Source organism: Rhodoplanes elegans (assembly GCF_016653355.1).
GTDB classification, from domain to species: Bacteria; Pseudomonadota; Alphaproteobacteria; order Rhizobiales; family Xanthobacteraceae; genus Rhodoplanes; species Rhodoplanes elegans.
This window is the reverse complement of sequence record NZ_NHSK01000121.1, coordinates 1-45,898: the sequence shown is the minus strand read 5'-3', so window position 1 is coordinate 45,898 and position 45,898 is coordinate 1. Positions and strand designations below refer to the sequence as shown.

41 protein-coding genes, 1 tRNA gene and 1 pseudogene are annotated in these 45,898 nt (G+C 69.7%); 14 read left to right on the top strand and 29 right to left on the bottom strand.

Annotated features, from left to right (window positions below; all coding sequences use genetic code 11):
• A pseudogene (locus CCR97_RS16130) lies at positions 1-104 on the top strand (IS110 family transposase); the annotation flags it as partial.
• 170 nt (positions 105-274) lie between these two features.
• Here the strand turns inward: CCR97_RS16130 and CCR97_RS16125 are convergent.
• Positions 275-673, bottom strand: coding sequence for a rhodanese-like domain-containing protein (locus tag CCR97_RS16125; protein ID WP_111360780.1), 399 nt, complete (start codon positions 671-673; stop codon positions 275-277).
• A gap of 107 nt (positions 674-780) precedes the next feature.
• Here CCR97_RS16125 and CCR97_RS16120 point away from each other — a divergent pair, with 107 nt between their 5' ends.
• On the top strand, positions 781-1,485 hold the full coding sequence (locus CCR97_RS16120; protein ID WP_420826079.1) for a DUF599 domain-containing protein: 705 nt from the start codon (positions 781-783) through the stop codon (positions 1,483-1,485).
• Between the two features lie 7 nt (positions 1,486-1,492).
• Here CCR97_RS16120 and CCR97_RS16115 read toward each other — a convergent pair whose 3' ends face one another.
• The 10 genes from CCR97_RS16115 to mgtE form a co-directional block, all read right to left on the bottom strand.
• On the bottom strand, positions 1,493-2,329 hold the full coding sequence (locus CCR97_RS16115) for a YdcF family protein (protein ID WP_111360292.1): 837 nt from the start codon (positions 2,327-2,329) through the stop codon (positions 1,493-1,495).
• Positions 2,330-2,384: 55 nt separating this feature from the next.
• Positions 2,385-2,792 (bottom strand): hypothetical protein, encoded by a 408-nt coding sequence (locus CCR97_RS16110; protein ID WP_111360294.1) that lies wholly within the window; start codon positions 2,790-2,792, stop codon positions 2,385-2,387.
• The gene (locus tag CCR97_RS16105; RefSeq protein WP_201159642.1) at positions 2,789-3,841 is read right to left on the bottom strand and encodes a hypothetical protein; all 1,053 of its coding nucleotides are present in this window, start codon (positions 3,839-3,841) and stop codon (positions 2,789-2,791) included. Before CCR97_RS16105 ends, CCR97_RS16110 begins: the two co-directional genes overlap by 4 nt.
• Positions 3,842-3,975: 134 nt before the next feature.
• Positions 3,976-4,677 (bottom strand): ribonuclease activity regulator RraA, encoded by a 702-nt coding sequence (locus tag CCR97_RS16100; protein WP_111355812.1) that lies wholly within the window; start codon positions 4,675-4,677, stop codon positions 3,976-3,978.
• Positions 4,678-4,876: 199 nt separating this feature from the next.
• A complete protein-coding gene (locus CCR97_RS16095; RefSeq protein WP_338049090.1) occupies positions 4,877-5,311 on the bottom strand; it encodes a VUT family protein in 435 nt (144 codons plus the stop codon).
• A gap of 125 nt (positions 5,312-5,436) precedes the next feature.
• Positions 5,437-6,150 (bottom strand): 7-cyano-7-deazaguanine synthase QueC, encoded by a 714-nt coding sequence (queC, locus tag CCR97_RS16090; protein ID WP_111355810.1) that lies wholly within the window; start codon positions 6,148-6,150, stop codon positions 5,437-5,439.
• A gap of 319 nt (positions 6,151-6,469) precedes the next feature.
• The gene (locus CCR97_RS16085; RefSeq protein WP_111355809.1) at positions 6,470-7,288 is read right to left on the bottom strand and encodes an aldo/keto reductase; all 819 of its coding nucleotides are present in this window, start codon (positions 7,286-7,288) and stop codon (positions 6,470-6,472) included.
• Between the two features lie 73 nt (positions 7,289-7,361).
• A complete protein-coding gene (locus CCR97_RS16080; protein ID WP_111355808.1) occupies positions 7,362-8,183 on the bottom strand; it encodes an aldo/keto reductase in 822 nt (273 codons plus the stop codon).
• 157 nt (positions 8,184-8,340) lie between these two features.
• Positions 8,341-10,518, bottom strand: a complete 2,178-nt coding sequence (locus CCR97_RS31740; RefSeq protein ID WP_170145706.1) for a putative bifunctional diguanylate cyclase/phosphodiesterase — start codon at positions 10,516-10,518, stop codon at positions 8,341-8,343.
• Between the two features lie 226 nt (positions 10,519-10,744).
• Complete coding sequence (gene mgtE, locus CCR97_RS16070; RefSeq protein WP_111355806.1) at positions 10,745-12,151, bottom strand: magnesium transporter; 1,407 nt, start codon at positions 12,149-12,151, stop codon at positions 10,745-10,747.
• 194 nt (positions 12,152-12,345) lie between these two features.
• On the opposite strand from mgtE, the gene CCR97_RS16065 reads away from it, so the two are divergent.
• The 4 genes from CCR97_RS16065 (at position 12,346) to CCR97_RS16050 (ending at position 16,222) form a co-directional block, all read left to right on the top strand.
• Positions 12,346-13,185 (top strand): polysaccharide deacetylase family protein, encoded by an 840-nt coding sequence (locus CCR97_RS16065; RefSeq protein WP_111355805.1) that lies wholly within the window; start codon positions 12,346-12,348, stop codon positions 13,183-13,185.
• A 159-nt stretch (positions 13,186-13,344) separates the two neighbouring features.
• A complete protein-coding gene (locus tag CCR97_RS16060; RefSeq protein WP_420826078.1) occupies positions 13,345-14,775 on the top strand; it encodes a polysaccharide deacetylase family protein in 1,431 nt (476 codons plus the stop codon).
• A gap of 439 nt (positions 14,776-15,214) precedes the next feature.
• Positions 15,215-15,910 carry a hypothetical protein gene (locus tag CCR97_RS16055; RefSeq protein WP_111355803.1) on the top strand — a complete coding sequence of 232 codons (696 nt, stop codon included), beginning with the start codon at positions 15,215-15,217 and terminating at the stop codon, positions 15,908-15,910.
• A gap of 227 nt (positions 15,911-16,137) precedes the next feature.
• Positions 16,138-16,222: transfer RNA gene (locus CCR97_RS16050), tRNA-Leu, on the top strand.
• Positions 16,223-16,590: 368 nt separating this feature from the next.
• Here the strand turns inward: CCR97_RS16050 and CCR97_RS16045 are convergent.
• From CCR97_RS16045 to CCR97_RS16010, 8 genes are all read right to left on the bottom strand, one after another.
• Positions 16,591-16,833 carry a FliM/FliN family flagellar motor switch protein gene (locus CCR97_RS16045; RefSeq protein ID WP_111355802.1) on the bottom strand — a complete coding sequence of 81 codons (243 nt, stop codon included), beginning with the start codon at positions 16,831-16,833 and terminating at the stop codon, positions 16,591-16,593.
• A gap of 152 nt (positions 16,834-16,985) precedes the next feature.
• Positions 16,986-18,305 carry a hypothetical protein gene (locus CCR97_RS16040; protein ID WP_111355801.1) on the bottom strand — a complete coding sequence of 440 codons (1,320 nt, stop codon included), beginning with the start codon at positions 18,303-18,305 and terminating at the stop codon, positions 16,986-16,988.
• A gap of 28 nt (positions 18,306-18,333) precedes the next feature.
• Positions 18,334-19,737: an MFS transporter gene (locus CCR97_RS16035; protein WP_111355800.1), complete on the bottom strand. Its 1,404-nt coding sequence runs from the start codon at positions 19,735-19,737 to the stop codon at positions 18,334-18,336.
• A 173-nt stretch (positions 19,738-19,910) separates the two neighbouring features.
• The gene (locus tag CCR97_RS16030; RefSeq protein WP_244670480.1) at positions 19,911-20,975 is read right to left on the bottom strand and encodes an NAD-dependent epimerase/dehydratase family protein; all 1,065 of its coding nucleotides are present in this window, start codon (positions 20,973-20,975) and stop codon (positions 19,911-19,913) included.
• A gap of 23 nt (positions 20,976-20,998) precedes the next feature.
• The gene (locus CCR97_RS16025) at positions 20,999-22,096 is read right to left on the bottom strand and encodes a dihydrodipicolinate synthase family protein (protein ID WP_111355799.1); all 1,098 of its coding nucleotides are present in this window, start codon (positions 22,094-22,096) and stop codon (positions 20,999-21,001) included.
• Between the two features lie 10 nt (positions 22,097-22,106).
• Positions 22,107-23,702 (bottom strand): malonate decarboxylase subunit alpha, encoded by a 1,596-nt coding sequence (locus tag CCR97_RS16020; RefSeq protein ID WP_111355798.1) that lies wholly within the window; start codon positions 23,700-23,702, stop codon positions 22,107-22,109.
• Positions 23,699-24,442 (bottom strand): enoyl-CoA hydratase/isomerase family protein, encoded by a 744-nt coding sequence (locus CCR97_RS16015; RefSeq protein ID WP_111355797.1) that lies wholly within the window; start codon positions 24,440-24,442, stop codon positions 23,699-23,701. Before CCR97_RS16015 ends, CCR97_RS16020 begins: the two co-directional genes overlap by 4 nt.
• A complete protein-coding gene (locus CCR97_RS16010) occupies positions 24,439-25,794 on the bottom strand; it encodes an FAD-dependent oxidoreductase (protein WP_245428734.1) in 1,356 nt (451 codons plus the stop codon). Before CCR97_RS16010 ends, CCR97_RS16015 begins: the two co-directional genes overlap by 4 nt.
• Before the next feature lie 111 nt (positions 25,795-25,905).
• On the opposite strand from CCR97_RS16010, the gene CCR97_RS16005 reads away from it, so the two are divergent.
• Both CCR97_RS16005 and CCR97_RS16000 read left to right on the top strand, forming a co-directional pair.
• Complete coding sequence (locus tag CCR97_RS16005) at positions 25,906-26,565, top strand: GntR family transcriptional regulator (protein ID WP_111355795.1); 660 nt, start codon at positions 25,906-25,908, stop codon at positions 26,563-26,565.
• A gap of 200 nt (positions 26,566-26,765) precedes the next feature.
• Positions 26,766-26,936 (top strand): hypothetical protein, encoded by a 171-nt coding sequence (locus tag CCR97_RS16000; protein ID WP_170145705.1) that lies wholly within the window; start codon positions 26,766-26,768, stop codon positions 26,934-26,936.
• A 24-nt stretch (positions 26,937-26,960) separates the two neighbouring features.
• On the opposite strand, the gene CCR97_RS15995 is transcribed toward CCR97_RS16000, so the two are convergent.
• The 7 genes from CCR97_RS15995 to CCR97_RS15965 form a co-directional block, all read right to left on the bottom strand.
• The gene (locus tag CCR97_RS15995) at positions 26,961-28,340 is read right to left on the bottom strand and encodes a malonyl-CoA decarboxylase (protein ID WP_111355794.1); all 1,380 of its coding nucleotides are present in this window, start codon (positions 28,338-28,340) and stop codon (positions 26,961-26,963) included.
• Complete coding sequence (locus CCR97_RS15990) at positions 28,337-29,272, bottom strand: polysaccharide deacetylase family protein (protein WP_111355793.1); 936 nt, start codon at positions 29,270-29,272, stop codon at positions 28,337-28,339. The genes CCR97_RS15995 and CCR97_RS15990 overlap by 4 nt, the downstream gene beginning before the upstream one ends.
• 49 nt (positions 29,273-29,321) lie before the next feature.
• Positions 29,322-30,602 (bottom strand): LeuA family protein, encoded by a 1,281-nt coding sequence (locus CCR97_RS15985; protein WP_201159640.1) that lies wholly within the window; start codon positions 30,600-30,602, stop codon positions 29,322-29,324.
• A 230-nt stretch (positions 30,603-30,832) separates the two neighbouring features.
• Entirely contained in the window at positions 30,833-32,170 is a 1,338-nt protein-coding gene (locus CCR97_RS15980) for an MFS transporter (RefSeq protein WP_111356942.1), read from the bottom strand.
• An 81-nt stretch (positions 32,171-32,251) separates the two neighbouring features.
• A complete protein-coding gene (locus tag CCR97_RS15975) occupies positions 32,252-34,474 on the bottom strand; it encodes a xanthine dehydrogenase family protein molybdopterin-binding subunit (RefSeq protein ID WP_111356941.1) in 2,223 nt (740 codons plus the stop codon).
• Between the two features lie 5 nt (positions 34,475-34,479).
• The gene (locus CCR97_RS15970; protein ID WP_111356940.1) at positions 34,480-34,995 is read right to left on the bottom strand and encodes a (2Fe-2S)-binding protein; all 516 of its coding nucleotides are present in this window, start codon (positions 34,993-34,995) and stop codon (positions 34,480-34,482) included.
• The gene (locus CCR97_RS15965) at positions 34,992-35,861 is read right to left on the bottom strand and encodes an FAD binding domain-containing protein (RefSeq protein ID WP_170145799.1); all 870 of its coding nucleotides are present in this window, start codon (positions 35,859-35,861) and stop codon (positions 34,992-34,994) included. The genes CCR97_RS15970 and CCR97_RS15965 overlap by 4 nt, the downstream gene beginning before the upstream one ends.
• Positions 35,862-36,320: 459 nt before the next feature.
• Here CCR97_RS15965 and CCR97_RS15960 point away from each other — a divergent pair, with 459 nt between their 5' ends.
• The gene (locus CCR97_RS15960) at positions 36,321-37,070 is read left to right on the top strand and encodes a GntR family transcriptional regulator (RefSeq protein ID WP_170145798.1); all 750 of its coding nucleotides are present in this window, start codon (positions 36,321-36,323) and stop codon (positions 37,068-37,070) included.
• Between the two features lie 190 nt (positions 37,071-37,260).
• Positions 37,261-38,040, top strand: coding sequence for an IclR family transcriptional regulator (locus CCR97_RS15955; protein WP_111356937.1), 780 nt, complete (start codon positions 37,261-37,263; stop codon positions 38,038-38,040).
• Between the two features lie 104 nt (positions 38,041-38,144).
• Here the strand turns inward: CCR97_RS15955 and CCR97_RS15950 are convergent, their stop codons facing one another.
• The 3 genes from CCR97_RS15950 to CCR97_RS15940 all read right to left on the bottom strand — a co-directional run bounded on the left by CCR97_RS15950 (position 38,145) and on the right by CCR97_RS15940 (position 41,842).
• A complete protein-coding gene (locus CCR97_RS15950; protein ID WP_111356936.1) occupies positions 38,145-39,398 on the bottom strand; it encodes an MFS transporter in 1,254 nt (417 codons plus the stop codon).
• A 224-nt stretch (positions 39,399-39,622) separates the two neighbouring features.
• Positions 39,623-40,861, bottom strand: coding sequence for an MFS transporter (locus tag CCR97_RS15945; protein ID WP_111356935.1), 1,239 nt, complete (start codon positions 40,859-40,861; stop codon positions 39,623-39,625).
• Between the two features lie 27 nt (positions 40,862-40,888).
• Complete coding sequence (locus CCR97_RS15940) at positions 40,889-41,842, bottom strand: amidohydrolase family protein (RefSeq protein ID WP_111356934.1); 954 nt, start codon at positions 41,840-41,842, stop codon at positions 40,889-40,891.
• Positions 41,843-42,643: 801 nt separating this feature from the next.
• Between CCR97_RS15940 and CCR97_RS15935 the strand changes: the two genes are divergently transcribed.
• The 4 genes from CCR97_RS15935 to CCR97_RS15920 all read left to right on the top strand — a co-directional run bounded on the left by CCR97_RS15935 (position 42,644) and on the right by CCR97_RS15920 (position 45,833).
• A complete protein-coding gene (locus tag CCR97_RS15935) occupies positions 42,644-43,483 on the top strand; it encodes a cyclase family protein (protein WP_111356933.1) in 840 nt (279 codons plus the stop codon).
• Entirely contained in the window at positions 43,483-43,824 is a 342-nt protein-coding gene (locus CCR97_RS15930) for a cupin domain-containing protein (RefSeq protein WP_111356932.1), read from the top strand. Before CCR97_RS15935 ends, CCR97_RS15930 begins: the two co-directional genes overlap by 1 nt.
• Before the next feature lie 272 nt (positions 43,825-44,096).
• Complete coding sequence (locus CCR97_RS15925) at positions 44,097-44,900, top strand: SDR family NAD(P)-dependent oxidoreductase (RefSeq protein ID WP_111356943.1); 804 nt, start codon at positions 44,097-44,099, stop codon at positions 44,898-44,900.
• A gap of 3 nt (positions 44,901-44,903) precedes the next feature.
• Positions 44,904-45,833, top strand: a complete 930-nt coding sequence (locus CCR97_RS15920) for a 3-hydroxyacyl-CoA dehydrogenase family protein (protein ID WP_111356931.1) — start codon at positions 44,904-44,906, stop codon at positions 45,831-45,833.
• The last annotated feature ends 65 nt before the right edge of the window (positions 45,834-45,898 follow it).

Genomic DNA, 45,898 nt, shown 5'->3' with positions numbered 1-45,898 from the left:
GTGCCGGCAAGCCGAAGATGGTCGCCTTGATCGCCGTCGCTCGGAAGCTACTGACAATCCTCAACGCCATGCTCAGGGACAATCGACCATGGCAAAACGCTTGACAGCCAAGACAGTCGCTCACCCCATCCCTCTCCCCGCTGGGGAGAGGGAGCCACGCCCTGTCCGACGCATCGTCGGGGGCTCCTCGGCACCACATCGACGGGGCCGCCCCCTTCGCGGTGAAACCTGCGCCCAAGCCGGACCGCGAAGGGAAAGGGTAAAAGCAGCCCGCCTACACCTTGATCTCGATCGGGCCGCCGGCCTTCTTCCAGGCGCCGAAGCCGCCGCCGACATGGGCGACCGGGGCGAGGCCCATGCGCTTCGCCGTCAAGGTGGAGAGCGCCGAGCGGGCGCCGGCCGCGCAGAAGAACACGAACTTCTTGTCCTGGGCGAAGACCGGCTTGTGGTAGGGGCTCGCCGGGTCGATCCAGAACTCCAGCATGCCGCGCGGGCAATGGAACGCGCCGGGCACCCGTCCCTCGCGATCGAGCTCGCGGATGTCGCGCAGGTCGACGAAGACCACGGCGGAGTCGCCGTGCAGGGCGATCGCCTGGTCGACGCCGAGGGTCTCGATCTCGCGCTCCGCCTCGGCTACCAGATCGGCGACGTGCTTCGTGATGGTCTGCGTCATGTCATTCTCCTGGGCGTCGGCGCCCGAGCGGCGCCGACGAAGCGGGACGTCGGGGGCGAAGCGGGCGGGCATTGTGGCGACCGCGGGCGGATTGGCAATCGGGGGGAATGGCGATGCTCGGATGGTTCGACCCGCTCGATCTCGTGGCGATCTCGGTGTTCGTCCTCGCCTGGACGAGCTACGCCGTCACGATGGAGTGGACGCGGCTCGGCCGCGGCGCCCTCAACGCGCGGATGGACGAGGAGCGCGCCGTGTGGATGCGCCGCATGCTTCGGCGCGAATCACGCATCGTCGACACCCAGATCATGGCGGCTCTGCAGAACGGCGCCGCCTTCTTCGCCTCGACCTCGCTGCTCGCGATCGGCGGTGCCCTGACCGTGGTGCGCTCGACCGACCAAGTGGCGTCGATCCTCTCCACCCTGCCCGTCTCGATGCCGAGCGCGCGCGAGTTGTGGGAGGTGAAATCGGTCGGCCTCACCGTGATCTTCGTCTACACGTTCTACAAGTTCGCGTGGTCGTACCGGCTGTTCAACTATGTCGCGATCATGCTCGGGGCGACGCCCCCGGCGTCCGAGCAGGGCAGCGAGGAGGCCGAGCGCCACGTCCGCCGCACCACGCGGCTGTTCCGCTCCGCCGCCATGCACTTCAACCGCGGCCAGCGGGCCCTGTTCTTCGCGCTCGCCTATCTGGGCTGGTTCATCGGCCCGTGGGTGCTGATCGCCTCGACCGCGGCGGTCGTCTTCGTCGTCTGGCACCGCCAGTTCGCCTCGGATTCGCTGCGCGCGCTGCGCGACGACGATCCGCCGACCTGACGCCCGATCACGGCCGGCAGTTGTCCGCCCGGCCGAGGTCACAGCCCGGCCGCGGCCCCGGGAACAGGTCCGACGACCTGCCCGTGAGCCAGTAGACGACAAGGCCGACCCATTCGCGCATCGCCGTGTCGGTGCGGCGCAGGCCGTCGCCGAGCGTCGCGAAGGGCCGCAGGGCGTCCGACGGTCCCACCGTGCGCCAGTCGACCGGGTACGGCTCGACCGCGAAGCCGGCCTGCCGGAACACGCCGATCGAACGCGGCATGTGATAGGCCGAGGTGACGAGCAGCCAGCGCTCGCCCGGCTTCGGCTGCGCGATCGCCTTGGTGAACGCGGCGTTCTCGACCGTGTTGCGCGACCGGTCCTCGGGCACGAGCCGCTCGGCCGGCAGGCCGAGGTCGCGCAGCAGGCGCAGCGCCGAGTCCGATTCGTTGCCGCCGCCGAACACGAAGCTCGCGTCGCCGCCCGAATGGATCACCCGCGCCTCCGGGTGGCGGAGCGCCAGCGCGGCCGCGGCCGTCATCCGCTCGGCCGCCTCGTTGAGTACGACCTCGTCGCGCGCCGCCGCCACATCAGGCGTGGTCGCCCCACCCAGGATCACGATGCCGGCGATCGGCCGGCCGTCGTCGCGGAACGGCGCAAACCGCGCCTCCAGCGGCACCAACAGGGCGTTGCCGAGCGGCGACCAGCCGAACACGGCGAGCAGGACGAGGCTCGCCACCACGAGACCGCGCCCGAGCCGCGCCCATCGCGTCGCCATCAGGACGAGGCCGACGAGGCCCAGCACCATGACGGCGTTGGACGGCAGCGCGAAGAAGCCGAGCAGCTTGGAGACCGGAAAGAACATGCCCCCGGTGAAGCGTTCCCCGGCGCCCACGTCAAGCCGCCAGCGAGTCGCGCCGTCAGCGCTTCGCCTCGATGAAGAACTTGCCGAGCCAGCCGACGACGACGCCCTGGATCAGTCCGAGGAACAGGCCTGAGCCTTGCAGGACGTCCTCGAGCGAGCCACGCGCCTGAGCGCCGAGGACCAGATAGAGGACCAGCAGGTAGAAGGCGGATAGGACGAGCGCTCCCCAGACCACGACAGTGGATGCCCGCTTCTCGGCGTCCTCCGGATGGTCGGTCACGGTCCAGGCGCCGCCGATCAGGGTCATGCCCGGAAACACGTACTGGGCGACCCAGGTCCAGGCCGCCTGCGCCTCGCTGCCGTAGAACCCGTTGAGCTGGCGCAGGATCAGGATCAGCAGCAGCGGCATTATGGCGACGCCCCAAAGCGCCGTGAGCGCGATCTTGGCGGTACGCACCGTCATGGCAGCGATTTCAGGCTTGCGCCGATGCTGTCGAGATGATCGTCGAGCGTCCACCGGCTCGGCCGCAGATGCTCCGACTTCTCGCCTGTTCGTTCGAACTCGTAGACCAGCACCAGGAGCGAGTGATCCGGCGTCACCGGGAGCGCGCGGATCGCCGGGTCCAGGACGTCGGCCCCGCGTTGCGCCCAATCGATCGCCAGTCGGTACGCCTCGTCGTCGTCGGCGGGCGCCGTCTCGACCCCCTTGTTGGTCAGCACGAACACGAAGACGCGAAAATAGCCGGGGTTGCGGACCAGCCTGACGGCATCCAGAAGCAACTCGAGACCAAAACTCGCGACGATCGGACGGCTCGGAATCTGCCAGCGGTCGGGTTCCGGCAGCGGGCGTCCGGTGTCCGCCTCGAGTTGCTCGAGCCGCGTGACCAAGGCGAAGCCGCCCGGAGCCGTGTAGAAGTTGATCTTGTCGTAGCCGGCCGCCGCCGTGATCAGCCGCACCCGGTCGGCGACCTCGCCGACCCGCCGGGCCCGCGGCCTGCCGGCGTCCACGTCGGGCGAGAAGGCGCGGCTCGTCGACGCGGTCGGTGGCGGCCACGGGAACAGCGGCTTGTTCACCCCGGTGGCGGGCGGCGCGGCGCGCGGCTCGGTATCGACGCGCGGCGGCTCCGGCCGCGGCCGCTGGGCCGTGACCGAGGGCGGCGCCGGTCGCTGGCGATAGTGGTAGTGGTGACGGCCCTGGGCGGCCGCGGCGCGCTGCTGCGCCAGTGTCGCGAGGCGAGTTCGGCAGTCCGGTTCGAGGCGGCTGAAGCGCAGAAGCCGGCCCCGAAGGCTGCCATCGAGCCCCGCCATCAACTCCTCGCGGCGCTTCCAAGCAGCCCAGGCCGCGTCGTCGAGCCGTTGGGCGCCGGTCCGGCACACCTCGGCCAGGGTCGCTTCGAGGGACCGCAGTTCGGCGAAGACCGCGGGAGCGGCGCCGCCTCTGGCCTCCTGGGCCGCCACCGGGCCGCCCGACCAGACCAGCAGGGCGAGCACGACCTGAAAGAGTACCCGCACAGGCGCCTCCCTCGGCCACAGCCCAGGGAGAAGCCTAGGTCAGGACACCCCCGCCCGCAACTTTCGCGTGCCGCCGTGAGATGCGAAACGCGAAATGTTGATCGCGCGTGATGAGCGATGACGACGACGCGCCGTCAGCTCCGGCTCTGCCGCCAGGCGGCGTAGCGGGCCTTGGCCTCGTCGTTCGGGGGGTAGAGGCCGGGGAGCGGGACGCCGCGCTCGACCTCGGTGAACACCCACGACTCGTAGAGCTCGTGCTCGGCGCCCTCGTGGGCGACGTACTCGACCAGATCCTTCGGAATCACCACGGCACCGTCGTCGTCGGCGACGATCACGTCGTCCGGGAAGATCGCGACGCCGCCGCAGCCGATCGGCTCCTGCCAGTTGACGAAGGTCAGCCCGTTGACCGAGGCCGGCGCGGCGACGCCGGCGCACCACACCGGCAGGCCGCTCGCCAGCACGCCGGTGCGGTCGCGCATCACCCCGTCGGTGACCAGCGCGGTGACGTTCCGCTTCTTCATCCGGGCGCACAGGATGTCGCCGAAGATGCCGGCCGAGGTGATGCCCATGGCGTCGGCGACGACGATGCAGTTCTCCGGCATCGCCTCGATGGCGCCGCGGGTGGAGATCGGCTTCGACCAGCTCTCCGGGGTCGCCAGATCCTCGCGGGCCGGCACGAAGCGCAGCGTGAAGGCGGGGCCGACGAGGCGCTCGCCGGCCGACACCAGCGGCTTCGGCCCGGCCATCCAGCAGCGCCTGATGCCCTTCTTCAAGAGCATGGTGGTGACGGTGGCGGTCGTCACCTTCTTCAGGATGTCGTAGAGCGCCGCGGACATTGGGTTTCCACCTTTTTTTGGGGGTCGTTCTGGGGCGCCGCACAGATCCCGGGTAAACCCGGGATCGGCACATTGGAGTGCCGAAATCGGCTAGGCCGATTTCGATGCGGCGAACCCGGAATCCAGACACGAACACCGAGCCCGCCGCTGGATTCCGGGTTCGCGCCTCCGGCGCGCCCCGGAATGCCGGCCGAGAGACTCAGGCCGCCACCAGGCCGAGGCGCTCGTCGCGCCGGCGCAGCCACAGCATGAACGGGATCGACAGCAGCACCATCCAGGCCTTGCCGACCACCTGGCCGGCCAGGAAGTCGAGCGACCCGAAGGCGAGCCACAGGAAGAGGAGCGAGTCGACCACGAGACCGACCAGGCCGGAGGCGAGCACGGCCGTCACCATGCGGCGGCGCGCCAGCGGCGTGTAGACGGCAAGATCCGCCATCTCGGAGACCAGGAAGGCGGCCGCCGAGGCGATCACCAGGGCGGGCGGCGCCAGGAAGGCGGACAGGAGCGCCCCGACCAGCACGGCGGCGGCCGCGACCAGCACGCCGAGCCGGCGCTGGACGAGGTCGCGCAGCACCAGGGCGACACCCACCATCAGCACGCCGGAGGGTGCCGAAAGGCCCGGCAGCACCGGCACCAAGCACGGACCGCGTGGCACGCAGGTCGTGCCCGCATGCTGGATCAGCCAGTTGGCGGCCGGAATTGTGAGGGCGAAAAGGACAAGAAAAACGAGCCCTTCCGAGCGACGGCGAAGATCGGGGGTTAACATTGGCGAGCGGACATCCATTGCGAGAAGCCCTCGGCCCGCAGCCGGCAGGCCGGGCACGTGCCACAGCCATAGCCCCAGCGGTGGCGGACCGAGCGGTCGCCCACATAGCAGGTGTGGGTCTCTTCGAGAAGCAGGTCGACGAACGGCGCTCCGCCGAGTTCCTCGGCGAGCGCGAAGGTCTGCGCCTTGTCGATCCACATCAGCGGCGTGTGGACGACGAAGCGGCGCTGCATGCCGAGATTGAGGGCGAGCTGCATCGCCTTGACGGTGTCGTCGCGGCAGTCCGGATAACCCGAATAGTCGGTCTCGCACATGCCGGCGACGAGGTGTCGGGCGCCGCGCCGGTAAGCCAGCGCCCCCGCGAAGGTGAGGAAGACGAGGTTGCGGCCGGGCACGAAGGTGGTCGGTAGCCCGTCCTCGGCGACCTCGATCGCCACGTCGCGGGTGAGCGCCGTCTCGGACACGGCGCCGAGCGCGTCAAGCGGGATCAGGTGGTCGGAGCCGAGCCGCGCGCCCCAGCCGGGGTCGAGGGCGCCCATCTGCATGCGGATGCGCGGCCGCACCTGCAGCTCCACGGCATGACGCTGGCCGTAGGCAAAGCCGACCGTCTCGACCCGCGAAAAGCGCGACAGCGCCCAGGCGAGGCAGACGGTCGAATCCTGGCCGCCGGAAAACAGCACCAGGGCGGTTTCGTCCTGCAGGCTCATCGAAGCGCCACCGTCATCGCAACGTCTGCATGATCGACGCCAGTTGGACGCCGACCTCCTTCCGTCGTCCCGGGGCGGCCCACAGGGCCGAGCACCCATACGCCCCGCCTGTCGTGAGCCACCGGCACAGGGGCTATGGATTCCGGGCTCGCGAACCTGCGGTTCGCGCCCCGGAATGACGGTTCATGAACCGAGCCGCTGCCAGCGACGTGACACCTGCGCAAATCGACCCGGCCGGCCGGCTTGTCAACCGGCGCCGTGCGCAGGCCCAAGTCCCGGTGAACGTGACACCCGTCGAGCGCGACGGCGGCCGCCCACCTCAGTCCCACTTCGGGGCGCCGCTCCAGTTGACGATGCGGCCGTTCGGGCGGGCGAGGCCGCGGATCGCGGCCATCTCGTCGTCGCGCAGCACGAAGTCGAAGACGGCGAGGTTCTCGGTGAGCAGATCGAGCCGCGCGGCGCGCGGGATCGGGATGCCGCCCGCCTGCATGATGTAGCGCAGGCTCACCTGGGCCGGGCTCTTGCCGTGCGCCGCCGCGATCTCGCGCATCACCTGCTCGGAGAACACGGCGCCGCGCGCCATCGGGCTGAACGCCGTGACGGCCATGCCGTGGCGCCGGCAGGCCTCCACCACCTTGCTCTGGTCGAGATGCGGATGCCACTCGATCTGGTTGACGGCGAGCGGCTCGCTCGCGTGCTTCACGGCCTCGTCGAGCAGCGCGACCGGAAAGTTCGACACGCCGATGTTCCGCGCAAAGCCGACCTGCTTCATCTTGCACAGCGCCCCCATCGTCTCCGACAGCGGGATGCGCGGGTTCGGCCAGTGGATCAGTAGGAGGTCGACCTCGGAGAGCCGCAGCCGGGCGAGGCTCGCCTTGGTGGCGCGCTCGAGCTCGCGCGGCGCCAGGTGATCGGGCCAGATCTTGGTCGTGACGAACACCTCGGCGCGCTTGAGGCCGGAGCCGCGGATGCCCTCCCCGACCTCGCGCTCGTTGTCGTACACTTCGGCCGTGTCGATCAGCTTGTAGCCGGACCGCAAAGCCTGCTCGACCGTCCGGGCGCAGACCCGGCCCTTGAGCTCCCAGGTGCCGAGCCCGATCGCCGGGATGGTGGCGCCGTTGGCAGTGACGTACTCCATTCCGTCCTCTCCGGCGCCCCGTCCGCAGGGCGCCCCTGCAGAGATTATAACGATGAGCGGTTAACGGATCGGATCACGTGTCCCAGCGCGGCGCGTGCGGCGGGCTGACCAGTCGCCCGTTCGGCTTCCGCAGAGCGGCGATGTCGGCCATGTCCTGCGCCGAGAGATCGAAATCGAAGACTGCGAGGTTCTCGGCGAGGCGGTCGCGATTGGCGGTGCGCGGGATGGCGACGAGCCCCTGCTGGACCAGCCAGCGCAGCGCCACCTGGGAGGCGCTCTTGCCGTGGGCGGCGCCGATGCGCTGCAGCACCGGGTCGGACGGCACGCCGCCGCGCGCCAGCGGGCAATAGGCCGTCACCGACAGGCCGTGCGTGCGGCAGGTCTCGATCAGCCGGCGCTGGTCGATATAAGGATGCACCTCGACCTGGTTGGTCACCAGCGGCACGGTGGCGAGCCGCACAGCCTCCTCCACCATGCCGACCGTGAAGTTGGCGACCCCGACGTGGCGGGCGCGCTTGTCGGCCGCGACCTTGCAGAGCGCGCCGATCATGTCGGCCATCGGCACGGCGGCGTTCGGCCAGTGGATCAGCAGGAGATCGACGAAGGCGAAATCGAGCTTCTTCAGGCTCTCGTCGAACGATCGCTCGAAGTCCCCCGGCGCCAAGTTGGCGTGCCACACCTTGGTGGTGAGAAAGACCTCTTCCCGCGCGAGGCCGGAGGCCTTCAGCCCCTGCCCCACCTCGGCCTCGTTGCCGTACATCTGAGCGGTGTCGAGATGCCGGTATCCGAGCCGGAGGGCGGCGCCGACGATCTCGACGCAGGTCTCCCCCTTCAGGGTCATGGTCCCGAGCCCGATCGCCGGGATCCGGGCCCCGTTCGCCTCCACGGTCTGCATGCGTCGCTCCCCATGATGATCCGCCCGCGATCATTGTCGAGCGTCCGCACAGGCGTGCGGGTCGCGGGCATCGGCCGACACGTCGGCCGGCACAGGAGCGTGTCCGGATCGGCGCCGCGACGCAAGCGCCCCTCGCGAAGGGCAGACCGGCTCCCGGTCAGGGATCGACGCCGTTGACGAGATCGTCGCCGTCGCCGAGGGCAGTGCCGGGCAGGACGAGACCGCGGCCCATCATCTCGCGGAAGGCGGCGGCCGGCATCGGGCGGGCGAACAGATAGCCCTGCATCTCGTCGCAGCCGGCGAGCCGCAGCAGGAGGCGCTGCTCCTCGGTCTCGACGCCCTCGGCCAGGACGGAGAGCCCGAGCGCGCGGCCGAGCGCGACGATCGCCTGGAGGATCACGCCACCGTTGGCGGAGCGGCCGAGCGGCGCGACGAACTCCTTGTCGATCTTGAGCTTGTCGATCGGCAGCCGGCGCAGATAGCTGAGGCTGGAATAGCCGGAGCCGAAGTCGTCGAGGGCGATCTTGACGCCGAGCGCCCGCAGCTCCTTGAGACGCTGCTTGGCGTCCTCCGGGTTGTCGATGAGGACGCCCTCGGTGATCTCCAGCACGACGCGCGACGGATCGATGCCGGGATCGGCGAGCGCGCTCGCCACGGTCCGCACCAGGCCGCGGTCGCGCACCTGGATCGGCGACAGGTTGATGGCGATGAACAGCTCCGGCCAGTCGCGCGCATCCGCGAGCGCGCGGCGCAGCACGAACTCGCCGAGCTCGATCATCAGGCCGGCCTGCTCGGCGACCGGCACGAAGACGCCGGGCGGGATGTTGCCGCGCACCACGTGCTTCCAGCGCACCAGGGCTTCGGCGCCGACCATGCGCAGCCCGTCGCCGGCGACGATCGGCTGATAGGCGACGGTCAGGCCGTCCTCGGCCAACGCGAGCCGCAGCTCCTGCTCGATGAAGCGGCGCTCGTTGATCTCGTCCTCGAGCCCGTGGTGGAACGCCAGGATGCGGCCGCGGCCGGCCTTCTTGGCGGCCCGGGCGGCGAGGTCGGCGCGACGGATCAGCTCGTGGGCGCTCTCGCCGTCGCGCGGCGCGAGCGCGAGCCCGACGCTCGCGGTGACGTTGATGGTCTGGTCGCGGATGTGGAACGGCGCGGCGAGGCGGCGTGCGCAGGCGTTCGCCGCGTCGATCGCCACGGCGCCGTTGCGGACCGCCATGACCACGGCGAACTCGTCGCCGTCGATGCGGCCGATCTCGGCCGCCTCGGGCAGCGCGGCGCGCAGCCGCTCGGACGCCTCGGCGATCAGGCGGTCGCCGATGTCGTGCCCCAGGACCTCGTTGATCTCCTTGAACGAGTCGAGATCGAGGCAGACGAAGGCGACGCTCTCTTCGGCGCCCCGGTTCTTCAAGGCGCTGCCGAGCGCGGCGATGATCTTGCGCCGGTTCGGCATGCCGGTGAGCGGGTCCTCCTGGGCGATGCGGCGCAGCTCGACCTCGATCTGCTCCAGCCCGCCCGCGGCGCGCCGGATCTGGACGAGCGACAGGCCGGCGAAGCCGAGAAACGCCACCCCGCCGACCACCGGCAACAGCCAGAGCCAGGCGGGATTTCCGGCGTCGTCCGGCATCTCCCAACCGAACCAGCCGACGATGCGGCCGCGCGAATCGGTCTGCGAATGAAGCGGTCCGGAGGCCTGGCCCGGGTCGGTGTCGAAGCGCAGCCCGCGCACGCCCGCCGTCGCCCCCATGGCGTCGACGACCGGCTCGTCGATCGGCGCGGCGAGCACGAGGGTCAGCTCGGCGGCGCCCGGCGACCCGGCGCCGACCGGCGCCACGGCGGCCACGGGGACCACGACCGGCTCCTGCTCGATCAGCAGGACCTCGGTCTGCACCGGCATGGCGCGGTCGATCAGCGCCGCGTCCGAGCGCAGGCCGTCGCGCGACGACCCGCCGGCCGGCTGAAACGTCGCGATGTACGAGACGACGGCCGGGGGCACCACCCGCACATCCGCCGGATGCGCCGCCGCCAGCGAGCCGTCGCGACGGACCAGATAGGCCCAGCGGTGACGGAGCTGCGGCAGGCCGCCTGGCGCGAGGTGCTGCTCGATGTCGACCGGGATGACGTCGGCCGCGCCGGTGGCGGAGATCGCCCGGGCGCGCTGCAGGGCGTTGTCGCCGAACACGCTGCGGAACTCGCCGAATGTCCGGGAGACGCTCGCCCGCGCCCGCTCGAGCGCGGCGGAATCGTCCGGGCGCACGACGAGGTAGAGAACGGCAGCGACCGAGACGAGACCGCAGGCGAGCGCCGCGGCAAGTGCCAGAAGGGAACCCGACACCGGGCGCGCGGCTCCGGCCCAGGCACGCGGGGCCGACGCACGCGGAACATCGCCCGCTTGCTGGTCCGACCCCTTAGTTCTGCCTTCGCCGCTGCTGTCAGCGGGACCCATGAAGCCACCTTCGGCGGACTTTTCGTCCCGGTCGTAGCAGAATGGGAGTTAATACTTGGTGCGCAAAGGTCGAAAACCGGCTTCTCACGGAACTTTTCGATTGGCCTTTCGACATTCACTTCAAGCCGAACCACAGGCTCGCGATACCCAGGAACGAGAAGAAGCCGACGACATCGGTGATCGTCGTGACGAACACGCCGGAGGACACGGCCGGATCGAGCCGGAACCGCTCGATCACCAGCGGAACCAGTATACCCCCGAGCGCGGCCGCGACCAGATTGCAGATCATCGCGAGCCCGATCACGACCCCGAGATCGACGGTCCTGAACCAAGCCGCCGCGGCGACGCCGGTGATCACCGCGAAGGCGAGGCCGTTGACGACGCCGACCAGCACCTCGCGCAGCACGATGCGGGCCGCGTTGCCGTCGTGCAGCTCGCGCGTGGCGAGCGCCCGCACGGCGATCGTCATGGTCTGGGTCGCGGCATTGCCACCCTGGCTGGCGACGATCGGGGCGAGCACGGCGAGCGCCACCATCTTCTCCAGCTCGCCCTCGAACAGGCCGAGCACCGAGGAGGCGAGGAACGCGGTCGCGAGATTGACCAGCAGCCAGTTGAAGCGGCCGCGCGCGATCGTCCACACCGAATCGGACAGCTCCTCGTCGCCGGTGACGCCGCCGAGCGCCTTGATGTCCTTCTCGGCCTCCTCCTCGATCACGTCGACGACGTCGTCGACCGTGACGACGCCGACCAGCCGGTCGCCGTCGTCGACGACCGGCGCAGCGATCAGGTTGTAGCGCTCGAACATCCGCGCCACCTCTTCGAGGTCGTCGGTGGCGCGGACGCGGCGGCGGCCGGCGTCCATCAGATCGGCGACGAGGGTCGGGCGGCGGGTGCGCAGCAGCGTGTCGAGCGCGACGGCGCCGAGCAGCTTGTAGTCGGCGTCGACGACGTGGATCTCGAAGAAGCGCTCGGGCAGCTCCTCGTTCTCGCGCAGGAAGTCGATCGTGTGGCCGACCGTCCAGGACGGCGGCACCGCGACGTACTCGGACTGCATGCGGCGCCCGGCGGAGTTCTCCGGGTACTGCAGGCTGCGCTCGAGCGCGCGGCGGTCGAGCGAGGGGAGCTGCTCGAGGATCTCGTCCTGCTCGTCCTTCGGCAGGTCTTCCAGGATGTAGACGGCGTCGTCGGAATCGAGGTCGCGCATGCCCTCGGCGACCGCCTCGGGCGCAAGCTCATCGAGGATCTCCTCGCGGACCGCGTCGTCGACCTCGACCAGCGCCGTGAAGTCGAAGTCGGCGCCCAACAGCGCGATCAGGCGCGGCCGCAGCTCCGGATCGAGCGCTTCGATCAGGTCGCCGACATCGGCCTCGTGCAGATCGCCGACGAGACGCCGCAGCGCCGCGGCGTCTTCCGCCTCGATCGCCGACGTCACCCGCGCCACGAAACCGGCCTCGATCGCCCCGTCCTCGTCGCGCAGCACGACGTCTCCCGCCTCGGTGCTCGTCTCGGGCTGGTTCGGCATCTCGATTCTCACGATCGGGACGGGCGCTCGGCCACGCGCCCCGTCCGGCTTTTACGCGCGCGGATCCGAGGTGGCAAATCACCCGCGACGGCACGATGACGGCCCCGGACGACTGCCCCGTCCTCGCCACATCCGCGTGGCACGCCCTGTTCAGGCTGCGGACGATCCGCATCCCGAGAGTGCGGATTCTGCGGATGATTCGGCCCGGCCCGACGTTCCCGACGACGGTCGCGACGGTGTTCGCGACGGTGCTCGTGACAATGCTCGCGACGACGGTCGCGGCGCTGCTCGCCGCGCCCGCGGCGCAGGCCCAGACCGCGTGCTCGGGCCAGCGCGACGCGCTCGGGACCGCGCGCGTCCTCACCGTCGAGCCGGCCGCCACGCCGCGGGTCGGCCGCAAGCATTTTTCCGGCACGTTGCCGCTCGCCGACATGGAGGTGGTGCTCACCTTCGACGACGGGCCGCGCCCCGGCCGCACCGACCGTGTGCTCGACGCGCTGGCGCGCGAATGTGTGCGGGCGAGCTTCTTCGTGCTCGGCAAGCACGCCCTCGCCCACCCGGCGCTCTTGCGCCGCATCGCCGCCGAAGGCCACACCGTCGCGCATCACACCTTCGGCCATCCGCTGCTCGACCGCATGTCGACGACGGCGGCCGAGCGCGAGATCGATCACGGCATCGCCGCGGTGGAGACGGCCTTGCACGGCCGCCCGAGCGAGCGCCCGACGACGCCGTTCTTCCGTTTCCCCGGCTTCGCCTCGACGCCCGCCCTGCTCGACCGGCTGCAACAGCGCGGCATCGTCGTGTTCGGGGCCGATCTCTGGGCGAGCGACTGGACCGACATGGCGCCGGGCCAGCAGCTCGACCTGGTGCTCGCCCGCCTGGAGGCGTCGCGCGGCGGCATCCTGCTTTTCCACGACCCGCGGCTGCAGACCGTCCAGATGCTGCCCGCTTTCCTCAGGGCTCTGAAATCACGCGGTTTTCGGATCGTCCACGTGGTCCCGCCGTCGCTCCGGACGGCCGCCGGCCCGCGTTGATGCGGTCAGGGCACACGGCCACGATTTCATCATCTGTACACGATATTTTACCCTTTTCCCGGTTACCAATCGCGCGGGACTATGGAAAAAAGTGTTGGCATTCCGAGTGATCGGGGGAAGGGGCAGGTCATGCGCCGGTTGTGCGCGAGTGGTCCGTCGTTGATCGCATCATCGGTTGTGCTGTCGCTGCTCGTTGCCGCGACCGCCACGCCGTCGCGCGCCGCCGGCCCTTCGCCGGCGCCGTCCGCCTGTCCGGGCAACCCGAACGCGCTCGGCACCAGCCGCACCTTGGTGGTCGACCCGATGGAGCACGCCCGCGTCGGCGTGATGCAGTATCGCGAGACGCTGCCGCTGGAGCCCAAGGAGGTGGTGATCACCTTCGACGACGGGCCGATCCCGCCCTACTCCAACCGCGTCCTCGACATCCTGGCGTCGGAATGCGTGAAGGTGACGTATTTCCTGGTCGGCAAGATGGCGCATGCCTATCCGAGCATCGTGCGCCGGATGCAGGCCGAGGGGCACACGATCGGCACCCACAGCAACAGCCATCCCCTCACCTTCCACAAGATGCCGATCGCCCAGGCCGAGGCGGAGATCGAGAGCGGCATCGCCAACACGGCGGCGGCGCTCGGCGACCGCGCCGCGGTGGCACCGTTCTTCCGCATCCCCGGCCTGCTGCGCCGCGACGAGGTCGAGCGCCTGCTCGTCTCGCGCGGCCTGATGACCTGGAGCGCCGACTATCCGGCCGACGACTGGAAGCACATTCCGGGCGACGAGGTTATGAAGCGGGCGCTGGAGCGCATCGAGGCACGCGGCCGCGGCATGCTGCTCCTGCACGACATCCAGCCGGCCACCGTGCTGGCCCTGCCCGGCCTGCTGCGGACCCTCAAGCAGCGGGGCTACAAGATCGTCCACGTGGTGCCGGCGAGCCCCGACCAGCCGAAGACCGCGACCCTGCCCGAGCAGTGGATGGGCCGCCGCGGCGCGAGCGGCAGCGGCAACGGCGGCTCCTGGCCGACGCCCGCCTTCACCATCGAGACGCTGCTCGCCGACCCGATCCTGCCGACCTACGACCCGAAGAACGTCGGCGTCATCGACGCGCTCGGCCCGGCGCCGGTGCTGGCGCGCTCGCGGATGCACAGCTTCCGCGCCCCCGCGCATGCCGTTCCGCTGCCGCCCGAGCCGGTGTGGCCCCGCCACTTCGACGACGCGGCGGCGAGCCGCGCCGCGTCCCAGCCGGTCGCCCTCCCCGTCCCGAGCATGGGCAGCTTCGGCCAGGACCAGGACTTCGCCCCGGCGAGCCCCGTGCTCGGCACGGCCGGCCATGCCGCCCTGCTGCCGCCCGTGCCGGTGTTCGGTCCCGGCGAGGCGCGCCCGACGCTCGGCCCGCGGCTGGCCGCCTTGAAGCCGCCGGCCGGTTCGCGTGCCCCGTCGGCGCATGCACCGGCGACGACGCCGGTGTCGCTCACCCCCGTGCCGCCGCCGACCACGGCAGCGCCGCCCCTGCCCGCGCCGGAGCCGACCGGCGCCGCCCCGCGCGGCCTGCTCGGCCGCTGGCCGTTCTCGACCTCGGCTATGCCGCGGCTCTGAGTGCCCAAAGCTGAGCGCTTCGATCCGAGCCGGGCGGCCATCCGCCCGGCTGGTGCTATTTGGTCGGGCCGCCCGATACGCCCGAGGCCGGCCCGGGCCGTGAATTTTTCAACCGAACTCGAGCCTGTTGCGCGACTTCTCTTCGTTCATAGAAACATTTGTTAACCGCACGTGATCACGGTTCGTGGAATGGCCTGATTCTCGCCAAGAAACGACCGCCTCGTCGGTCAGTATTCCACGCCGACCGATACTCGTCTTCTGGCGAAGACGATCGGTTGTCCCGCCGATGCGGATCGCGCTCCTGCGATCTGCATTCAAGAACAACGTTCGACTTGGCTCCGCCCGCCCCGGATTCGTCCCGGCCCGACCGATCCGCTCCCAGGTCCCGAACGGGCCGAGGGCGGCTGCGGCAGGGTGCGGCCATCATCGAGGCCTTTCCATGAACACGCTTCATCGCATCGCGCTCGTCACCGCCCTCGTCGTCGCCGTTCCGGCGGTCGCGATGGCACGGCCCTCCAAGGCGCGCAGTCCCCATGCGACCCATCTCCACGCGCATCACGGCAACGCGCATCATGGTCACGTTCGCCGGGCCCACCGCCACCGCGATCACGCCCACCCGGCCGGCCGATCGTGGCGCCACGCCCGGGCGCTGCGCGCCTACGCCTATGCGCCGGCCCTCGCCCCGAACGGCTGGACGGAACCGACCGCCGGCTTCGCCGGAGGCCCGGGCTCGAGGGCGACGGCCCGCCGGGCCGACGGCGCGCGCACGCCGCGGCTGGGCGGCCTCGTCGCGCCGCTCGCCGAGAAGGTCGCCGCCATCTCGGCCACCTGCGGAGCCCGGGTGATCAGCGCGGTGCGCCACACCCGGGTCGCCGGCACCGGACGGCTGTCGCTGCACGCCTCCGGGCACGCGGTCGACATGCGGGGCAATCCGGGCTGCATCTACGGCATGCTGCAGGGGTGGAGCGGCGGCTACACGACCGATTACGGCCGCGTCCACCACGTCCACATCAGCTGGGGCGGCAGCGAGCACGGCCTGCGCTTCGCCCATGGCGGCGGCCGCGGCCATCACGCCCATTATCGCCAAGCCCGCCGCGCCCATTGGGCGAGCCGCGCCGGCGGCCGGCGGAGCTGACGGGGCAATCCGGGCCGACCCCGGCCCGCCGTCGAATCGTCCAGCCGCTCGAAGGCCGGACGATTCGACCCGCCGTCGGATTCGGCACCCCCGCGGGTCCGCAACGCGGCTCTGAAATCCCATTTTTCGGGCGTTCGGCGGTCTTGTCGCGGCATCATCGATTTGTTACACCCTCGCCGTCGCCTCGATGCCCGCGCCGTCACCGGCCGGCATCGATACTCCCTGATGCGGTCGTGGCGGAACTGGTAGACGCGCTAGCTTGAGGTGCTAGTGGGGCGACCCGTGGAGGTTCGAGTCCTCTCGACCGCACCAGACTTCGCGGCCGGCCTTCGGAGCCGGCTTCGACAAAGCGAAGCAACATCCTGAACAATCGATGCGGAAGGCTCCGGCGGCTGCCGGAGGCCGACGGCGTTTTCGGCGCGGAGCTTTCGGGGCGACGGCCGTGACCGCCCCCCTGCTTCGGCGCGGCCGTGCGCGCGCGAAGCGCGAATGCGCCTGCCGATGCTTATGCTGATGCCTGTGCTGGTGCCCGCGTGCCCCACGCCCCGGCGCGGTCGGTCGAGCCGGCACTCCGTATCGGTCGATGGATGATGGTCTGCTGCAGGTCGCACGCGGCACCGAATCCCGGTGCCGGCGACATCCCGTGATGCCGGGTGGCGGCGCGCTGCTGCGGCGCCGGCCTATCTGTATTCGGGCGAGCGCGGCAGCATGCGGCGGACCTCGACGCCGATGCGGCTGCCCGAGACCACCACGGCGCCCTCGGCCACCGGATGGTTGTTGACGAGGATCTTGACGGAGTCGTTCTCCTTGCTGTCGAGCTCGATGATGGCGCCGCGGCCGAGCCGCAGCACCTGATGCACCGGCATCACGGTCGAGCCGAGCACCACCGCGATGTCGAGCGAAACAGTGTCGAGCGTGGCCACCGCGACATTCCCCCAGCACGTTCTCCCCGGCCGAGAGAACACCACGGTTATGGTTAGGAAGTGCTTAACGAGGGCGCATCGACGTCCTCGAGGGCGCTCCGGCATGCGGCCCTTGTCCGCCGCCGTCGAGAACGCCCCCGGTGTCGTCAGCGCTAAGCGGCCTGGCGCACGTGCAGGCCGAGGTGCCGTTCGAACACGGCCTTCAGCTCGTCGACGCAGTCGGCGAAGACGACCATGTGGTGGCAGCCGAGCGACTGGTCGATCCGCTTCTCGCTCGAATCGATCTTGAAGCGGAACTGGGTCCGGCAGGTGTCCTCGTCGGGATTGCCGATCAGCTCGGCCGGAAACACGGTCGCCTCGCTGAACTCGTTGCCGATGCGGAAGATGGTGGCGCGGCACGGCGACGCCACCTCGATCCGCTGGGCGACGCTCTCGCCGGTCTCGTGGTGCGACCGCACCGTGTAGGTCGTCGGCCCGCCAGCGAGCCGGCGCGGTGCCGTGCAGTGGACGAGGTCGAGCCGGTCGTCCGGATAGTAGACCGGATTGCCCATGAACACCGGCAGGCCGGTGACGGCCTTGCCGACGATCATCGAGACGGCGGCGTCGAGATCGCCCTCGCAGGCCGCGACCATGCCGGGCGTGTCGTTGAGCAGCGACAGCGCGAGGCACGACGTGACCCGGAGCTGGCGCACCAGCGAGAAGCACGAGATCGTCACGGCGTTGCAGGCGTGCCGTTCCATCAGCGTCTTCATCGCGACGAACAGCCGGTAGGCGTCCTCGACGTGCTGGCGGCGCGGCTCGACGCAGGCCGCTGCGGCGCCGAGATACTCGGCCGCGAAGGCCGACACCTCGGGACCGGCCGGCACGGCCTCGTAGGCGGCGAACAGCTCCTCGAGGCCGAGATGGACGCAGCGGATGCCGAGGCGATCCTCGATGCGGCGCTCGTCGACGCTCGCCGACACCACCCAGCTCTGGGTGTAGCCGATGATCAGGAGCCGGGTCGCGCGGAGCCGGTCGATCGCCGCGGCCGCCCCGCAGGTTCTCGCGAAGGACGCGGCGTCGAAGACACGCTCGACCCGGACGCCGCGATTGCGCAGATGCGCCCAGCAGTCCATCACGGCCGGCATGGCGTTGTGCGAGGCGAGCGTGCGGGCGACCTGCTCGCCCGCCGCGTCGAACAGGCCGCCGCCCGGGAACGGCCACCACAGCAGCGACCGCGGCACCGCCTTGGCGATCGACAGGAGCCACGGCTGGACGGCGCCCGAGAGCGCCACCAGCAGGGGCACGCCATCGCTGCCGGCGGCGAGATGGCGCTCGACGGCGCCCTGGTCGGTGAGATGGACCGGCGAGGCGATGTCGACTTCGGCCGGCACGATCTTGCGGATCTGCTCGGTCAGCGCCGCCGCCACCGACGTGAACAGATCGGCCGGATAATAGACGGGGCTGGCGAGAAGCACAGGTTGGATGCGCATGGTTCGATCCTCGGCTGGTGGCGCCGCCTCACGGCGACACCTCCTCGAGCACGCGGCCCTTGGTCTCGATCGCGAACAGCGCGACCACGACGGCGGCGAACAGGGCGACGACGCCGAAGGTGAGGAACACCGAGCCGAGCCCGTAGCCGATCATCGTGCCGACGATGGTCGGTCCGGCCATCGAGGCGAGACGGAGCCAGGCGGTCGCGGTGCTCACGCCGATCGCCCGCACCCGGGTCGGATAGAGTTCCGGCGTGTAGAGATAGACGCCGATCGCCGCCGAGGTCGCGAAGAAATAGGCGCCGCTGCCGTAGATCAGCACGTCCTGCGGCGTGGTGGCGCCGTTGATCCACAGGATGCCGAGGAACACGGCCGAGCCGGCGAGCGCCAGCGCGAACCAGGCGCGGCGACCGACGTGATCGATGGTCAGCGCGCACAGCGTCGCCCCGACGAAGCCGATCGCGTTGCTGATCAGGCCGTAGCGCAGCGACTGCTCGAGCGGCAGATGGAAGACCGTGCGGTAGAGCGTCGGCAGCCAGGTGCCGATGCCGTAATAGACGATGTAGCTGCCGAACCAGATGAACCACACGACGATGGTGCGACGCAGATAGTTCGGACCGAACAGGTCGCGCCACGACGCGGCGATCGCCGGTGCGGCGGTCGCGGTCGGGGCCGGCTGCGGCAGCGGCTCTCCGGTGGCGGCGCGGGTCGCCTCCTCGATGCCGACGAGCGTCCGGTCGGCTTCGTCCAGACGGCCGCGACTGGCGAGCCAGCGCGGCGACTCAGGGACGTGACGCAGCAGGAACCAGATCAGCACCAGCGGCGCCGCACCGAGGACGAACATCGCTTGCCAGCCGAGCGAGGGCACCAGCCAGTAGCCGAGCACGCCGGCCGCGACGACGCCGACCGAGAAGATCAGCTCGTAGAGCAGCACGAAGCGGCCGCGCCCCTTCGCCCGGGTGATCTCGCTGATGTAGACGGCCGCGATCGGCACCTCGCCGCCGAGCCCGAAGCCCTGGATGGTGCGGAACACCAGGAGCGACTCGTAGTTCCAGGAGAACGCGCAGGCGATGCTCATCAGGCCGAAGGTGGCGACGCACAGCGCGATCGCCCGCACCCGCCCGATCCGCTCGGCGAGCCAGCCGAAGAACAGAGCGCCCAACAATTGGCCGAGGTAGCCGACCGAGATCAGGAAGCCGATCTGCGCGCCGGTGAGCTTCCACATCGGCGCCAGCACCGGCAGCACCTGGGCGATCGTCAGCGCGTCGAAGGCATCGAAGAAGGTGGCGACGCCGATGACGAGACGCACCTTGACGTGCCAGGCGCAGATCGGCAGCCGCTCGATGCGGCTCGCGATCCCGGCCGCCGTGACGGCGCTCGCCGGCGCCGCCGCCGGGGCGAAAGTCTGACCGTGCAACACTTCCGACGACATAGCGTCCTCCGCGACCGCCGTTCGCGCGCCAGCAGCGCTTTCGTCACGTCCGCGCCGGCGGTCGGTCGCAGCCGTGCTTCATCGTTCGGCGCCGGAGCCCGACGCCGTCGAGAGCCGCCGGCACGCCGGCGGCACGGGATGTCACGGGGGTCGTCGCGAGACCGCGACGGGACTCAGAAGACTCCGGAGCGGACCTGGAACTTGCTCGGCTTGTCGTAGACGGGCTTGCCGCTCTTCACCCAGTCGGCGACCCAGCGCACCTGCGTGCGGACCGGCACGACCGGGTTGCCGAGCAGATCGGCGGCCGCGGCGCAGTCGACCAGCAGGCAGTCGGATTTCTCCTCGCCCTCGAACACCGGCGCGATGCCGAAGATCTCGCCGAAAATCTGCGCGACGCGGCGCACGCTGACGGTCTCCGGGCCGCCAATGTTGATCGGCGACGACGGCACCTCGCAGTGGCGCAGCAGGCGGATGATCTGGGCCGTCGCGTCGCCCTGCCAGATGATGTTGACGTGGCCGGTGGCGAGCGGCACCGGCGTCCCGGACAGCACCCAGGAGGCGATCTCCTGCAGGACGCCGTACCGCATGTCGATCGCGTAGACGAGGCGAGCGATGCGGCCCGGCGTGCCGAGCCGGCGCGAGTAGTACTGGAAGGTCCGCTCGCGGCCGACCACCGAGTTCGCGTACTCGCCCGGCCGCGCGAAGGGCGGCGTATCCTCGCCGGTGCCGCCGTGCAGCGGGTTCGACCACGGATAGACGTGGATGGTCGAGAAGGCGACGATCCGGCTGCCGGCGAAGGACTTGGCGACGATGCCGGGCGCGATGGTGTTCATCGCCCACAACAGATCCTCGCGACCCTTGTAGTCGAACTTCATCCCGGCCATGTAGATCACGTTGGCGACCTTCGGCAGCGCGTTCACGGCCGCCTCGTCGAGCAGGTCGCAGCGGATCGTCTCGATCCCCCACGCCTGCAGATGCGCCTCGAGCCCCTCCTCCGAGAAGCGCGAGACACCGATCACGCGCTTGTCGGGTGCGGCGCGCTTGATCATGCGGGCGAGGCAGACACCGACCTTGCCGCCGACGCCCAGCACCGCGACGTCGCCGTCGAGGCTCGCCAGATCCTCGACGACCGCGAGGGTCGGCATCGACATGAAGTCTTCCAGATGATCGGTGTCGCGGAAGACCTCCGGAAACATCTCCGGCCCGGTCAAGAGCTGGGTGGGCTCGCTCTTCAGCATCGGGTGCTCCATCATTTCGTCGCTCACGCCGCGAGCGGAATCGCCTTGCCCTGCTCCGACAGCCAGCGTGCGAGATTGGCCTGCGCGAAGGCGTCGTCGTTCATCTCGGGGTATTGCGCGTAGACGCGCGCGATCTCCTCGGCCTGCCCGGGGCTCGCCGTCTCGGCCGGGTTCAGGCACCACGTCCCGCGCAACAGTCCTTGCCGCTGCAGCACCGCGAGGCAGCCCGGGATGCAGCCGGCGAGATTGTTCGCCGCGTCGTAGATCGCGGCGTTGCAGTCGGTGACGATCGAGTCGAGTGCGAGCAGATCGGCCGGCACGTCGGCGCCGTCGGGCAGAGCATGGATGCGGTCGAGCAGCTCGACGGCCTTGCGGGTCCACACGCTCCAGTGCCCGAGCAGACCGCCACGGATCCGCACCCGCGTCTCGCCCGTGCTGTCGGCCGCGCGGACCACGAAGGGCACGACGAGATCGAGCACCACGTGATCGTCGTTGCCGGTGTAGAGCGTGACGCGGTCGGCGACACCGGCGTCGACCACGGCGCGCACGATCTCGACCGTGCGGTAACGATCGAACGGCGCCATCTTGATCGCGACGACGTTGTCGATCGCCGCGAAGGCGCGCCAGAAGCCGTAGCTCAGATGCATGCCGCCGACCGCCGGCAGCAACGCGAAGCCGATCACCGGAATCTCCTTCGCGACGCGGCGGCAGTGATCGAGGATCTCGGCCTCGCCGGCACCGCGGAACGCCGCGACGTTGAGGAGCGCCGCGTGATAGCCGAGGTCGCGCGCCGTCTCGGCCTCGCGCACCGCCTGCTCGGTGCGACCGGTGACGCCGGCGACCAGCAGGCGCGGCGTGTCGGACCATGCCGCGCAGGTCTCGGCGGCGAGCCGCAGCACCGGCGCGTAGAGACCGGCCTCGCGGATCGCGAACTGGGTGGTGTGGACGCCGACCGCGACGCCGCCGGCGCCGGCATCGAGATAGTAGCGGGTCAGCGCCCGCTGCCGGATCGGGTCGAGCCGGCGCTGCTCGTCGAGCGCGAGCGGATGCGCCGGCAGCACCGTACCGGCGCGCAGGCGGTCGAGAAGCGGAGTGGGAAGGTCGGTCCAGTGACGGGGCATCGGAGCACTCTCACCCGGCAAGCGCCAGCGGGGCGGCGGAGGCCTCGAACAAGGCCTTGTCCATGAGGGGCAGCGGATCGGCGATGGCGACGGGAGCGTAGTCCATGCGGCCGAGCACGTCGGCCCGCACGTCGACGCCCGGCGCGACCTCGGTCAGCACCAGTCCGTCGCGCGAGACCTCGAACACGGCGCGCTCGGTGACGACCAGGGCAGTCTGGCCCTTGTCGCGCACCCCGTCGAGCACCCGGTAGGTGATGCTCTCGGCCGTCTTCACGAATTTCGAGATCTTTCCGTCGCGCTCGATGCGCAGGCGGCCGTCGCCGCAGGTGCAGTCGAACCCGCCGGTCGTGAAGGTGCCGGTGAACACCAGCCGCCTGGCATTCTCGGCGATGTCGATGAAGCCGCCGGCGCCCGGATTGGCGGCGCCGAAGCGCGAGACGTTGACGACGCCTTCGGCATCGAATTGGGCGAAGGCGAGCGCCGCGAACCGGCACAGGCCGCCGTCGATCGCGTCGAACTGCGTCACGCCGTCCATGATGGCGTCGGGATTGACGTTCGCCGAGAACTGCCAGTCCGACATGACGACACCGCCGTAGGAGCCGTGCTCGGTGGTGAACCACCAGTCGGCGAGGCCACCGTGGTCGAAGGCGCCCTGCTCCGCCATCACCAGCGGAATGTCGGCGGCGGCGCCGAAGCCGAAGATCGAGAGCTCGCGGCGGCGCACCTCGCGGGCGGCGCGGCGGGCGATGACCTTGTCCGGCCCCATCGCGGGACGCGGCAGCCGGTCGAGCGGCATGCGCGGCGACGACAGATAGGCCGGATCGTACGGCGTGCCGGTGGTCATCATCATGTCGGGCGCGACGACGACCGCATCGACGAACATGCCGGGGATCCGCACCGCGGTGGCCGCGCGCGCGTCGCGGTCGACGATGCGGCGCACCTGCGCGATCACCCGGCCGCCGGAGGCCTTGGCGGCGAGCACCAGCGCCATGCTCGACGACACGAGCGCCTCGTCCTCCCAGGACAGGTTGCCGTCGGCGTCGGCCGAGGCGGCCCGCACGATCGCGACGTCGATCGGCCAGGTCGGATAGAACAGGTAGTCCTCGCCGTCGATTGCGACGCGGCGGATCAGATCCTGCTCGGCCCGCGCCGTGAAGCGGCCGCCGCCGTGCAGCGGGTCCACATAGGTGCCGAGTCCGACCTTCGTGAGATAGCCGGGGCTCTTGCGGGCGACCTCGCGCAGCCACTGCATCGAGGCGCCGAGCGGCCAGGAATAGGCCTCGACCTTGTTCTCGCGCACGAGCCGCATCAGCTCGGGACGCCGGCCCGTGACCGGATCGACCGGGTTGATGTAGGAGCCCGAGACGATGCGCTTCATCAGGCCTTCGCGGGCGACGTGATCCATGCCTTTGATGCCCTGCGCATCGCCGGTCCCGCACGGGAAGTAGAAGGTGAGATCGCGCGGCGCGCCGGTGCGGCCGAAACGATCGCCGAGCGCGGCGAGGACGGCATCCGGCGTGATCCAGCCGATCACCCCGACCGAGGCGACCGTCGCCCGGTCCGGAATGCCCGCGACGGCCGTGGCCGCATCGACGATCTTCCTCATGCTTTCACCGTGAATCGCGCCAGGGTCGCGGCGGCGGCCGGCCCCCGGCAGTCTTGCGCGAAGGCACGCGAGGCGGCGGCGTCGAGCCGCTCGGCATCGTGCGCCGCGAGCGGCTCGAAGAAGCGCTTGGCGCTCGTGACGGCCTCGGCCGGCAACGCGGCGAGCGCGGTCGCGTAAGCCGTGGCGCGCGCGAGCGCCCCGCCCTCCGGCGCCAAGAGGTCGGCGACGCCGAGGCGATGCGCCTCGCGGCCGTCGATCGGCTCGGCGCCCCACACCAGCATGCGGGCCCGCACCGGCCCGACGCGCGCGATCAGCGCCTGCAGGCCCCAGGGCGGCAGCCAGCCGTTCGCCACCTCGGGCAGCCGCCAGGTCGCGTCGGCGGCCGTGACGACGACGTCGCACGACACCGCCAGAATGAAGCCGCCGCCGAGGGCGTAGCCTTCGACGGCGCAGACGACCGGCTTCGCGAGGAGCGCGATGCGGCGCGCCACCGCGGCCGTGATCGCCTCGTGGTCGCACATCGCCGGGATCGAGAGGCCGCCGAGCTCCTTCAGGTCGCTGCCGGCGCAGAAGGCGGGCGGTGCGCCGGCGAGCACGATCGCCTTCACGGTCTCGTCGCGATCGGCGGCGACCAGCGCCGCGTCGAGGGCGCGCCCCCCTTCCGTGCCGAGCGCGTTGCGGCGCGCCGGGCGGTCGAGCATCAGCCGCAGGACGGCGCCGTCACGGGTCACGGTGATCATGACGCGCTCCGATCGAGGCCGGCGCCGTCGCGGTCGAGAACGAGACGCAGATCGCGCCCGGCGATGGCGCGCGGCGCGACGCGGTCCTGAACGGCGATCGCGGCGGCGTGGCCGATCGCGTGGCCGTAGGCGAAGCACTGCGCCGTGACGCGGGCGGAGGCGACCGCCTCGTGCTCGGCCGACAGGCAGCGCCCGGCGGCGAGCAGGTTCTCGCCCCGCACCGGGACGAAGCAGCCGTAGGGCACCTCGTAGAAGTCGTCGAGAATCCACGCGACCTTGGGCTTGTCGCCCGCATGCAACTCGATCGGCCAGGGCGAGCGCGCGATCCCATCGGAGAATTTCGCGCCCGACACCACGTCGGCATTGGCGAGCCGGACGACACCCTCGATCTGGCGGGTCTGCCGAACGCCGACCTGAACGCCGGTGTCATCGACGACGGCGTCGGCGCAACCCGCGAGCGTCTCGCGGAAGAACGCGGCGTAGGCGCGGACCTGACGGCGGCCTTCCTGCTCTGCCTCGGTGAAGTCGCGCCAGAACAGCGTGTTCAGCTCGCGGCCGTCAAGGCCGACCACCCGGGTGCAGTTGCACAGGAGCTCGCCGGGGCGCGGCGTCGTGAACAGCCAGATCTTGCTGCGCGGCAGGTCGTAGCGCCCGGACGCGCGGGCCGCCTCGATCGCCTGCGCGACGACCGGCGGCATGATCGTATCGGGCCCGTAGGCGGCGAGAAATGCTTCGGTGTCGACGCCGGCGAGGCGGAAGATCATGGTCGGGTTCTGCACCCGGCCGTGGTCGCCGACGACGCTCGGCAGCCCCGCCATGGCGATCAGGTCGGCATCGCCGGACGCATCGATGGTGACGCGCGCCCGGACCGAGACGCGGCCCTGCTTGGTCCACAGGACGACGCCCTCGATCGCCTCGCCGCCCTCGGCCAACACGCCGATCGCGACCGCGTGGAAGATCACCCGTACGCCGGCCTCGGTCAGGAGCGCGTCGGCCGTCTCCCGCCACTTCAGCGGATCGTGCACGCGCGTGAAGGTCTTGCCGTAACGCAGCGGCGGCGTCAGTCCGCCGACGGCGGCGAGCCGGGCGACGAACTCGGCCGCGAAACCGTGGACCACCGTCTCGGGCGCGGCGCCCGGTCGCTCGGTCGCGGCGTAGAGGCCGCAGACCGTGCCGGACAGGCCGGCGACGGCGCCACCGCCGCAGAACCCGTAGCGCTCGACCAGCGTCACGGCGAGCCCGCGGCGCGCCGCCGTGACGGCGGCCGCGACACCGGCCGCGCCGCCGCCGACGACGAGCACGTCGGTGTCGAGCCGCTCTTCGGCCCTGCGATCGATCGGGTGCGTTTCCACGAGGCGGCGCTTTCCTGGGGGTGCGGCCTTCTTGTCGGCAACTGACATATCAGTTGGCGACGAGGCGGTCAACCTCTATGATCGAGGCAACCGAAAGCGATTGCCCCGGACATGACCCTGCCCACCAGCACCGACAGCCTCGCCGAGACGGCCTATCGCCGGATCGAGGACATGATCGTCCGCCGGGAGCTGCCGCCGGGCTCGATGATCTCGGAGAACCGGCTGTCGGATGAGCTCGGCTGTGGCCGCACTCCGATCCGCGAGGCGCTGCAGCGCCTCCGGCTCGAGGGCTTCGTCGAGATCCACCCCCGCCGCGGCGTGCTGGTCTCCCCGGTCGACGTCCGCCGGCAGCTGGAGCTTCTGGAGGTGCGCCGCGCGCTGGACACGCTGGTCGCCACCCAGGCGGCGCTGCGGGCGACCGACGCCGAGCGCAAGGAGATGCGGCGCCTCGCCGACGAGATTCGCGACGCCGCGAAGACCCGCGACCGGGACCGCTTCCTCGCCGCCAACCGGGCGATCCACGGCATCAAGGCGGCAGCCACCCGCAACAGCGTCATCGAATCGATGCTCGCCGGCGTGAACGCACTGTCGCGGCGGTTCTGGTTCTCCTACGTGGAGGATGCCGACGCCTTCCGGGACGTCGCCGAGAAGCATGCCGCCGTGGTGATCGCGATCGCCGATCGGGACCCGCCAGCGGCGGTCGCCGCGACGGCGGCACTGCTCGATTTCCTGGAGCGCCTGACCCGCGCCGCCATCGAGCCGCAGCCCTGACGCTCGCGGCCGGAGATCCCGATCGCGCGGACCCGGTGCGATCGTCTCCGAAGAGTTGAACGCCTCGCTTCGCAGCAACCGAGGGCTACTCGCCTGAACTCGTCCTCGAACTTCGAGCGCCGTGTTCGGAAACTGTTAACCCTCTCGTCCCACCTTGCAGATCAGGTTCCGTCCGCGAGGACGCCCGACGAGTGCAGAGCATGGACGAGCAGGATTCGAAGTTTCACGAGGCCGACGTCGAGTTGCGGGAGCTGATCGACGACCTCAACAAGGTCGTGAGTCGGGTCCAGCAGGCGATCGCGAAAGTGACCCACAAGCCGACCGCCGACGACGCCGCGGCCGCTGCGCCGGAGACGTCGGCGGCCGCTTGAGCATCGGGGCCGCGGGCGTCCGCTCTACCGCTTGAGCTTGCCGACGACGGGAAGCTCGAGTTCCCGTGCGGCGAGCCGGTGAACTGCGCGGGAGGCGACGATCTCGCCGCGCTCCGCATACGCCTCGTGGTTCTTCTCGATCGCGTCGAGATCGTAGCGGTAGTTCACCATCAGCCCATGCGACTGGCGCAGTCCCTTCCGCGTCGTGTCGGCGAGCCAGTTGATCCGGTCGAGGCGCGCGCCGTTGCCGAGATGGAAGCGTGCGACCGGATCGAGCGCCGCGCCCACCGTCGACCGCGCCTTCAGGAAGTAGGTCGCCGCCGCGCGAAGAAGCGGCGGCCGAAGGCTCTCTGCGGTGGCCTGGTCGGCATGCCAGTCGGGCCGCCCGAGGCCGGCGAGCACGGCGCGGTCCGACTCGCCCAACACCGACGACCCGCTGGCCGACGATCCGTCGGCGGCGAGCTCGCGCCCGAGCCAGCCGGCAAAACCCGGCACCGGCGACAATGTCACGAACTCGCGAATCTGCGGAAGCTCCCGCGCCAGCGCGGCGACCACCTGCTTGATCAGGAAGCTGCCGAAGGACACGCCGGCGAGGCCGCGCTGGCAGTTGGTGATCGAGTAGAAGACGGCCGTCGTCGCCCGCTCGACGTCGACCGGCCCGCGCGCGGCGGCGAGAATCGGAGCGATGGCGCCCGGCACCTCGCGGGTCAACGCCACCTGCACGAAGATGAGCGGCTCGTCGGCGAGCGCCGGATGGAAGAAGGCGTAACAGCGACGATCGGGCGGATCGAGACGGGCGCGCAGGTCCGTCCAGGAGCCGATCTCGTGAACGGCCTCGTAATGGATGATCTTGTCGAGGATGTTGGCCGGCGTCGACCAGGTGATCCGACGCAGCACCAGAAAGCCGCGGTTGAACCAGGACGAGAGCAGGTGCTGGAAGTCGGCATCGAGCGGCGCGAGCGACGGGTCGGCCCGGATCGCGTCGAGCAGATGAGACCGCATGGTCACCAGGCTTCCGGTCGCGCCCGGCGCGAGGTTGAGCCGCCGGAACAGCTCCTGCCGCCGCGGCTCGGCGACCGAATAGAGGATCGCCGAGGTTTTCGCGCTCGGCGCTCCGCTCCAGTTTGCGACGGCCGAACGCAACGGCTCGACCGCGACATCGAACTGCGTCATCAGCGACCGGAAGAATGCCGCGCGCTGCTCCTGTGGCAAGGCCTCGTAGGAGGCGAGAATGTCACGCGCGAGCGCCACACCCGACACCTCGCCCCGGAGCGACAGAAGCTCCTCGCAGCACTCGACGAGGGCGTCGACCGCGATCCGATCCCCCGTCCGCGTCGCACCGATCAACACGCGGCCGCGCTCCGCGATCTGCTCGAGCATCTCGCTCAGGAACGCCCCGTTCATGACGCCCTCGCCTGGCCGCCGCAACAGGCGGGTGCGCGACCCGCCGTGCCCTGCCCCGCGGATGTCAGCACGTGATCGGCGATCTCGGCGCGGGTGGCGACATAGACGTCGTCGCGCTCCGTCACGGTCTTGACGATCGCCTCGTAGGCCCAGGCGCCCGACGGACGGCCGAAGACGTGACAATGTGCCGTGACGTCGATCACCACCGCCTGGTCCTCGCTCGCCAGTACATTCGCGAGCAGGTCGTCGAACATGGTGACATAGTCGCGCGGCGAGCGGCCGAATCGCATGGCGTGCGGGAGATCGTTGATCTCCATGGTGAGCGGGATCGCGACGATGCGGCCGTTCTCGCAGGTTTGAACATAAGGCCGCTCGTCGTCGAACACGTCGCCCTGCCACAGATAGCCGGCCTCGATCAAAAGGCGCGAGCCGTCGCGCGAGGGCGTGCCGCGCGGGCTGATCCAGCCGACCGGGCGCTTGCCGGAGACGCTCTCGATCGCCTGGGTGGTCTTGTCGATGTCGGCCTTCGCCTGCTCGAGCGTCAGGGTCGCCGGGATCACGTCCTGGGCCCAGGCATGGGCGACGATCTCGTGGCCCTCCTCCACCATGCGCTCGAGCACGGCGGGGGTGCGCTCGGCGAGCACGCCGGACGTCATCACGCTGGCGCGGGCCTTGTGGCGGCCGAGATTGCGCAGCAGGCGGTCGATGCCCCGGGCGACGCCGTAATGGCCCCACGAGAGCGCGTTGGTGTCGAACGCGCCGGCCGGCAGCGGGTTGCCCATCGGGCCGACGCCGGGCGCCTTGCCGTCTGACCACGCCTCGTAGGCGAGGTTGAGGATGACGGCGACGTGCCGGCCGCCCGGCCAGCGGAACGCAGTGTCGAGACGGGTGACGCGCGTGTTGCGCGCGACGAAGTCGAGCTCGGCGGACATGATGGCGATTCCTTGCCTGAGAAACGTCGGAGCAGATCGAGCGGCCGCGTCAAAGCGCCTTGGAAACGTAGAGGCGCGGCTGCGGGGCGGTCGGGTCCTTGCCGTTGACCTTGGTCGAGACCTTCGGCAGCACGCTCTCGGCGATCTCCTGGAACTCCTCGTCGGTGACGAGCCCGCGCTTGGCGATGCCCTTGTCCTTCACTTGGCGAAGCATCTCACCGACCAGCGCGTCGTCCGGGACCGCCAAGCCGAGGCGCTCCAGCGTGTAGGTGATCGACGCCTTGCCGCTCTTCTTGCCGAGCACCACGTCGCCGGCCCGGCCGGTCAGCGCCGGATGCGTGCCGAACATCGCGAGCGGCTCCTTCACGACGAGGTCCACCCCGATCCCGGATTCGCGGGTAAAATTCTTGGAGCCGAGGATCGGCTTGTTGGCGGCGATCGGCACCCCGGTGATGCGGCTGACCAGCGCGCCGAGCTCCGGCAGCTTGTCCAGCTTGTATTGCTTGTCGTAGCCGTACAGCACGTGCAGCGCGACCATCAGCTCTTCCAGCGCGGCGTTGCCGGTGCGCTCGCCGAGCCCGTTGGCGCAGGAGTGGATGCACGACGCGCCGGCCTCGACGCCGGCGAGCTCCGTCGCCACCGCCATGCCGAAGTCGTTGTGGGTGTGCACCTCCACGGGCAGGTTGGTGAGCGCCTTCACCCGGCGCACCATGTATTTGATCGCCTCGGGCAGCGCGCAACCCATGGTGTCGACGATGCCGATCGAGTCGGGCGGCGCCTCCTGCATCAGGCGGGTGAGCAGGTTCTCCAGATCCTCGGGGCGTGCCCGCGTCGTGTCGTAGGGGAAGTAGACGGCGTAGAGGCCGCGCTTCTTGGCGTAGTTGACGACCTCGATGCTCTTCCGCAGCACGTCTTCCCAGGTCCACTTGAACTGGTACTTGAGCTTCGGATAGCCGATCGGGATCTCGATGATCACGCCGTGGCAGCCGCAGTCGAGCGCCTTGTCGATGTCGACCGTGACGGCGCGCGCGAACGAGAAGATCTTCGATTTCAGGCCGAGCCTCGAGATTTCCTTGATGGCCGTGAAGTCCATCTCGGAGACCGCCGGCATGCCGGCCTCGATGCGCTCGACCCCGACCTCGGCGAGCTTCTCGGCGATCGCCACCTTGTCGGCGACGTCCATGACGATGCCGGGCGTCTGCTCGCCGTCGCGCAGCGTCGCGTCGTGAATCTCGACCTTGGCCGGGAGCTGCCGGGCCGCGACGACGTCGGCGGCGTTGTTGTAGGGGGAGACCCACCACTCGTTGTCGCGGATGTGGGATACGGTCATCGTCACGTTCCTTGTTCTTTCGCGCGCAGTCAGTCGATGAGCGAACGACGTCGTCCGTCCAGGCGCGCCTGTCTCCCGTCGTGCAGTCTCGTGCGCGGGAGTCGTCTGTCTGCGGTCGTCTGACTATGGTTGTCCGACCGTGGTCGAACCCGGCTCGCCCGATCCGGGAGGAGAGCGGGCGAGCCGGATGTCGTGTCGCGCCCGGCGGCGCCGGGATGCGGCGCCGAAGATCAGGACCGCTTGTCGAGCGTGGCGATCTCGATGCCCTTCGTCTCCTTCATCAGCAGGACGAACACGGCCGCCACCACGAAGGCGAGCGCGGCGGAGTTGATCGCCAGGCTGAAGCCGACTTTCGGGATCAGATAGGTGATGATCATCGGGCCGACGAACACGGCGGCGCGGCCGCCGTTGTAGAGGAAGCCCGCTCCGGTCGCGCGCACCTCGGTCGAATACAGCTCGGAGAACAGCGCGCCATAGCCGCTGTAGTAGCCGGTGAAGAAGCCGAGCGCGATGCCGACGAACGGCAGATAGGTGAGACCCGTCGAAGTCACCGTGTAGATGAACACCGTGATCATGATGCCCATCGCGACGAAGAACACGGCGAAGGTCGGCCGGCGCCCGACACGGTCGGCGAAGGCGCCGAACAGCAGGTAGCCGAAGAACGCCCCGATGCTGGTCCAAATCATGAACTCGGCGCCCTTGGTGATGCCGACGTTCAGGGTCTTGTCGATATAGGTCGGGAGGAAGGTGAACAAAGTCCACCAGCCGTACATGCCGAAGATCGAGACACCGAGCCCGAGCAACGTGTTGCGCCGGTTCGCCCGGTTGAAGAGCTGCAGGATCGTGATGCCTCCGGCCGACGCGACGGGCCGCGTCTTCTGCTCCTGGCGCTTGGCCTGCCAGACCGGCGATTCCTTGACGAAGAACAGTACCAGGAAGAAGGTGAGGATCACGGGCGCCACGGTCGCGTAGAACATCCAGCGCCAGCCGTAGGACGGGATGATCGTGAAGGCGAACAGCGCCGCGGTGAGCAGGCCGAACGTCCACCCGGTCTGCAGGACGCCGACCGCCATGCCACGGCTCTTGGCGGGCCAGATCTCCGACACCAGCGCCATGGCGGCGGGCCACAGGCCGCCGAGGCCGAAGCCGACCAGCCCGCGATAGATGCTGAGCTCGGTGATCGATTCGGCGGTGCCGCACATGAAGTTGAAGATGCCGTAGAGGGCGACCGACAGCAGCACGGTCGGCTTGCGGCCGATCTTGTCGCCGATGCTGGCGATCACGATGCCGCCGATCGCCGTGGAGGCGAGAAACACCGACACCACGCTGAAGGCTTCCGCCATCGTGACGTTGAGGTCCTTGATGATCGACGGGACCGCATAGGCGTAGATGGTCGCGTCCATGGCGTCGAACAGCCACGCCGCGAACAGGCCCATCAGCAGGAGGCCCTTGCTGGAGAAGGCTTCGCGGAAAGAGGCGAAGATCTCGGCGAAGCTGGCGTCACGCGAGGGTGCCGCCGTCGGCGCGGCGGTGGTCGCCGGCACGTGATCGAGAGGCTGTATGCTCATGTTGAAAACTCCTGTCGTCCCGGAGTGAAGCTCGTATCGCGACGTCTCTCTCGTTCCCCATCGCTCGCCTGGAGCGATGCACTACGCTTCGGCAGCCGACAGGGCTGCCCAGACCCGTTCCGAGGTGATCGGAAGCTCCTTGAAGACGACGCCGGTCGCGTCGCCGACGGCGGCGGCGATCGCCGCCGCCGCCGTGATGGCGCCGCTCTCGCCGATGCCTTTGGCACCGAACGGCCCGGCGCCGTCCTGATTCTCGACCAGCGAGCTGTCCATCTCCCACGGGATGTCCATCGTGGTCGGGATGCGATAATCGAGCGGGCTGCCGTTTCTCAGGCGTCCGCGTTCGTCGTAGAGCATCTGCTCCATCAGGGCGTGGCCGAGGCCCATCATCGCGCCGCCCTCCTCCTGCGACTTGCAGTGCAGCGGGTTGATCGCCTTGCCGATGTCGCTGACGTTGATCATCTTCAGGATCGAGACCCTGCCGGTCGCCGGATCCACCTTGGCCTTCACGGCGATGAAGATGACCTCCCAGAAGTCGGAGAGCCCACCGAGCGGATGGCCGGCGACGACCTGGCCGCGATAGATGCCGCGCCCGACCACCTCGCCCTGCGTCTTGGAGAAGTAGCGGGTGAAGATATCGTTGAGTGACAGGCTGTTCCGACCGTCCGACACGACCCCACGACGGACCGCGAGCGGCTCGTCGGCGTCGAGCAGGCCGAGCTCCCGCCCCATCGCCTCGACCTGAGAAATCACGTCCTTGCAGGCCGACTGGACGGCACGCCCCATGGTCACGGTCGAGCGGCTGCCCGCCGTCGCGACGTCGAACGGCGTCGCGGCGGTGTCGCCCATGATCATGGTGATGCGCTCCATCGGGATGCCGAGCTCCTCCGAGGCGATCTGGGCCAGCACCGTGCAGGCGCCCTGCCCCATCTCGGAGGTCCCGACCGCGACCGTGAGGCTGTTGTCGGGATGCAGCTTGACGACGGCGTTGGAGACCGAGCCGGGGATCGGGTTCTTGATCCCGATGCTGATGCCGCGCCCGGTGCCGGCCGGCAGCGGATCGTTCCAGCCGATCATGTCGGCGCACCGTTTCAGGCCTTCGCTCCACTCGCCGTCGGCCGGGATGTCGCCGGGCACGAGCGTCTCGCCCTTGCGCACGAGATTGCGCAGCCGGATCTCCACCGGGTCGATGCCGAGCCGCTTCGCCGCGATCTGCATCTGGGTTTCGAGCGCGAAGTTCAGGGGCGGCATGCCGAAACCGCGCGCCGCCGTGCTCGGCGTCGTGTTGGAGTAGAGGGCGCGCGCGACCGTCTTCAGGTTCGGGATGCGATACGGGCCGCAGCTCACATAGGCGGCCTTCTGGGTGATGCGCGGGCCGGCATCCGCATAGGCGCCCATCAGATAGTCGGCCTCGACCTTCTGAAGGAGGATGCGGCCGTCGGCCGCGAAGCCGGTCTTCATGTGGACGGTCGCGGAGAGGCGCCGGGCCGTCACGAAGGCCTCGTCGAGCGTCGTCGTGATCTTGACGGCGCGCCCGAGCCGCAGCGCCAGATAGGCGGCGAGCGGCTCGTACTTGGCGTAGCCCTTCGAGCCGAAGCCACCGCCGATGCTGGTCGCCACCACGCGGATGCGCGACAGCTCCATCCCGAGGCAGTCGGCGACGACGCGGCGGAGCAGGAACGGGTGCTGGACCGGGCTGCGGATCATCACGCCGCCGTTGTCCGGCGCGGCGATCACCGAGAACGGCTCGAGCGCGAAGTGATGGATCATCGGGAACGTGTAGGTGTCCTCGACGACGAAGCTGCATTCCGGTTCCGCCGCGGCGACGTCGCCCCAGGCGTAATTGTACTCCTTGTGGACGTTCGATCCGGTCGCCTGGTGCACCAACGGCGCGTCGGCCGCCAGCGCCGCCGCGACCGACGTGACGGCCTGACGCTCCTCCAGATCGAGCCCGACCTTCGCCACGCCGGCGAGCGCCGCCTCGTCGGTGTCGGCGAGCACCACCGCGACGGGCTCGCCGTGATAGCGGCAGACCCCGTCGGCCAGCAGCGGCTGGTCGGCGATCACGGATCCATAGAGCGGCATCGGCCCGGTGATGTCGTCGCCGGCCAGCACGGCGACGACGCCGGGCACGGCGAGCGCCGCGGCGCGATCGATCCCGCGGATGCTGGCGTGGCCGAGCGGCGAGCGCACGAGCCGCGCCCACAGCATGCCGGACACCTGTCCGTCGATGGCGAAGTCGTGCGCCCCGGTGACCTTGTTGCGGGCGTCGGCGCGCAGAACGCTCTTTCCAACGATGTCCATCGGCGTCACTCCCCGGCCTGCGACGTGGCGGCCCGAGACGAGACGTCCCGCAGCGTCGCCGCCGCGCGGCCGACGGCCTTCAGGATGCGGTTGTAGCCGGTGCAGCGGCACAGATTGCCTTCGAGGGCCTTGCGGATCTCCGCCGTGTCCGGCTCCGGGACGTGATCGAGCAGCGCCTTGGTCGAGAGGATCATGCCGGGCGTGCAGTAGCCGCAGTGAACGGCGCCTTCCGCGATGAACGCCTCCTGGATCGGATGCAGCGTGCCGCCATCCGCGATGCCCTCGATGGTCACGACATCGCAGCCGTCGACCTCGACGGCCAGCACGATGCATGAGTTCGCCGCGCGGCCGTCGATCAGCACCGTGCAGGCGCCGCATTCGCCCTCGTTGCAACTGATCTTGGTGCCGAGCAGGCCGAGGTCGTTTCTGAGAACGTCGGCCAGCATGGCGTCGGTGCGCACCGCGATTGTCTTCGCCTGCCCGTTCAGGGTGAACCCGATGTCGAACGTGTCCGCGGTCATGCCTGCACCCGCTCTTTGGTCGTGGAACGCTGCTGCGACACCCGGATCGCCTCGCGGGCGAGGACCTGGACCATGGCCAGGCGATAGTCGCGGGAGGCGCGAATGTCGGAGATCGGAGTAGTCGCCGCCGCTGCCGCGGCGATGCCGCGGTCGAAGGCCGCCTCGTCGCGCAGGCCGGCGCCGAGCAGCAGCTCGGCCGCGCCGGCGCGGATCGGCGTCGGGCCGACGGCGCCCATCGCCAGGCGGACCGTGTCACCGCACACCAGCGCGGCGGCGCCGACCGTGGAGATGTCGATGCCGGCGCGGCGCGCCAGCTTGATGTAGCCCGACCCCCCGCCCTCCGGCGGGAACGGGCAGTCGATGCTCTCGATCAGCTCGCCGGGCGCGAGATCGGTCCTGCCGGGGCCGCGCACGAAGGCGGCGATCGGCACGGCCCGGCGGCCGCCCGGCGCGACGAGATTCACGACCGCGTCGAAGGTGTAGAGGGGCGGCAGCGTGTCGCCGGCCGGCGAGGCGTTGCCGACGTTCCCGCAGACGGTGCCGCGATTGCGGATCTGCTCGGAGCCGATCTGCTCGGCGGCCTCGGCGAGCGCGGTGAACCGCGCGCTCACGACAGGATGGCGAACGACGTCGCTCAACCGCGCCAGCGCGCCGATGCGGATGCCGGTCTCGGTCACCCGGATCTCGTCGTCGAGCTCGCCGATCCGCGAGAGCAGCACGAGGAGCTTCGGTGCGGACTTTCCGGCCCGGATGTGGATCAGCACATCGGTTCCGCCGGCGACCAGCTTGGCGTCGTGTCCATGGGAGGACAGCAGCGAGAACGCTTCGTCGAGCGTTCTCGGCGCCGCCACGCGGAAGTGGGCCATATCGACCACCCTTGATTGCATGCGCCGTCGTTCGGCCGGGACAGGGTCCTGGTCGGTGCGACGACATCGTCGAACGGGCCCCGCACGGGTCTCGTGCGAGGTCGGGGCTCAGGCGGGGGCTTTGGGTCGTGCGGGGGAGCAGGCGAGCAAAGGCGGCAGCAGACCCGCCGGCGTTCGGATCGTGGCCTCGACACCCGAAAGGGACGCCGAAGGTCTCGGCCCGTCACCGCGGATGGCCATCGTTGTGGCCCTTGCGAGGCTCGCGTTCAAATCGTCCTCGATGTTCGAACATTTCATACTTTCGTATCGATGCTCGACAATCCGTTGAAGTGCGTAGCGTGTTCGCACATACCCGCCGACGTGTTGCCGCCGCAGCCGAATGCCTCCAAGATGCCGCTTGCTGCCGGTCGGCGCTGTCGCCAGGACCGCGCCGACATCCCGTGCTCGATCAGACGACCCATGACCCGACGGAAATTCGATCCGAAAAGCCGGCGCGCCGGCGAGACGCTCGCTTCGGCGACCTATGGCAGCCTGCGCCGCGACATCATCGCCGGTGCGCTGTCGCCCGGCAGCCAGCTCCGCATCCGTCAGCTGTGCGAACGCTACGGCGTCGGCTTCAGCCCGATCCGCGAGGCATTGAACCGGCTGTCGCGCGACGGTCTCGCCCGGCAGACGGATCTGTGCGGGTTCACGGTCGCGCCGCTCAGCAAGGCGGAGCTGGAGGAGATCACGGTCACACGCTGCTGGCTGAACGAGCTCGGGCTTCGTCAGTCGATCGCGCGCGGCGACACGGCGTGGGAGGAGCGCGTGGTGCTCGCCTATCATCGCCTCGCCCGCGTCGCCGTCGATGCGCCCGGGCTCGATCCCGCCCGCAGCGCCGAGATGAACGACGCCGCGCATCGTGAGTTTCACGCGAGCCTGCTCAGCGCTTGCGGCTCGTCGTTCCTGCTGGGCTATTGCGAGCAGCTCTTCGACCTCGGCGACCGTTACCGGCGGCTGGTCAAGCCGACGACCCGGCAGGTCCGACAGCACGACGAGCACCGCCTCATCATGGAGGCGGCGCTCGCCCGCGACGCCGAGACCGCCGTCGACCTCCTCAACCGCCATCTGCTCAGGACGGCCGAGCTCGCCGGGCAGACGCTCGACGCGGGCGAGCCCGCGCCCGGTCGCGAGTCCAGGAAACCCGTGATCGCCGCAGCCGAGACGTGATTCACCGGCTGGACCGCGCGGCGGCTCCGACCTTCCGGTCGGCACGCGCGTGGTGCCCGGTGGGGCGAAGCCATTCCATCGACGCAAGCGTGCCCGGCGAGCGCACAAATTGCACGATCGTTATCTGTACCGTATTGTGAGCCAACTGCTCCACCCGGAAAGCGGCCGGAGCGTACAGGATTTTCCAGCGATGAAGACCCGCGAGGACGCTCCGAACGGCGAACGTGGGCCCGTGCAGGTCATCACCCGTGCGGCCGCCATTCTGCGCGCCCTGGAGGATCAGCCGGCCGGGCTGAGCCTCGGACAGATCGCGCAGCGGGTCGATCTCGCGCGCTCGACCGTGCAGCGCATCGTCGCCGCGCTCGAAGCCGAGAAGCTCCTGATCGCCGCCTCGCCGAACGGCCGGGTGCGACTCGGGCCGACGCTGCTGCGGCTCGCCGCCTCGGTGCAGAGCGACTTCGTCTCGCTGTGCCGCCCCTATCTGCTCCGCCTGTCGAACGAGCTGCGCGAGACCGTCGACCTCGCCGCCGTCAGGCGCGACGGCATGGTGTTCATCGACCAGGTGGTCGGCTCGCAGCGGCTGCGCACCGTCTCGGCGGTCGGCGAGACGTTCCCGCTCTACTGCACGGCGAACGGCAAGGCCTATCTGGCTCAGCTCGGCAACGACGCGATCGAGCAGCTCATCGGCCGCTCCTATCCGGCCCGCACTCCGCACACGCTGACCAGCCTCGACAGCCTCGTGCAGGACCTGCGGCGCGTCCGCCGCTCCGGCGTCGCGTTCGATCGCGAGGAGCACACGGTCGGCGTATGCGCGGCCGGGGTGGTGCTGCGCGACACGCTCGGCAACTACGTGGCGATCTCGGTGCCGGTCCCGGCCCAGCGCTTCGTCGACCACGAGGCCGCGATCGCCGAGCGCCTGCTCGCCACCAAGCACGCGGTGGAGAGCCAGCTCGAGGCGGCGGCCGCCTGAGCGACCACACCGCGCCCTCCAGGCATGACGTCCTGAAGCACACGAAAAAGGCCGCTGGTGAGCGGCCTTTCGCCTTTCCGTCGTCAAACCGGGGCGCCCTGCCCTCAGTCCTCGACCGCGCGCTTTCGCGTGTCCGGCAGCAGCAGCACCATCAGGCCGGCGAGCGCGAAGCTCGCGCCGCACAGCGAGATGCCGACCGCCAGGCTGTAATGCGCGGCGATCTGGCCGAGCAGGAACGGCGCGAAGGCCGAGATGCCGCGGCCGACGTCGAAGCAGAAGCCGGAGCCGAGGCTCCTGATCCGCAGCGGGTAGAGCTTGGCGAAGTAGGAGCCGAAGATTCCCGCATAGGAGAAGAACAGCGCCATCACCGGGCCGAGCCAGAACAGCAGCGTCGTGCTCTCGGCGAAGGCGTAGATCGGGACCATGATGGTGGCGCCGATGAAGTTGAGGATCAGGGCGTTCTTACCGCCGATCTTGTCGGCCAGGAAGCCGAAGAGCTGATAGCCGAGGAACATGCCGACGTTGAGCATGACGATGAACATCGACATGTCGCCTATCGCCATGCCGCGCTCCTTGACCAGGAAGGTCGGCACCCAGGTGTTGACGCCCCAGTAGGCGATCAGCGCGAAGCTCGCCGACAGGGTGCCGACGATGGTGTAGCGCAACACCTCGGGCGCGAAGATCTCGCCGATGCCGACCGAGGCCTTGGCGCCGCCGCCGGCCTCGCGCTCGGCCTTGGCCTTCTTCCAGGTTTCCGATTCCGGCACGAAGAAATACGTGTAGGCGACCGCGACCAGCGCGACCGCGCCGCAGAAGAACAACACCCGCCAGCCGTAACGCGGCAGGATGAAGCCGGCGAGCAACGCCGCCGAGCCGAAGCCGATCGGCCAGGACGAGAACACGAAGGACGCGGCCCGCCCGCTCTGATGTGACGGCCAGGTTTCGCTGATATAGGCGGCGATGACGCCCCAGATGCCGCCGAGGCCGAGGCCGGCGATGAAGCGCAGCACCATGATCGAGTAATAGCCCTGGGCGAGACCGATCGCCGCCGTGAACAGGCCGAAGATCGCGATGCCGACCATCAGGGCCGTCTTGCGGCCGTAGTTGTCGGCGAACCAACCCATGGCGACCGACGAGATGCCGACACCGAGCAGCGTCGCCGTGCCGAGCAGGCCGGCGTCCGCCATGGTGATGTCGAGCTCCTTGATGATCAGGGGCAGCGACATCGCGAGGATCATGAAGTCCAGCGCGTCGAACGCGTAGCTCATGAACCCGCTGATCAGGACCCGCCATTTGACGGGCAGTCCACCCGTGGCGGCACGTGTGGCCCGGGCCGCCGTTCCGGTCTCGATCGTCATCGTGTTGCACTCCAGGTCGCGAGAACAGACCCGCGTGGTTCCCGGCGATGGCGGCACGGGGCGACCCAGGCTCGGCGCCGTGCGCAAGAAAGGCGCGCGGAGACGACGATCGGATCACGATCCGGCCGTGCGTTACGGGATCACGTGGGGGAGAGACGGCCCCGGGTACGCCCCGAGGCCGTGAACCGGAGGGCCGGCAGAATGGCCGGCCCTCCGACGATCCGTCAGGCCTCCTGCACGGCGAGCTTGCGCCGGGCGAGGTCCTGCTTGGACGGATAGACGTAAGGACCCATCATCAGGATCAGCGCCGCGGCGAGTACGAGCCCGCCGGCGAACACCCAGAGCACCGGGACGTAAGAGCCGGCCTTGTCGAAGCTGACGCCCATGACGAAGGGGCCGATGCCGTTCGCCAGCATGAAGATGGCGAACAGGTAGCCGTAGATCTCGCCGAAGCTGCGCAGGCCGAGATAGCGCGAGATGAAGAAGGCGATCAGGTCCACCTCGGCACCGATGCCGAGCCCCATCAGGATGGTGGCGACCGTCGCCATCGTCGTGTCGTGGGTCGACATCAGGAGCATGATGCCGATGAGCGGCGTCACGATGAACACCACCGCCACGTAGGGCGCGAACATGCGGTCGAGCAGCCAGCCGGCGAGCAGACGCCCGGCGATCAGCGAGAGCCCGGCCATCGACAGCGCCGTCGTCGCCATCTGCGGGGAGACGCCGCGGTCGGTCAGCAGCGGCACGACATGCGTGATGGTGCCGTTGGCGGCCATGGCGAGCGCGAAGAACGGCACGACGAGGAGCCAAAAATACTTCGTCTTCAGGGCCTCGCGACCGGTCAGGCCGGGCAGCACCTTGGGCGCCTCTCCGGTGACGGCGGCGAGCGCGCGATCCGGCTCGCGCACCAGGAAGGCGACGGCCGGAACGGCGAACAGCACCGTGATGATGCCGAGCCCGACATAGGCGCCGCGCCAGCCGACGACGCCGATCAACGCCTGGGTGAACTGCGGCACGAGCGCGACGCCGAGACCGACGCCCGCCATGGCGATACCGAGAGCGAGGCCGCGCCGGTCGTCGAAGGTCGCGACGATCGACTTCGAGTAGATCAGCGGCGTCTGTCCGGCGGCGGCCAGCCCCATCAGACCGTAGATGGCGATGAACACAGCCGGCACGGCGGGTGTGAGCGAGGCGGCCGCGACGATCAGGGCGAACAGGGTGATGAACGGCAGCGCGACGCGGCGGATGCCGTAGCGGTCGACGAGAATGCCGACCAGCGGCGTCATCAGGCCGGTGCAGACGAGACCGATCACCATCGCCATCGACACGGTGCCGCGGCTCCAGCCGAACTCCTCGCCGATCGGCTTCAGCAGCACGCCGAACGTGAAGTGCATGATGGCACCGTTGCCGACCAGCAGGCCGAGCACGGCACCGACGACGACCCACCACGGGTTCTTGAGCATGGTCTTGATCCTGGGTGCGAGGCGCGATCAGGAGAGGCCGAGCAGCGTCGCGGCATTGCCGGAGGCGACCGCGACGCGGACCTCCTCGGGCAGCGCCACCGCATCGAGGAAATGACCGGCCTCGCCGGCGTCCTCGAACGGATGGTCGGAGGCGAAGCAGACCCGGTCGTTGCCGAGCGCGGCGAGCGCGCAGGCGAGCGGCTCGGCCGAGCACATGCCCGAGGTCGTCACCGCGATGTTGCGCTTGATGTAGAAGGACGGCGGCTGCGGCAGCTTCACGCCGTACAGCTGCGCGCGGCTGTCGAGCCGCCACAGCAGATAGGGCAGCGTCTCGCCGAGATGGCCGAGCATCAGCCGGGCGCCCGGATGACGGTCGAACACGCCGCCGAAGACCAGCCGCAGGGCATGCGTGCCGGTCTCGACGCCCCACTCCCAGGTGGCGCGCTTGAGTCCGTAGGTGCCGGCGAGCGACGGCATGGTGGCGACCGGATCGGCCGGGTGGAGATAGATCCAGGTGTTCAGCGCCGCGGCCCGTTCCCAGAACGGCGCGTAGGCGGCATCGTCGAGATAACGGCCGAGCGTGTGGCCGTTCACCATCGCGCCGCGGAAGTTCAGTTGCTCGACGCAGCGCTGCAGCTCGTCGGCGGCGGCCGCCGCGTCCTGCAGCGGTAGATGCGCGAAGCCGGCGTAGCGGCTCGGCTGCTTGGCGACCTCGGTCGCCAGAAAGTCGTTCGAGGCCTTCGCCTTGGCGATGGCGCGGGCCGTGTCGGTCTCCACCTGCACGCCGGGTCCGGCGATGCCGATCACCGACTTGGCGATTCCGGCCCGGTCCATCGACGCGAGCCGGCGGTCGCCGAAATCGGTCAGCGCATCGAGGAGGCGGTCCCGCACCACCGCCGGGACGTCCGCCACGGTGGGGTGCCAATACTCGGCGAGGCTCGGGCAGAGAGCATGCTCTTCGAGAGCGATCTTCTTGACCAAAGGGAAGCTCCGTTTGTCCGTCGTTCGTCGGTCGGAGCGGAGGTCCGGAAGGGATTGCGGGCCGGGACCAGCCTCCGCAGTGTCCTACATTACGGTTCGGCCGTATCAGATAGTGGTTTTTTCAGCAAGGCGGGATCGGCCGAGACGAGCCTCCGAGTTTGTTTGCGATGCAGCGACCGCAGTGCACCACGAGCCGTTCGAAACGCCCTCGATTGTTCTTATCAGATTGTTCTTTCTCGGCATGTGCAGCGCGACATGACCGGGTCGCGCGGTCCGTGGAGCTGACAATGCGGGGCCCTCCGCATGAACACCTATCCGCCCTTTGGCATGCTCTGCTGTACCGAATTGCAGGACATCCCCGAGAGACTCGGGGGCCTCGGCCGGCGCATCGGCCGTATCTGATCAGATCCGGTCGGTGTCCGCACGAATCTGCGCCTCGGCGCAGTTTTCAGGTTTTTGAGACCGCGACCCACGCGCCCGCCGCCAGTCGAGACAGCTCGATCATCCCCAGGACGACTACTTAGGTAGAGCTACGTCGGTTCCGCATGTCGGTACATCGAGGCGCGTCCGGGCCGGCGCTGCGATCGCCGGGCGGCGCGGCGAAAGCCGCATCTGCCAAGCGCTTCCGCAATCGCGATCATGCCTGCCCGGCCCTCGCTCGGACGGCCGGCTGCTTCGCGCGGCGAGCTGCCGCGCCACGGCTGCATGACGAGGTGCGTTGACCAGATTGACCACTATACAGTACAGACGTCTCACATTGCGGGCCATTACGATGTCAAACTCTCACACAGGAGACGAGCGATGCCGGTGATCCGAGGCGTGACGCTGGAAGGCAATCTGGAGAACTCGATGGGTCTCGAGTTCTACGACCTCTCCCATCCGTTCGGCCTGCAGAAGCCGAACTGGCCGTACTTCCAGGACGTCCAGATCGAGCGCATCCACTACATGGCGAAGTCGGGCGTGCTGTCGCAGCGCATCACGACCAGCATGCACCACACCACCCATATCGACGCGCCGGCCCACGTGGTCGAGGGGACGCCGTTCATGGACGAGGTGCCGCTGCCGCACTTCTTCGGCTCGGGCATCGTCGTCTCGATCCCGAAGAAGCAGTGGGAGCAGATCGGCTACGACGACCTCGAGAAGGCCGCCGGCAAGCTCGTGCGTCCGCGCGACGTGGTCATCGTCAACACCGGCTGGCACGAGAAGTACGAGGACAGCGAGGACTATTTCTGCCGCTCGCCGGGCTTCGTGAAGTCGGCCGGCGAGTGGTTCGTCGAGAAGAAAGTGAAGGTCGTCGGCCACGACACCCAGGCCAACGACCACCCGCTGGCCACCGCCATCGGCCCGCACCGCAACGGGCCGATCCATCCGCACCTCGCCGCCGAGTACAAGCAGTGGTCGGGCGGGCGCGACTGGAAGGACGATTTCCCGGAGTGGGAGCCGGTGCATCGCATCCTGTTCAAGAACGGCATTCTCGGCATCGAGAACGTCGGCGGCGAGATCGACAAGGTCACGGGCCGGCGCTGCACCTTCGCGATGTTCCCTTGGCGCTGGGAACGCGGCGACGGCTGCATCATCCGGCTGGTCGCGATGGCCGACCCCAAGGGCACGTATCGCATCGAGTCCGGGGAGCGCTTCTGATGCAGGTCCGTCGCTTCTCCGAGCTGAAAACCTACGACGCGCCGAACCACCGCGGCTGCATGCCGCTGCGGGTGTTCGGGGCCGAGGCCGGCGGCACCACCGGCGTGGTGGTCGGCATCTCGCACTTCCTCCCCGGCGGCGGCGCCGGTCCCGACGCCTCGCCGCCCGAGAAGGTCTACTTCGTTCTGGCCGGCGAGCTCACCGTCATCGTCGACGGCAAGGAGACGGTGCTGAAGCCGATGGACGCCTGCACGATCGCGCCCAACGAGAGCCGCGAGATCATCAACCGCGGCAACGAGGTCTGCACCATCCTGGTGGCGGTCGCCGCCCCCAAGGCCTGAGCCGATACGGCGCGCACGACCGGACGGACTTCCCCCTCATGGTGAGGAGCGGCCGCAGGCCGCGTCTCGAACCATGTGGCCGCCCTCGCCCTTCGAAACGGCCGCTTAGCGGCCTCCTCAGGACGAGGGCGGAGCGGGACCGCTCGATGCGCGCCGCCCGAACGAGACGTCGCGGCGGCGGAGGGTTTTTCGGCGCGAGAATGCGCCGCGACGCCTTCCGCCTGCGGCGACCGGTGCTCCCCGCCGGGAGCGTCGTCCAAGGAGGACGCATCATGTCCGAGGACTTCCTGAAGAACCCGCTGTCGTTGTTCGACGTGCGCGGCAAGACCGCGATCGTCACCGGCGCCTCGGGCGCGTTCGGCGCACTCGCCGCCAAGGTGCTGGCCGGCGCCGGCGCGAAGCTGGTCATCGCGGCCGGCAACATCGCCGAGCTCGACAAGGTGGCGGACGCGTGCAAGGCACTCGGCGCCGAGGTGAAGGCGGTGGGGCTGCGCCCCAGCAACGAGAAGAACTGCGACGCCATCGTGGCCGCCGCGGTCGAGACCTTCGGCCGGCTCGACATCCTGGTCGTCGGCTCCGGCAAGAACGACGTCGCCAAGATCGGCGACATGACGCCCGACCGCTTCGAGGACGTCATGGACGCCAACGTCACCCAGTCGTGGCTGATGGCGCGCTCCGCGTCGCGGCAGATGTTGGCGCAGGGCGACGGCGGCAAGATCATCCTGATGTCGTCGGCCCGCGGCCTCCTCGGCCACCCGGCCGGCTACACGGCCTACTGTGCCTCGAAGTCCGCCGTCGACGGCATCACCAAGGCGCTCGGCTGCGAACTCGGCCCGACCGGCATCACGGTCAACGCCATCGCCCCGACGGTCTTCCGCTCGGCCCTGACGGCGTGGATGTACGAGGACACCGAGAAAGCGCGCGGCGTCCGCCCGGCCTTCCTGGCCCGCGTGCCGAAGGGCCGGCTCGGCGAGCCCTCCGATCTCGCCGGCCCCCTGCTCTTCCTCGCCTCGGCGGCGTCCGACTTCTACACCGGGCACATCCTCTACGCCGACGGCGGCTACACGGCGGGCTGATCCATGAGCACGACCGGGAGCTCGCCCGCGCCAGCGCAATCGGTGCGCATCGCCGTCATCGGGGCCGGCATGATGGGGCACGGCATCGCCCAGGTGTTCGCCCTCGCCGGACACAGCGTCACGATCACCGACGCGCACGCGCCGACGCTGGCGAGCGCGCTCTCCCGCGTCGAGGCGAACCTGATCGACCTCGGCGAGGACGTCTCGGCGGTGCGGCGCATCCGCCCGGTCGAGAGCCTCGCCGAGGCGGTCCGTGACGCCGACTTCGTCGTCGAGGCGGCGTCCGAGAACCTCGAGCTGAAGCGCAAGCTGTTCGCCGAGGTGGAAGCCGCGGCGCCGGCGGGCGCGGTCCTCGCCAGCAACACCTCGGTGATCCCGATCACCGAGATCATGCGGAACCTGACGCGCCGCGAGCGCGCCGTCGGGACGCACTGGTGGAACCCGCCCTTCCTGGTGCCGCTCGTCGAGGTGATCGGCACCGAGTGGACGTCGGACGCGACCATCGCGTTCACGATGGCGCTGCACGAAGGCGCCGGCAAGACGCCCGTGCATGTGAAGAAGGACGTCCCGGGTTTCGTCGGCAACCGCCTTCAACATGCCTTGTGGCGCGAGGCGGTGTCGCTCGTCGAGCACGGCATCTGCGACGCCGAGACGGTCGACACCGTGATCAAGGCGAGCTTCGGCCGCCGCCTCGCCGTGCTCGGTCCCTTGGAGAACGCGGATCTGGTCGGCACGGATTTGACGCTGGCGATCCACCAGACCGTCCTGCCGGCCATCGAGGCACGGCCCGGACCGTCGCCCTATCTCGAGACGCTGGTGAAGGAGGGCCGCCTCGGCATGAAGTCTGGCGAAGGCTTCCGCCGCTGGACGCCCGAGGAGCAGGCGGCGCTGAAGAAGCGCGTCGTCGATCACCTGAAGAAAGCCCGAGACTAGCGGCACGCGCCGCCGTTCCCTCTCCCCGCCGCGCGGGGAGAGGGAACTTCATCATGGGCTCACTT

Coding starts and splice junctions, on each gene's coding strand:
- CCR97_RS16125 (WP_111360780.1), bottom strand. CDS start 673: ATGACGCAGACCATCACGAAGCACGTCGCCGATCTGGTAGCCGAGGCG.
- CCR97_RS16120 (WP_420826079.1), top strand. CDS start 781: ATGGCGATGCTCGGATGGTTCGACCCGCTCGATCTCGTGGCGATCTCG.
- CCR97_RS16115 (WP_111360292.1), bottom strand. CDS start 2,329: ATGTTCTTTCCGGTCTCCAAGCTGCTCGGCTTCTTCGCGCTGCCGTCC.
- CCR97_RS16110 (WP_111360294.1), bottom strand. CDS start 2,792: ATGACGGTGCGTACCGCCAAGATCGCGCTCACGGCGCTTTGGGGCGTC.
- CCR97_RS16100 (WP_111355812.1), bottom strand. CDS start 4,677: ATGTCCGCGGCGCTCTACGACATCCTGAAGAAGGTGACGACCGCCACC.
- queC (WP_111355810.1), bottom strand. CDS start 6,150: ATGAGCCTGCAGGACGAAACCGCCCTGGTGCTGTTTTCCGGCGGCCAG.
- CCR97_RS16085 (WP_111355809.1), bottom strand. CDS start 7,288: ATGGAGTACGTCACTGCCAACGGCGCCACCATCCCGGCGATCGGGCTC.
- CCR97_RS16080 (WP_111355808.1), bottom strand. CDS start 8,183: ATGCAGACCGTGGAGGCGAACGGGGCCCGGATCCCGGCGATCGGGCTC.
- mgtE (WP_111355806.1), bottom strand. CDS start 12,151: ATGCCGAACCAGCCCGAGACGAGCACCGAGGCGGGAGACGTCGTGCTG.
- CCR97_RS16065 (WP_111355805.1), top strand. CDS start 12,346: ATGATTCGGCCCGGCCCGACGTTCCCGACGACGGTCGCGACGGTGTTC.
- CCR97_RS16055 (WP_111355803.1), top strand. CDS start 15,215: ATGAACACGCTTCATCGCATCGCGCTCGTCACCGCCCTCGTCGTCGCC.
- CCR97_RS16040 (WP_111355801.1), bottom strand. CDS start 18,305: ATGCGCATCCAACCTGTGCTTCTCGCCAGCCCCGTCTATTATCCGGCC.
- CCR97_RS16035 (WP_111355800.1), bottom strand. CDS start 19,737: ATGTCGTCGGAAGTGTTGCACGGTCAGACTTTCGCCCCGGCGGCGGCG.
- CCR97_RS16030 (WP_244670480.1), bottom strand. CDS start 20,975: ATGCTGAAGAGCGAGCCCACCCAGCTCTTGACCGGGCCGGAGATGTTT.
- CCR97_RS16025 (WP_111355799.1), bottom strand. CDS start 22,096: ATGCCCCGTCACTGGACCGACCTTCCCACTCCGCTTCTCGACCGCCTG.
- CCR97_RS16020 (WP_111355798.1), bottom strand. CDS start 23,702: ATGAGGAAGATCGTCGATGCGGCCACGGCCGTCGCGGGCATTCCGGAC.
- CCR97_RS16015 (WP_111355797.1), bottom strand. CDS start 24,442: ATGATCACCGTGACCCGTGACGGCGCCGTCCTGCGGCTGATGCTCGAC.
- CCR97_RS16005 (WP_111355795.1), top strand. CDS start 25,906: ATGACCCTGCCCACCAGCACCGACAGCCTCGCCGAGACGGCCTATCGC.
- CCR97_RS16000 (WP_170145705.1), top strand. CDS start 26,766: ATGGACGAGCAGGATTCGAAGTTTCACGAGGCCGACGTCGAGTTGCGG.
- CCR97_RS15995 (WP_111355794.1), bottom strand. CDS start 28,340: ATGAACGGGGCGTTCCTGAGCGAGATGCTCGAGCAGATCGCGGAGCGC.
- CCR97_RS15990 (WP_111355793.1), bottom strand. CDS start 29,272: ATGTCCGCCGAGCTCGACTTCGTCGCGCGCAACACGCGCGTCACCCGT.
- CCR97_RS15985 (WP_201159640.1), bottom strand. CDS start 30,602: ATGACCGTATCCCACATCCGCGACAACGAGTGGTGGGTCTCCCCCTAC.
- CCR97_RS15980 (WP_111356942.1), bottom strand. CDS start 32,170: ATGAGCATACAGCCTCTCGATCACGTGCCGGCGACCACCGCCGCGCCG.
- CCR97_RS15975 (WP_111356941.1), bottom strand. CDS start 34,474: ATGGACATCGTTGGAAAGAGCGTTCTGCGCGCCGACGCCCGCAACAAG.
- CCR97_RS15970 (WP_111356940.1), bottom strand. CDS start 34,995: ATGACCGCGGACACGTTCGACATCGGGTTCACCCTGAACGGGCAGGCG.
- CCR97_RS15965 (WP_170145799.1), bottom strand. CDS start 35,861: ATGGCCCACTTCCGCGTGGCGGCGCCGAGAACGCTCGACGAAGCGTTC.
- CCR97_RS15960 (WP_170145798.1), top strand. CDS start 36,321: ATGACCCGACGGAAATTCGATCCGAAAAGCCGGCGCGCCGGCGAGACG.
- CCR97_RS15955 (WP_111356937.1), top strand. CDS start 37,261: ATGAAGACCCGCGAGGACGCTCCGAACGGCGAACGTGGGCCCGTGCAG.
- CCR97_RS15950 (WP_111356936.1), bottom strand. CDS start 39,398: ATGACGATCGAGACCGGAACGGCGGCCCGGGCCACACGTGCCGCCACG.
- CCR97_RS15945 (WP_111356935.1), bottom strand. CDS start 40,861: ATGCTCAAGAACCCGTGGTGGGTCGTCGTCGGTGCCGTGCTCGGCCTG.
- CCR97_RS15935 (WP_111356933.1), top strand. CDS start 42,644: ATGCCGGTGATCCGAGGCGTGACGCTGGAAGGCAATCTGGAGAACTCG.
- CCR97_RS15930 (WP_111356932.1), top strand. CDS start 43,483: ATGCAGGTCCGTCGCTTCTCCGAGCTGAAAACCTACGACGCGCCGAAC.
- CCR97_RS15925 (WP_111356943.1), top strand. CDS start 44,097: ATGTCCGAGGACTTCCTGAAGAACCCGCTGTCGTTGTTCGACGTGCGC.
- CCR97_RS15920 (WP_111356931.1), top strand. CDS start 44,904: ATGAGCACGACCGGGAGCTCGCCCGCGCCAGCGCAATCGGTGCGCATC.